At 64.3% G+C, this 57,671-nt stretch carries 45 protein-coding genes (1 of these 45 running past the window's edge); 22 read left to right on the top strand and 23 right to left on the bottom strand.

Annotated elements, in window-relative coordinates; all coding sequences use genetic code 11:
- Both HPY44_20835 and HPY44_20830 read right to left on the bottom strand, forming a co-directional pair.
- Positions 1-1,470, bottom strand: the 5' portion of a protein-coding gene (locus tag HPY44_20835) for a glycoside hydrolase family 88 protein (GenBank protein NSW58463.1). It extends 324 nt beyond the left edge of the window; only the first 1,470 of its 1,794 coding nucleotides appear in the window; the start codon lies at positions 1,468-1,470; the stop codon falls past the left edge of the window.
- Positions 1,471-1,552: 82 nt separating this feature from the next.
- Positions 1,553-2,185 carry a DUF1559 domain-containing protein gene (locus HPY44_20830; GenBank protein NSW58462.1) on the bottom strand — a complete coding sequence of 211 codons (633 nt, stop codon included), beginning with the start codon at positions 2,183-2,185 and terminating at the stop codon, positions 1,553-1,555.
- Between the two features lie 185 nt (positions 2,186-2,370).
- Here HPY44_20830 and HPY44_20825 point away from each other — a divergent pair, with 185 nt between their 5' ends.
- The 4 genes from HPY44_20825 to HPY44_20810 all read left to right on the top strand — a co-directional run bounded on the left by HPY44_20825 (position 2,371) and on the right by HPY44_20810 (position 9,152).
- Positions 2,371-3,825, top strand: coding sequence for an alpha-N-arabinofuranosidase (locus tag HPY44_20825; protein NSW58461.1), 1,455 nt, complete (start codon positions 2,371-2,373; stop codon positions 3,823-3,825).
- 86 nt (positions 3,826-3,911) lie between these two features.
- On the top strand, positions 3,912-5,189 hold the full coding sequence (locus HPY44_20820; GenBank protein ID NSW58460.1) for an exo-alpha-sialidase: 1,278 nt from the start codon (positions 3,912-3,914) through the stop codon (positions 5,187-5,189).
- A gap of 55 nt (positions 5,190-5,244) precedes the next feature.
- Positions 5,245-7,344 carry a hypothetical protein gene (locus HPY44_20815; protein ID NSW58459.1) on the top strand — a complete coding sequence of 700 codons (2,100 nt, stop codon included), beginning with the start codon at positions 5,245-5,247 and terminating at the stop codon, positions 7,342-7,344.
- 32 nt (positions 7,345-7,376) lie between these two features.
- A complete protein-coding gene (locus HPY44_20810; GenBank protein ID NSW58458.1) occupies positions 7,377-9,152 on the top strand; it encodes a carbon-nitrogen hydrolase family protein in 1,776 nt (591 codons plus the stop codon).
- Between the two features lie 397 nt (positions 9,153-9,549).
- On the opposite strand, the gene HPY44_20805 is transcribed toward HPY44_20810, so the two are convergent.
- On the bottom strand, positions 9,550-10,554 hold the full coding sequence (locus tag HPY44_20805) for a Gfo/Idh/MocA family oxidoreductase (protein NSW58457.1): 1,005 nt from the start codon (positions 10,552-10,554) through the stop codon (positions 9,550-9,552).
- A 235-nt stretch (positions 10,555-10,789) separates the two neighbouring features.
- Between HPY44_20805 and HPY44_20800 the strand changes: the two genes are divergently transcribed.
- Together HPY44_20800 and HPY44_20795 are read left to right on the top strand one after the other, a co-directional pair.
- Complete coding sequence (locus HPY44_20800) at positions 10,790-11,314, top strand: GNAT family N-acetyltransferase (protein ID NSW58456.1); 525 nt, start codon at positions 10,790-10,792, stop codon at positions 11,312-11,314.
- 72 nt (positions 11,315-11,386) lie between these two features.
- Positions 11,387-12,526 (top strand): tetratricopeptide repeat protein, encoded by a 1,140-nt coding sequence (locus tag HPY44_20795; protein ID NSW58455.1) that lies wholly within the window; start codon positions 11,387-11,389, stop codon positions 12,524-12,526.
- Between the two features lie 247 nt (positions 12,527-12,773).
- On the opposite strand, the gene HPY44_20790 is transcribed toward HPY44_20795, so the two are convergent.
- From HPY44_20790 to HPY44_20765, 6 genes are all read right to left on the bottom strand, one after another.
- Positions 12,774-13,307: a hypothetical protein gene (locus tag HPY44_20790; GenBank protein ID NSW58454.1), complete on the bottom strand. Its 534-nt coding sequence runs from the start codon at positions 13,305-13,307 to the stop codon at positions 12,774-12,776.
- Positions 13,300-14,442, bottom strand: a complete 1,143-nt coding sequence (locus tag HPY44_20785) for an AAA family ATPase (protein NSW58453.1) — start codon at positions 14,440-14,442, stop codon at positions 13,300-13,302. The genes HPY44_20790 and HPY44_20785 overlap by 8 nt, the downstream gene beginning before the upstream one ends.
- Positions 14,443-14,483: 41 nt before the next feature.
- Positions 14,484-15,782 (bottom strand): histidinol dehydrogenase, encoded by a 1,299-nt coding sequence (gene hisD, locus HPY44_20780; protein NSW58452.1) that lies wholly within the window; start codon positions 15,780-15,782, stop codon positions 14,484-14,486.
- Positions 15,783-15,856: 74 nt separating this feature from the next.
- Positions 15,857-16,585: a 1-(5-phosphoribosyl)-5-[(5-phosphoribosylamino)methylideneamino]imidazole-4-carboxamide isomerase gene (gene hisA, locus HPY44_20775; protein NSW58451.1), complete on the bottom strand. Its 729-nt coding sequence runs from the start codon at positions 16,583-16,585 to the stop codon at positions 15,857-15,859.
- 70 nt (positions 16,586-16,655) lie between these two features.
- Positions 16,656-17,264, bottom strand: a complete 609-nt coding sequence (hisH, locus tag HPY44_20770; protein ID NSW58450.1) for an imidazole glycerol phosphate synthase subunit HisH — start codon at positions 17,262-17,264, stop codon at positions 16,656-16,658.
- A 197-nt stretch (positions 17,265-17,461) separates the two neighbouring features.
- A complete protein-coding gene (locus tag HPY44_20765) occupies positions 17,462-17,665 on the bottom strand; it encodes a cold-shock protein (GenBank protein ID NSW58449.1) in 204 nt (67 codons plus the stop codon).
- A 620-nt stretch (positions 17,666-18,285) separates the two neighbouring features.
- On the opposite strand from HPY44_20765, the gene HPY44_20760 reads away from it, so the two are divergent.
- The gene (locus HPY44_20760) at positions 18,286-19,311 is read left to right on the top strand and encodes a hypothetical protein (protein ID NSW58448.1); all 1,026 of its coding nucleotides are present in this window, start codon (positions 18,286-18,288) and stop codon (positions 19,309-19,311) included.
- Between the two features lie 30 nt (positions 19,312-19,341).
- The gene (locus HPY44_20755) at positions 19,342-20,358 is read left to right on the top strand and encodes a Gfo/Idh/MocA family oxidoreductase (GenBank protein NSW58447.1); all 1,017 of its coding nucleotides are present in this window, start codon (positions 19,342-19,344) and stop codon (positions 20,356-20,358) included.
- On the opposite strand, the gene HPY44_20750 is transcribed toward HPY44_20755, so the two are convergent.
- The 3 genes from HPY44_20750 to selB all read right to left on the bottom strand — a co-directional run bounded on the left by HPY44_20750 (position 20,294) and on the right by selB (position 24,493).
- Positions 20,294-21,904: a glycosyltransferase family 39 protein gene (locus HPY44_20750; protein NSW58446.1), complete on the bottom strand. Its 1,611-nt coding sequence runs from the start codon at positions 21,902-21,904 to the stop codon at positions 20,294-20,296. The genes HPY44_20755 and HPY44_20750 overlap by 65 nt on opposite strands.
- Positions 21,894-22,442, bottom strand: a complete 549-nt coding sequence (locus HPY44_20745; protein NSW58445.1) for a tetratricopeptide repeat protein — start codon at positions 22,440-22,442, stop codon at positions 21,894-21,896. Before HPY44_20745 ends, HPY44_20750 begins: the two co-directional genes overlap by 11 nt.
- A 113-nt stretch (positions 22,443-22,555) precedes the next feature.
- The gene (gene selB, locus HPY44_20740; GenBank protein NSW58444.1) at positions 22,556-24,493 is read right to left on the bottom strand and encodes a selenocysteine-specific translation elongation factor; all 1,938 of its coding nucleotides are present in this window, start codon (positions 24,491-24,493) and stop codon (positions 22,556-22,558) included.
- Positions 24,494-24,613: 120 nt separating this feature from the next.
- Between selB and HPY44_20735 the strand changes: the two genes are divergently transcribed.
- From HPY44_20735 to HPY44_20725, 3 genes are read left to right on the top strand one after another with little or no spacing between them, the layout of a single operon-like run.
- Positions 24,614-25,483 (top strand): DUF4438 domain-containing protein, encoded by an 870-nt coding sequence (locus HPY44_20735; protein NSW58443.1) that lies wholly within the window; start codon positions 24,614-24,616, stop codon positions 25,481-25,483.
- Complete coding sequence (locus tag HPY44_20730; GenBank protein NSW58442.1) at positions 25,480-26,754, top strand: hypothetical protein; 1,275 nt, start codon at positions 25,480-25,482, stop codon at positions 26,752-26,754. The genes HPY44_20735 and HPY44_20730 overlap by 4 nt, the downstream gene beginning before the upstream one ends.
- A 37-nt stretch (positions 26,755-26,791) precedes the next feature.
- The gene (locus HPY44_20725) at positions 26,792-27,262 is read left to right on the top strand and encodes a GNAT family N-acetyltransferase (GenBank protein ID NSW58441.1); all 471 of its coding nucleotides are present in this window, start codon (positions 26,792-26,794) and stop codon (positions 27,260-27,262) included.
- Between the two features lie 7 nt (positions 27,263-27,269).
- Here HPY44_20725 and HPY44_20720 read toward each other — a convergent pair whose 3' ends face one another.
- Complete coding sequence (locus tag HPY44_20720) at positions 27,270-28,625, bottom strand: hypothetical protein (protein NSW58440.1); 1,356 nt, start codon at positions 28,623-28,625, stop codon at positions 27,270-27,272.
- A 135-nt stretch (positions 28,626-28,760) separates the two neighbouring features.
- A complete protein-coding gene (locus HPY44_20715) occupies positions 28,761-30,047 on the bottom strand; it encodes a S24 family peptidase (GenBank protein NSW58439.1) in 1,287 nt (428 codons plus the stop codon).
- A gap of 347 nt (positions 30,048-30,394) precedes the next feature.
- On the opposite strand from HPY44_20715, the gene HPY44_20710 reads away from it, so the two are divergent.
- From HPY44_20710 to HPY44_20700, 3 genes are all read left to right on the top strand, one after another.
- A complete protein-coding gene (locus tag HPY44_20710) occupies positions 30,395-30,799 on the top strand; it encodes a hypothetical protein (protein NSW58438.1) in 405 nt (134 codons plus the stop codon).
- Positions 30,789-33,434 carry an extracellular solute-binding protein gene (locus HPY44_20705; GenBank protein ID NSW58437.1) on the top strand — a complete coding sequence of 882 codons (2,646 nt, stop codon included), beginning with the start codon at positions 30,789-30,791 and terminating at the stop codon, positions 33,432-33,434. The genes HPY44_20710 and HPY44_20705 overlap by 11 nt, the downstream gene beginning before the upstream one ends.
- A gap of 100 nt (positions 33,435-33,534) precedes the next feature.
- The gene (locus HPY44_20700; protein NSW58436.1) at positions 33,535-35,853 is read left to right on the top strand and encodes an FAD-dependent oxidoreductase; all 2,319 of its coding nucleotides are present in this window, start codon (positions 33,535-33,537) and stop codon (positions 35,851-35,853) included.
- A 12-nt stretch (positions 35,854-35,865) separates the two neighbouring features.
- On the opposite strand, the gene HPY44_20695 is transcribed toward HPY44_20700, so the two are convergent.
- Genes HPY44_20695 through HPY44_20670 form a run of 6 tightly spaced genes read right to left on the bottom strand, consistent with a single transcriptional unit; the run spans position 35,866 to position 40,984 of the window.
- Complete coding sequence (locus HPY44_20695; protein NSW58435.1) at positions 35,866-36,399, bottom strand: class I SAM-dependent methyltransferase; 534 nt, start codon at positions 36,397-36,399, stop codon at positions 35,866-35,868.
- Between the two features lie 37 nt (positions 36,400-36,436).
- Positions 36,437-37,843, bottom strand: a complete 1,407-nt coding sequence (gene hslU / locus HPY44_20690) for an ATP-dependent protease ATPase subunit HslU (protein ID NSW58434.1) — start codon at positions 37,841-37,843, stop codon at positions 36,437-36,439.
- Positions 37,843-38,376 (bottom strand): ATP-dependent protease subunit HslV, encoded by a 534-nt coding sequence (gene hslV, locus HPY44_20685; protein NSW58433.1) that lies wholly within the window; start codon positions 38,374-38,376, stop codon positions 37,843-37,845. The genes hslU and hslV overlap by 1 nt, the downstream gene beginning before the upstream one ends.
- A gap of 42 nt (positions 38,377-38,418) precedes the next feature.
- Entirely contained in the window at positions 38,419-39,363 is a 945-nt protein-coding gene (locus HPY44_20680; protein ID NSW58432.1) for a tyrosine recombinase XerC, read from the bottom strand.
- Between the two features lie 36 nt (positions 39,364-39,399).
- A complete protein-coding gene (trmFO, locus tag HPY44_20675; protein NSW58431.1) occupies positions 39,400-40,731 on the bottom strand; it encodes a methylenetetrahydrofolate--tRNA-(uracil(54)-C(5))-methyltransferase (FADH(2)-oxidizing) TrmFO in 1,332 nt (443 codons plus the stop codon).
- A gap of 31 nt (positions 40,732-40,762) precedes the next feature.
- On the bottom strand, positions 40,763-40,984 hold the full coding sequence (locus HPY44_20670; GenBank protein NSW58430.1) for a hypothetical protein: 222 nt from the start codon (positions 40,982-40,984) through the stop codon (positions 40,763-40,765).
- Positions 40,985-41,436: 452 nt separating this feature from the next.
- On the opposite strand from HPY44_20670, the gene HPY44_20665 reads away from it, so the two are divergent.
- Positions 41,437-41,724, top strand: a complete 288-nt coding sequence (locus tag HPY44_20665) for a hypothetical protein (protein ID NSW58429.1) — start codon at positions 41,437-41,439, stop codon at positions 41,722-41,724.
- A 99-nt stretch (positions 41,725-41,823) separates the two neighbouring features.
- Here the strand turns inward: HPY44_20665 and HPY44_20660 are convergent, their stop codons facing one another.
- From HPY44_20660 to HPY44_20650, 3 genes are all read right to left on the bottom strand, one after another.
- A complete protein-coding gene (locus tag HPY44_20660; GenBank protein NSW58428.1) occupies positions 41,824-43,011 on the bottom strand; it encodes a DUF1624 domain-containing protein in 1,188 nt (395 codons plus the stop codon).
- 13 nt (positions 43,012-43,024) lie between these two features.
- Positions 43,025-44,572: a glycosyltransferase family 39 protein gene (locus HPY44_20655; GenBank protein ID NSW58427.1), complete on the bottom strand. Its 1,548-nt coding sequence runs from the start codon at positions 44,570-44,572 to the stop codon at positions 43,025-43,027.
- An 81-nt stretch (positions 44,573-44,653) separates the two neighbouring features.
- Positions 44,654-46,426, bottom strand: coding sequence for a carboxypeptidase regulatory-like domain-containing protein (locus tag HPY44_20650; GenBank protein NSW58426.1), 1,773 nt, complete (start codon positions 46,424-46,426; stop codon positions 44,654-44,656).
- A gap of 131 nt (positions 46,427-46,557) precedes the next feature.
- On the opposite strand from HPY44_20650, the gene HPY44_20645 reads away from it, so the two are divergent.
- The 7 genes from HPY44_20645 (at position 46,558) to csaB (ending at position 57,233) form a co-directional block, all read left to right on the top strand.
- A complete protein-coding gene (locus tag HPY44_20645) occupies positions 46,558-49,443 on the top strand; it encodes a beta-N-acetylhexosaminidase (GenBank protein NSW58425.1) in 2,886 nt (961 codons plus the stop codon).
- 6 nt (positions 49,444-49,449) lie between these two features.
- The gene (locus tag HPY44_20640; protein ID NSW58424.1) at positions 49,450-50,229 is read left to right on the top strand and encodes an AAC(3) family N-acetyltransferase; all 780 of its coding nucleotides are present in this window, start codon (positions 49,450-49,452) and stop codon (positions 50,227-50,229) included.
- A 637-nt stretch (positions 50,230-50,866) separates the two neighbouring features.
- A complete protein-coding gene (locus HPY44_20635; protein ID NSW58423.1) occupies positions 50,867-53,128 on the top strand; it encodes an alpha/beta hydrolase in 2,262 nt (753 codons plus the stop codon).
- A 175-nt stretch (positions 53,129-53,303) separates the two neighbouring features.
- Positions 53,304-53,582: a hypothetical protein gene (locus tag HPY44_20630; GenBank protein ID NSW58422.1), complete on the top strand. Its 279-nt coding sequence runs from the start codon at positions 53,304-53,306 to the stop codon at positions 53,580-53,582.
- Between the two features lie 81 nt (positions 53,583-53,663).
- Positions 53,664-54,185 carry a hypothetical protein gene (locus tag HPY44_20625; protein ID NSW58421.1) on the top strand — a complete coding sequence of 174 codons (522 nt, stop codon included), beginning with the start codon at positions 53,664-53,666 and terminating at the stop codon, positions 54,183-54,185.
- Positions 54,186-54,189: 4 nt separating this feature from the next.
- Positions 54,190-56,115, top strand: a complete 1,926-nt coding sequence (locus tag HPY44_20620; protein NSW58420.1) for a hypothetical protein — start codon at positions 54,190-54,192, stop codon at positions 56,113-56,115.
- Positions 56,112-57,233 carry a polysaccharide pyruvyl transferase CsaB gene (gene csaB, locus HPY44_20615; GenBank protein ID NSW58419.1) on the top strand — a complete coding sequence of 374 codons (1,122 nt, stop codon included), beginning with the start codon at positions 56,112-56,114 and terminating at the stop codon, positions 57,231-57,233. Before HPY44_20620 ends, csaB begins: the two co-directional genes overlap by 4 nt.
- Positions 57,234-57,671 lie beyond the last annotated feature (438 nt).

Here is a 57,671-nt window from a genome sequence, read left to right as displayed (position 1 = left end):
GTGCTGCGCGATACCCTTCAGGTGCCTTTCCAGGATACTTAGCAGCTTCTTGCGGGCCGGGTGATCTGCCGGTAATTGACCCAGCAGTTCCACCTGCGCCAGCACCGCCCAACCGTTTCCTCTGCCCCACTTGTACCGCGAATGCCGCTGCTCGCGGTCGAACCACCCGTGATACCACAGCCCATCCTCGTCCTGCAGGCGCGAGGCGAACTTGATGATCTGCTGCGCGGCGTCATCCCAGTACTCGGGCTTGCCCGAGTAAGTGCCCCAGCGCGCCAGGAAGGGGACGCTCATATACAGGTCGTCGATCCACAGCGTGCGGCCGCGGCAGAGAGTCCCATCCGGCAGGCGTGACTGTCGCGTGTGAATGTAGTCGGCAATGCGCTGCAGCATCCGGGTCATCTCGGGGGACGCAGTGGCCCCGTGCGCGAGAAGCCCCTCGAGCACCTGGCTCCCCATTGATCCGCAGTCGTCCAGGCTGCTCAGGCGCATGAGTTCCTCGATGCCCTGGGCCGGTGTGCGGCGGCCGAATGTCTCCATCTGCCACGTGAGCCAGTCCCACTGTTTCGCCACCAGTTCGTTGTGGCGCAGCACGAACTGCCCCCACTCCTCTCCCCCACCCGATTCGCTCAGCTTCAGCAGCCCGTAGAGCGTGACGCCCCGCGGGTAAGACCACGAGATGCCCCGTACCGGGCGGGACTTGCTCACATCATCCCACGAACCGCGCTTCCACTCGCCGGCCCCCAACTCCCTTATCTGCCGGCGGGCCAGTGCTGTGAGAACCTCCAGGTCCGCGCGAGCAGCCAGGTCCTCCGCCGCCACCTGCTTCACGCCCGCCCATTTCAGAAGATTGTCGGCAAGCGGACGCGCCAGTTCCTCCCGCGCGGAGAGTGGTGCGTGGAACTGTGCGGCGACGAGATGTCCCGCGCCGTATGCAGCAACCAGGAGCGCCGGCCCGTCGGGGCTCTCTGCCAGTACTCGCCAGTGCTCGCGATCCCAGTCACGCACCACATCGCCCCCGCACATCTGGCCACTGAAAGCCTTCCCGCGCAGTCCGTCCAGGAGTGGGTGGGGATCATCGCGGAAGGTCACCTGATCGGGGTCACGATCACCAAGCACCAGCCGGTACGGCCAGAAGGTGGCCTCGCTGCGCACGTCATCAGCGAACCAGGTGACCAGGATGCCGCCGCGATTGGCGAACTCCCACAGCCGCCGCCGGTCCTCCCGGTAGACGTTGAGATTGGTGCTCAGCGCGATAAGCCTGTACTGGTGCAGGTCGCCTTCGGGCAGGCGGCCGTCCTCGCGCATCTCCACGCGGGCGGTCCGGGACATGAACCCCGGCAGAGCGCCCCAGTTGGACGCCGAAGAGTCTTCGCTGCGCACGAGCAGCACCTCGCAGGCCGGCTCGACGCAGCCTGTCGTGGTGATAATTGCCGCGAACAATGCAAACAGTCTTGTCTGTCGCAACATGTTCCCGGCCTCCAGTGACGAAGAGCGCCCCGCGGATTGGTCTCCACGAGGCGCCCGGAGTGGCTGTCCGCGAATTGTTCTCCTAGGGCGTGTTGTGCCACATGGCGGGCATGATGGCGGTGGCGCCCATCCACTTCACATGGCCGTCGGCGAAGGCGATGTTGGAACCATCATTGTGCAGCGGAGCAGTGCGATACAGCTCGTTCTTACCGTGAAGCTCACCGCGCGCATGACTGCTGCAGTCGCCGTTGACCCAGTGGCAGTCCGCATCGATTGCCATAAGGGTTTCTGCGGGTCTGTAGATGGATCCGAGCTTCATGTTGTCAATGTGGCAGCTCCAGCCGTAGGACATACAGATGGAACCGCGAGTATTCGGGGCGCGGTAACGGTTGCTCGAAGGACAGTTGAAGAGCTGGTCGTTCTTTACATAGGGCGTGATGTGCTCGGACCAGCAGGTGTAGCAGGGCGAGCCGTTGTTCGGAGCGTACGGGCACATATCGGCAGGCGGGTTGGTGAGACGCATCCAGGGCGTCCGCTCGTCGTAGTCCTGCACGTACATCAGCGCCGCAAGACCAATCTGTTTCAGGTTGCTCGAACAGCTTGCCTGCCGGGCCTTCTCACGGGCTCTGGCGAACACCGGGAATAGAATCGCTGCTAGAATCGCGATAATCGCAATCACAACGAGCAGCTCAATCAGGGTGAAGCCACGTCGCATGGATCTGGTCCTCCTTCTTCGTAATGAGAATGGGTTCCCTCCCGGGGCGCCCCACGGCGGCGTCCGTCGGGGGTTCACGCTGAACATTTCCTGCTGATCTTGAGAATTCCTTCATGAAGGTCCGCGGTTTCTTGAGGGTGAATTGTCATGGGCCGAGAACCTCTACCGAGGGAGTCTGAACCGCCATGCTCACCGCCACGGTCACCGTCCGTCTGGATGAACCCCTGGGCCGCATCAACCCCAACGTGTATGGGCATTTCGCCGAGCACCTCGGCCGCTGCATCGACGAGGGCACGTGGGTCGGCGAGACGAGCGCGATCCCCAACGACCGAGGGATCCGCAAGGACGTCGTTGAGGCGCTCAAGCCCCTCCAGCCGCCGGTGGTGCGTTGGCCTGGAGGCTGCTTCGCCGACGCTTACGACTGGCGCGACGGAATCGGGCCGCGCGATCAAAGGCCCCGGCGAATCAATGTCTGGTGGAACCGCGAAGAGGACAACCAATTCGGCACCGACGAGTTCATTCGCTTTTGTCGGGCGATTGGCGCCGAGCCCTACATCTGCGGGAACGTGGGCTCCGGCAACCCGCGCGAGATGATGCAGTGGCTGGAATACTGCAACTACGAGGGCACGACCACTCTGGCGCAGGAGCGCGCCGCCAATGGGCACCCGGCGCCCTACAAGGTGAAATACTGGGGCATCGGCAATGAAAACTGGGGCTGCGGCGGGCACTATGACGCGGACCATTACGCCCGGGAGTACCGCCGGTTCGCCAGCTATCTGCGGCGCATCGACCCCGAAATCCAGCTCATCTCCTGCGGCTTCAACGCCGAATGGGACCTGGCGTTCTTCAACACCCTGAAGCGCATCGATCTCGTCGACCACCACTCCATACACCATTACTACAAGTGCGGCCCGGGAACCGGATTCAGCGAAGAGCAGTACTACGGGCTGTTTCCGGCCGCGCTGGTCATGGAAGGGCAAATACGGCGGCTGGCCCAGTTGCTCGGGCACTTCGAGCGCGGGCGGCAGATCGGGATCGCGGTGGACGAGTGGGGCGTCTGGCACCCCGAGGCCGACGTGGGCCTGTACCAGCCCAACACATTGCGCGATGCACTCGCAGCCGCCTTGGTCTTCGACGTGTTCCACCGCAACGCCGAATACGTGACCATGGCCAATATCGCCCAGCTCATCAACGTCCTGCAATGCCTGATTCAGACCGACGGCGCTGCCATGTGGCTCACCCCAACGTACCACATCTATGACCTGTACAAGCCGCACATGGGCAACGTTGCGGTGCGCACCGACGTGGAAGTGGACCGGCATGAGTTCACATTGGACAACCAGCGGCAGAGCGTCGCGCTGGTGAGCGCCTCTGCCAGCCGGAACAACGGTTCCGGCGGAGTGGTGCTTTCCGTCACAAACCTGAGCCTGGATGCATCCGCCGAAGTCACGGTGTACCTGCATGCCGGCGAAGCCACGAGCGGGTCGATGCGCCTGCTCACCGCCACCCAGCCCGATGCCGTCAATTCCGCCGACAAGCCCGATGCTGTCCGGGTCGTGGATGGGGGCGCTGTCCGGTGTGCGGAGGAAATCACGGTGGAACTGCCGCCCATGTCGGCGGCGACAGTAACCTTGAGTTAGGGCACGCCGCAGGACCGACGCAAGGCCCGCCCTGTGCTTGAGCGCAGGGCGAGTTGGCGCGAGACGCCATCCACACGGGGAGAACCATGGATTCGACACAGGATATCCTGCAACGCGAACTGCAGCGCACCGAACCCGATTACGTGGTCTACGTGCCCAAGAGCGTCGATGGATCCACCTTCGACACCGGCAACGAACATTTTCTGGTGTTCGAAGGCCCCGACGGGTCCCTCATGTGCCTGTGGACCCAGAGCAGCTACGAAGGGGCCGGCGACCACCGCATCATGTTCAGCAGATCCGAAGACGACGGCGTGACCTGGGCCGAACCCACCCACGTGGCGGGTCCGAAGCGCCCCGGAGACGGCTTCATGGCGAGCTGGGGCTTCCCGCTGATTTCGGGATCCGGCCGCATCTACGCCATCTGGAATCAGTACCAGGGCATCGATGATGTTATCCACCAGCACACGGGGACCATGGAAGGTTGCTATAGCGACGACATGGGAAGGACATGGTCGCAGCCGGCCGATATACCCCTGAAACGCAGCCCCCACGACCACCCGGACACCTCGGTGCCCTCGAACTGGATCGTCTGGCAGAAGCCCATTCGCGACCTGCGCGGACGATGGTTCACCGGGTTCAGCCGCTGGGTGAGCAGGGCCGTGCGATGGCCCATGCACAGCAATTCGTGGACCTCGTGGGAGACCGTGGTCGAGTTCATGCGCTTCGAGAACATCGACGACGATCCCGAGCCGGGCGAAATCCAGATCAGTTACTCCGGCTGGGGCGACGAAGCCCTACGGGTCCCGCATTATGCCGACCCCATGTTGAGCGTCGCCCAGGAGCCCAGTCTCGTGCGCCTGCCGGACGGGCGGCTCTTTTGTGTGATGCGCACCATGTCCGGGTACATCTGGTACAGCCTGTCGAGCGATGACGGGATGACCTGGTGTAACCCCAGGCCGCTCCTGCGCAAGGATCACGGCACGCCGATCCTTGAACCGCTTTGCTGCTGCCCGATCTATGAGATCGCTACCGGCGAGTACGTGCTTCTGCACCACAACAACAGCGGGCGCTTCCAGGGCTGCCAACCTGAGGATACCAGCAAGAACCGCCGCCCTGCCTTCATCGCGCGCGGCGAGTTCCGCCCCGACGCTGACCAGCCCATCTGGTTCAGCCGCTCGAAGCAGCTCATGGACAACGACGGTCAGGGCATCGGGCCGCTGAAGCGCACCGATATCGGGGTCTACCCCAGCATGACCCACCGCCGCGGGAACCACGTGCTGTGGCATCCGGACCGAAAGTTCTTCCTGGTCGGGAAGAAGATCACGCCCGACTTCCTGGCTGACCTCGCGGTTCCGGGCAAGTGACCGCCGGCGAACGAGGGCAGACAAGTCTGAAACGTGAGGAATCGTCGGACTGAACATGCACTGGATTGCCGCCGGAATTGCCGGCCTGCTGGTCCTGGCGGCGCTCGTCGTCTCCTTGCGCCGACTGGCTTGCGAGCCCGCGTCGCGACGGGTCATCCTCACCGTCCTGCGCGGGCTCTCGCTCCTGCTGCTGCTGGCGATGCTGTGGAATCCGGTGGTCATCACAGGCAATACAGTCCGGGTGCCTGGTGAACTGCGTGTACTGATCGACACGTCGGCAAGCATGGGCCTGCCTGCGGACAGACAGGGGCCGTCTCGGCTGGACGTTGCCCGCACCTCCCTGGAAGACGTCCTCCGCCGCGTCGCCAAGACCGAGAATCCGAGTGCCCCGACACTGTATAGCTTCTCTTCGTCGATCCGGCCTGTTCGCAACCTGGCCGATGCCTCTGCCAGTGGCAACCGGACCGACCTGGCCGCCTCCGTGGGTTTCATCGCGGCGGAGGCTCCCGGCGCACGGGTGCTCATCGCCACCGATGGCGCGGACACGGAATCCGCGCGTGTGCTCGAGGTTGCACGGATCGCTCGGGCCGCGGGTCTGACCCTCAATTTCCTGGCGGTCGGGAAACCGTGGCCAGTGCGCGACGTTGCGGTCACCTCGATACAGGCGCCCCGACAGGTGCGTGAGGGCGCGAGTTTCGAGCTCAAAGGCACCGTCCGCTCACAAGGAGTCGGTGAGGACCGGTTGACCGTGGATGTGATCCGCGAAGACCGCACGATCGCTACCCGGCAAGTGCCAACCGGCAGGCCGGGCGCGGTGGAAGTCTCCCTGAAGGCCGGCGCGCCGGGGAGGTACCGTTACGAACTCCGGGTGCCGGCGGTCGACGGCGAGGTGACAGGGGCGAACAACAGTCGCGCAGCGCTGGTGACGGTGCTGCCCGACCGCACCCGCATCCTTCTCATTGCGGGCGCGCCGAACCCCGAGTACGCAGCGATCAAGCGGCTTCTGCTCGCCGATCGCGACCTGAAGGTCACCTGCCTGGTGCGCAAGGCCGACAGTGACTGGTGGCGCGATGATTCTGCGCTCCGCAAAGCATCTCTCGTCTCATCACTAAGCCCGCGCCCCGACGCGGTGATCCTGCAGGACGTGCCCGGGCCCGCTCTTGCGCCTGTCGCGGGCAGGATCGCGGAACTGGTTGGGTCGGGGGCTGGAGTCGCGATCCTCGGAGGTCCCTTGAGCGCGCGCTCCCCCATTTCTGGGGCGCTGGGCACACTGCTTCCGGCACAGTTTCAGGGTTCATACCTGGATGAGGTCTTTGACGTGGCTGCTGGCTCCGGCTTGGACAGCCTGGGCCTGGAAGCCGGTAATTTCGCCGGCCTGCCCGCCCTGCGCGGACGCAATGCCCTGGGTTCGCCGCGCAGGGGTGCGACCGTGGCGCTCTCTGTCGGCGGGTCACCGCTTCTGGTCACGGGCACCGTGGGCCGGGGAAGAGCAGCTGTTCTTTCGACGAACTCCACCCACCGCTGGGTGCTTTCCGCGGGAAACTCCGATGCGGGCGAGAAGGCCTTCGCGCAACTGTGGGAAGGGCTTCTGGACTGGCTCACCGAAGTGCGAGACGACCGACCGGTGGTGGCCGAGTTCGACCGCGCGGCTTACCCTTTGGGCGAACACGCCCGCCTGCTGGTCCAGGTGAGCGATTCCACCGGGCTCCCGGTGGATGGCGCCGAGGTGATCGCGCGAACCCAATTGGCAGGCGAGAAAGGTCGCTTCACCTGCGCACCCGACCCGCAATTCCCGGGACGCTACCAGGCGTTCATTCCAGGCCCAATTCCCGGCGAGATCACCGCGTCCGTGTCAGCTGTTCTCTCCGGGCGCGATCTGGGCACAGACAGCGCACGGACCCGCTTTGTGCCCTCGGAGATTGAACTTGCGGTCTCGCAGCCCAACCGGGCCCTGCTGGAGGCTCTCGCGAAGCAGACCGGGGGCGTCGTGGCTTCACCAGGTCAGGAAGAGACGCTGGCCGGGGCCCTGCAGGCACCCGTGCAGGAGGTCTCGCGCGAGACGCGCCGCAATCCCCTGCGTGAGGGCTGGGTGCTGTGCATCCTAGCCGGACTGCTGGGTCTGGACTGGGCGCTTCGCAGAGCGTGGGGAGTGTAGTCGGCCTTTGAATAAGAACGAGGGTGGTACCGATGCAAACCATTCGAGGGTTGCTTCTGATCGCCATGCTGGGAGGGTCTATCTTGGCCGCCAACGCCGCCGACCGTGTCGTCGTCCTGTCTTCCGTGTGCCTGCTGGAGGGCAAGGAGTTCCAGAACCCGGAGTACGTCCTGCAGATGGCCGAACGCGCCTGCGCAATACCGGGCAGCGATCTCGTGGTGCTGCCCTACACGCCGTTCCTCACCTTCCGCACGGGGCACGAGGCACAGGACCTTTCTGCCTTCCGAACGCTCGCCGCGGCCAACCGCACCTACCTCGCCCTGGCGATGATTGAGGACGATGGGGAGCGGGTCTATGCCACCTCGGTGCTTCTCGACCGCGGAGGCAAGGTGGCGTTCAAGTCCCGCAAGACCCACGCCCTGCCCGACGACGACCTGTCCCTCGGCGACGATCTCGAGGTGTTCACCACCGATTTCGGCGTCATCGGCGCAACCATCGGCACCGACTTCTATTTTCCGGAGATCTACGAGGTCCTGCGCATGAAGGGCGCGGAGATCCTCTTGTGGCAGCATTTCCCCGAACGCTTCCGGGACCACAGCACCTGGGAGCCGCTCCTTACCGCGCGGGCCGTCGACAGCCACGCGCACCTCATCGCCGCGCACTATTCCGACCCGCGCCCGTATATCAGCAACCGCTACAACTACGGCATGCAGGGCGCTGCCTGGGGACGGAGCATGATCGTGAACCGCGTTGGGGTGCCAATCGCCGACACCGGCTTCGAGGACGGCGTGGCCACCGCTACCGTGAACCTGGACAAGCGCAAGGTGGACCCTTACAAAGGCTGGAAGAAGGACGAGAACTGCTTCTACGTAAACGTCCTCGGCGACCGGAAAGCATTCCACCCGGTGGCCGAACCGTGGTCACCGCCGGAGCTTCCCCGGTATGAGAAACGCACCGCGCGCCTGGCCGTGATCGCCATGAACTCCGAGAATATCTGGCGCGATGGGGAGCTTCCCCAGCGGCTGTTCGAACTCATCGACAAAGCCGCGGAACTCAAACCGGACATCATTCTGGCGTCCGAGCAGGCGGCGAAGGCGGAGGACCCGGTCACTCAGCAGGCCTTCGCGGTCATCGCCGAGAAGGCCCGCGAATACGGCTGCTATATCCTCATCGGCGGCCTGGGCGACAAAGACTTCATCAGCATCGCGCGCCTGTGGGACCGGCAAGGCAGGGAGGTGTTCGGGCAACCCATCTACTGGCCCAGCGGGTTCCCCGAACTGACCTGGATCGACACGGACTTCGCGCGCATCAGCACCCACACCTGCGGCGACCTGTATGCTCCCTTCCTGGACCGGACGCTTGCCCTGAACGGTGTGGAGCTGCTGCTGGACCCAAGCCAGATGTGGGGACCCAATGGCCGTGTGAATGAGACGCTCCTGCGCGCTCGGGCCGCGGACAATGCATTCTGGGTGGCCTGCTCACACTGGAACTCCTCGGACGCCAGCCTGCGCAGCGTGATCATCGACCCGTACGGGCAGGTCATGGCGTCCTCGGGCTTCCAGCAGGAGGGGGTCATCAGCTACGACATCGACTTCAGCGCAAGCCGGGTGTACTACGAGGGCCTGCGCGCGGACCAGCCGAAACGCGGCGAGTGGGACATCCCCAGCTATTTCACCGAGGATATGCCGGAGCAGAAGCCGGGCTGGCGCGAGATGATCTTCTCCCGCCGCCGGCCGGAACTGTATGGGATCATCCCGACGACCAACGAGGTCATCATGAAGTACCGGCCGGAGAAATGGCCGGAGTGAGGGACCACGGCAGCAACCCTGCCGCCTCTCCATCGCGGGAAAGCCCCAAAGGGGAGACAGGCGGCCGAGGACCGTGCGGCGCCCGATCAGCAACCGAGAGTCAGCATGGGCGTTGCCTCACAGCCCGCATAGCGGGTGGCAGCTGATAGCCACGGGTGGAGGCGAAGCGCAACGGAACCCGTGGGATCGGCGCACATGGAAATGGAGAGCCCCGAAGGGGCGGCAGACCCAGAGAATCTCTAGCACCTCTTCGGGGCTCATCCGCGGTCGCAGAGCCTGATCCCACCAGCTGAGCCTTCTGGCAAATGGCTGGCGCCCTGCGGGGGCTACGGTCGAGATGCGGCTGTACACTTCCGCCGGGCCCTTGACATACCCCAGATCAGAGCGGCCCGTACCTTCAGAACTCATTCCTTACCTTGACCGGCTGGCCGCTGGCGATGGATTCGATGACCGCCCAGCAGGTCGCGATGGTCTTCGCACCGTCAACGCCGTCGATCAGCGGCGTCTTGTCATTGCGTACGCAATCCACGAAATGCCCGATCTCGTTGGCGATGGCCTTGGCCATGGTCTCCTTCGGGTACGTCAGCCACTTCTTGTAGCCTGTGGTGCGCAGGGCCAGTTGCGCCACGTCCCGGGTATTGTCCCCGCAGATAGTCCCCTCGGTTCCCCAGACCTCGCACTCGATATTGTACGGACGCGGGCAGCCCGAGGAGTTCATGATGCGGCCCACCGCGCCGCTCTTGAACTTCACGTTGGCGATTATATGGTCTTCCCACTTCTGTTGCGGGATATTGAAGTGGTTGCCGTAGGCGTGGACTTCCTCTATGTCCCCGCCCAGCCAGCGCGCGAGATCAACCGCGTGACAAGCCCCGCCCACGAAAGGATGGCGCTTCTCCGGGTCCCAGCGCCAGTCGCCCACGCCCGGGATGTCCTCGTAGTTGTGGATGTAGCTGGTCTCCACGTAGTACGGCTTGCCCAGGGTTCCGTCCTCCGACCAGGTCTTCACCTGCTCGAAAAAGCTGTAGAAGCGGCAGACATGGGCCACCATCAGCTTGAGATTGCGTTCGCGGGCGGCGTTGACCATGTCCTCGCATTCCTGCACATTCAGGGCCATGGGCTTCTCCACAAGCACATGCTTACCAGCTTCCAGGGCCGCAAGGGTCTGCGGGTGGTGCAGGGGGTCCGGGGTGGTGATGGAGACGATATGCACGTCATCGCGCTCCAGCACGGCCTCGAACTCGGTGGTGGCGAAGGGAACGTCGAACTCGCGTTGGGTCTGGGCGAGCAGATCCTGGTCCAGATCGCAGACGGCGACAAGTTTCGTGCCCGGCAAGGTCTGGGCATTACGGAAATGCCCGTATCCCATGCGCAGGCCGATGATGGCGATTCCCAGTTGTTCCATGACTGCGATTTCCTTTCTCCGGGGCCGTTATATGGGCTCAACATGCGCCGGAGCGCACCCACTTTGCCCCTGTGCGCGGCGTTGGTTCGTCACGCTACCCCGTTTTCCCTTCCGTCTTGTCGCGTCCGCAAGGAACATGGGAGGGGATCGCGAATATGTGTGTAGAGGATGGCGGTTGTGGTTTGAGGGGGCCCCGGCGGGGGGTAACTTCGAGCCAGAGCACGGGAGTCACACCATGGTTCAAATCAGGCCGTTTGACTGGCGCAGGCATGGCCGGGCGGTGGTCGAGTTCCAGCGCGAAATCTACGAAACCAACTTCCCGGGCTTTGTTGCTGATGCCCAGTTCCTTCGGGACTACGGCGAGCAACTACGGCGATCGTACCGTAACGACGCCACAGAAGGTCTCTTTGTCCTGGAAGACGGGCGGCGCACCCTCGGTTTCCTGTGGCTGTCACTGATCGCCACAATGGTCGATCCGTGCATTGGATACATCAAGAATATATACGTCGCGCCGGACATCCGTGGGCAGGGCTACGGCAAGATGCTCCTGGGTTTCGCCGAGACCTGGTGCCTTCAAAGAGGCGTGGAACGCCTTAGCCTTGATGCCAGTTGCTGCAACGAGTCAGCAGTGGCGCTCTACAAGCACTGCGGCTACCGCATCGCCCGAGTCCGGATGGAGAAGGATATCCAACCAAGGGTGGGCGACACAAAAGGCGAATGGCCCGCGGAGGTGGAGCATTTGGGGTCGCTCGAGGACTGAAAGGACCGACCTGACTGCGGCCCCAATGTCGGTCGGCCGGCAACCGCAACGCGATTGGCGGAGGTGTGGTACTTGTCCGAAGAGACCCGGTCGCACGCTACATTGGAGCAAGAGATCGCTCAGGCGCAGACCTTCATACGTGCCAGCCAGTTCGACTCCGCCGTTGGCCTGTGTGAGAGTATTGTCGAACGCTACCCGGAGAGCGGCGCCGCGTGGGCGGTGCTGGGTGACGCGTACGCGGGAACCGGCGACTGGCCGAAAGCGGTGGATTTCTATGAGCGCGCGCTGGACCTGAACTTCGACCGAGCCGTCATGGAGCGCCTTGCCGCAGCGCGGCGTCATGCAATCCGCGGTGATGAGGCCCCAGTGGTGTCCCCCCCGATCGTAGCTCCAGCCCCTGCCCGCAAGGCTTGGACTCCCACGTGGGTGATCGTCGCGGTCATACTGGGCATCCTGATGATACCGATTCTCGGTCTCCTTCTCGTCAGGGCCGCGAATGGTGGCGGCGCCCAGGAGCTGGAATATACGCCGACCGCCACGGATGCGGAGGTCGCCACGCAGGCGGAAGGTGTATCCGCGCCCGTGGCTCCGGGGCCGGCGGGCCCGCTGCCGGACACAACGCGGCCCCCTCTTGGCTCGGCTGCCGTGCCCACCGCAAGCGGGCCGCAATATCGCAGTCCGGTGGGCGGCTCAAGCGCGAATCCACCCGTTCAGCGCCCTCAGGGACAGCGAGTGCAGCGGGCGTCGTCCGCCGTGGCCAGCGATGTAGACCGGCGGATCATGTCACAGCTCCATCTCGAACGCGCGGGGGCAGGCGGCCTGTCCGCGAAAGCCACCGCGATGGCCTTCGACGAGTACGCCGGGCTCGGCATCCTGACCATCTCAATGCCGCCCACCTCCGACCTCGGACGACTTGAGAACGAGTTGCTCATCGCCGCATTCTATGCCGGTGTCAATGCCATGCGCACCGAACAGGGACTGGGTACCCTCATTGTTCGCGCTCTTGCCCGCGTTCCCGACGACAGCGGCCGAGAGCAGGATGTCATGGTATTCCGGGCTTCAATCACCCGTCCAAACATCGAGCCGTGGCTGTCCGCACAAACGTTGCCAAGTGCCCAGCAGATCGCCGGCCAGATCCTCCAGGACATCTGGTGGGACCATCAGGCCATCGCGCGCATGGTCCAGGCGCGGTCACGTCAGGAAGAGGAATAGCACGGTTCGTCAGATGGCAGGCGCTGGATGTTCCACATAGCTCAGACGCCAGTGTTCTCCGGTGACGCAGAGAGCCGCCCGCATTGGGCGTCGAAGTACGCTTCCGTGACAGCTCAAGCTTCTTGCGGTAGGGCTTCCAACGTCCTCGGCCGTGACGACCAAATGAGCGGAATATTGCTTTCCTCAATCTCGGTTCGGAATGCCGAACTCAAGCAAGCGCCGTGGAATCGGGCAGTCCCGTCGGTGATCAGGGCAGACGCGGGTACTCTTCTCGAATGGTTCTGCAAAGCGAGTCCGGGCAGTCGGAGGGGACCCCCGTCCGGGCAATTTCGAGAAAGCGATCAACAGCGGGATGACATTTGCTCTCGCAGCCAGGGTACCTCCGGTACGGCGAGACTTCATCCACCGCGACGCCGTCCTTCAGGTAGGCGATCCAGGTCTCGATGTTACGCTTCGGCACGAAGATGGCTATATTCTCGTTGGCGGCGCGGGGTGGATCGAGCGGACCCAGCACATCGTTGCGCCGCTGGTCTACGCTGCGAGAGTCTGCGTCAATGACCACCAACAGGCCGCACTTCATTCTGGACGCTCTGCGCCGCTGCCATTTGGCTTCCGCCGCGAACTCCCGACGCACGAAACCCTCGCCGGCCTCTCCTCCCCCCTTAGGATAGTCTTCCCTGACTCGGATGCGCCCGTACCCTAGTAGCTTGAGCAATCGACGAAAGAAGCAATCGTGCTGCTTGTCCTCACACAGCAGAACCACTTCCGCCCCCCTACTCATCTTCCCACCCCCGTGCCACAATCTCGGCAGGTGCCAAGCCGTCTGGGTTGGCCCCATCGAAAGCCCTTACCCGGGTTGGCCCCCCTCTCACGCGGTACAGAAGCACCGCGCTTGTATGCGCATAGTGGTTGATGAACTCCGGATGGTGGGAGGCAAGCAGCAATTGGACTCGCTCGCCATCCACGCAGTCCTCCATCTCGTGGATCCAGGGCTGGAGTTCTGAGAGCGCCACGAAGTTCTCGGGTTCGTCCACACACAGCGTTACCGACTTGGCTGCGCTCGAAGGGTACTGTGACGCGTATGCGCTGAGCGTATAGAGCCCAATAAGGGCACGTTGCCCGTCCGAAAGCTGGCTTAGGTCGTAGGTGTGCGGGCTGCCCTCCGACTCCAGTTCCACGACTAGGCGCCTGCCTTCCTCAGTGACGCGCCTCAACGAGAAAGTTGAGAATCCGTCTATCACGGCCTGCAGCGAGCGGTGGAGGGCGTCTCGAACACGAGGCTCCTCCTGGTTGAGGTGTCGATACCACGAAGACAGGTTTGAGAGTGTTGAGTCTGGTGCGTCGTCTTCGCGTTCAGTCCATCCGGACATCTGGGCGGGTACAACGCGAATGCAGTGTGTCTGGCCCAAGCGTTCCTTGAACCAAGTCAGCCGTGTGTTGTCGTGTCGTGGCTGGATCGAGAAGAGACCGGATCGATTCCAATCCAACCTCACCTCCGGTCCGTCGCTCCCGTTGTCGCGAAACAGCCAACCTTCGTCGCGCTCACGCCGGAACAGGCGCAGTTCTGCGGAGTCCCTCGGGCTGAACTTCAGCTCCTCGACGCCTATCCGGGACCGTGTTTTCTCCTCATCATACTCGATGCTGAGCGAATAGTGATAGGCTCCGCCATTCCCGGCGACCTCGAGCTCGAACAACTGATTTTCGCGTGTGTCCCAGATGGTGCGCGTGCCCAAGCCCAGGCAGTCAGAGTCTGCTATGGAGGTGCCATCGTACACTAGGCCACGCAGCATCCTCAGAACGTCGAACACGGATGATTTGCCGACACCATTTCTCCCTAGCAACAGCTCATTCGCAGCCGGGCGGTACTCGAAGTTGCTGAAGCACTTGTAGTTGTCGATGTAGATGCGGGTAATCACGCGCAGTCACCTCACAGTTATTGGGGCGCCAGCCGTCCCTCCTACTCCTCCAGCCGCACCCGCACGGTCTCGCCGTGCAACGGCAGGCCCTCGGCCTCGGAAAGAACTAGAACGGCCTCGGACAGGTGCTTCAGGCCATCCCTGGACAGGAATTGCCAGGTCGGCTTCTTGATGAAATCATCGGTAGACAGGCCACTGAACATCCGCGCGCACTGGCCGGTAGGCAGGACGTGGTTGGTGCCGGAGGCGTAGTCGCCTACCGGTACCGGGGCGTATGGCCCCAGGAAGATGGAGCCCGCGTGCTTGATGCGCGGGAGCATGAGCATGGGGTCGCGGGTGACCACCTCGAGATGCTCGGTGGCGTACTCATTGGTGAAATCGATAGCGTCATCCATGGTGTCTGCCACGAGAATCGCCGAATTGTGCTCCAGCGCCGGGGCGAGTATCTCGCGCCGGGCGATGGTCTTGAACTTGTCATTGATCGCGTCAGCAACAGCCTGTGCAAGACCGGCGTCCGGGGTGACGAGAACCGCGGCGGCGTCCTGGTCATGCTCGACCTGCGAGTAGAAATCCATCGCAATCCACTCGGGGTTAGCGGTGTCGTCGGCCAAAATCAAGATCTCGCTGGGGCCCGCTGGGGAGTCGATGGCAACGGAGCCGAAGACCGCCATTTTCGCAGCAGTCACATATTTGTTGCCCGGTCCCACAATCTTGTCCACCTTGGGTACCAGATCGGTACCATAGGCCATACTCGCAACTGCCCACGGGCCGCCGATCTTGAAGATATCGGCACAACCGGCGATGTCCGCGGCAACCAGTGAGGTGTTGTTGGCGACCATACCGGTGTCGGGCGGAGTGCAGGCCACGATCTGCTGCACCCCCGCCACCTTGGCCGGGATGATGGTCATGAGAACGCTGGAGGGGTAGTTCGCCTGGCGCCCCGGGATGTAGCAGCCCGCACTGTCCATGGGCCGGGTGATGCGCCCGGCCAGTATGCCCGGAGCAATCTCCACAGACCACATGTCTCGCTCGAACTGGGCGCGGTGGAACTTCTCGATGTTTGCGGCCACGAACCTGAGTTGCTCGACGACCTTGTCGCCAACCTGTGCGTAAGCGGCATCGATCTCAGCGCGGGTCACCTTCAGATCGGCCGGCACGATATCTTCCTTGAGCTTCTTGTAATGCTCCAGAGAGACCTGATCTCCGCGCTTGCGGATGTCCTCGCAGATCTGGCGCACGTTGTCGAAGACGTCCCCAATCTCCTCCATGGAGCGGCTCAGGATTGCCTGCCGGCGTTCGGGGGTGAGGTCGGACAGCCGCTCGACTTTGACAATGGTCATTCGTTTGTCCTCCATCAGGTGTATCTGGCCGCTTTGGCTGCTGGCGGTAACCCGCTGGTGCCGGAAGAACTCGGTCAGAACTCTGTCGCAAGCGCGATCGCTTCGGTCAAGTCAATGGTGCCGCTGTATAGAGCCCGGCCCACAATGCAACCCACAACCCCGGAGGGTTCGAGCATGCGAACCGCGCGGATATCGTCGAGGGTGGTGACGCCGCCGGAGGCGATGACCTCGAGTGGCGCGGCTTCCGCAATGGCCCGGGTGCTGGTGAGGTTCGGTCCGGCCAGCATGCCGTCGGTGGCGATGTCGGTGAAGATCACGCGCTTCACGCCCATCTCTGCCACATCTCGGGCCAAATCGATGGCGCTGACTCCGCTGGTCTCTACCCACCCCTTCACCGCCACCCGGCCGTCCCGCGCGTCGATGCCGACGATGATCCGGTCGGGAAACTGGTCGAGACATGCCGCCAACTCGTCTCGGTTCTCCAGCGCGGCGGTGCCCATGATCGCCCACTGGACCCCCATGTCCAGGACGCGGCCGACATCCTCGAGCGTCCGCAATCCTCCGCCGAGTTCCACGGGCACTCCGGCGCGCTCGACGATAGCCTTGACGGCTTCGAGATTGGCGGAGCTCCCCCCCACCGCACCGTCAAGATCAACCACGTGAATGACCTCGGCTCCGCAATCTGCCCACCTCTTTGCGACTTCGGCAGGATCGTTGCCAAACACGGTCTTTCGGTTCATGTCGCCCTGCTGCAGGCGAACACACTGGCCTTGCGAAATATCGATTGCTGGAATGACGAGCAAGCTGTTACCCCCTTACCGGGTCCGGTTGTTCAGGCAGGCGCTCCCTTGTCGGGAACGTCCCACGGCCCGGCTAACCGTTGACCACATTCGCAAAGTTCTCCAGAATCCGAAGCCCCACGGCCTGGCTCTTCTCGGGATGGAACTGGGTCGCAAAGACGTTATCTTGCCAGATCGCGCTGACGAAGTCGTAGCCGTAGTTAGTCACCGTCGCCACCACCGACTCGTCTTCCGGAACCACGTAGTAGGAGTGTACGAAGTAGACCCACGAACCGTCCGGCACACCTGCAAAATGTGGCGCTTGCTTGCGGATGGAGATCTGATTCCAGCCAATCTGAGGGATTTTCAAGTCGTGGGTGAACCGGACGACCTTCCCCGGCACGATGCCCAGACCGGGGTACTTGCCGCCTTCCTCGCTGCTGTCGAAAAGCATCTGCAAGCCCAGACAGATCCCGAGGAATGGCTTGCCGGCGTTGACGGCCTCCTTCACCGCCACATCAAGGCCGCGATCCACGAGGTTCTTCACACAGTCGTCGAAGGCGCCCACGCCGGGCAGAACCACGGCTTTCGCGCGGGATATCTTGTCGGGATCGTCGGTGATCTCCGCCTCGCAGCCCACCCTCAGGAGCGCCTTGTGGACGCTGCCGAGATTCCCCATTCCATAGTCGATGAGAGCAATCATTACCGTCTCCGCTAGCAAGAACACGGCTCCCCGAGGGAGCCGCGAACATGGGTTTGAGCCATTATAGACACCGGCGCAGGCAGCGGCAAGGGGCCGCGCCCAAAGGGACGGGGCGCGGGAAACCAGACGCCCGCGCGTACAAAACAGCCCCACCGTGGTGTTCGGTGGGGCTGTTTCCTGACTGCTTTTCCGGATTCTTAGCCGATAACGGTGACGTTGGCTGCCCGGGGGCCCTTGGCGTCAGGGACGATGTCGAACTCGACCTTCGCGCCCTCGTTCAGGCTGCGGTAGCCCTCGCCGGTGATAGCAGAGAAGTGCACGAAGACGTCTGCGTGCCCCTCCGTCTCGATGAAACCGAAACCCTTATCGTCGTTGAACCATTTGACGGTGCCTGTTGCCATTTTGACAAACGCACCTCCTACCAGTGTTGACTAGTGACGCACTTGCAGCCCCTACTGGAGGAGAAGCGTCTTGTCCAGTCGGTCAATAGCACCCTAGCCTTTGAGAGTCCCTGCCCGCTATCGCCGACAGGAACTCGCTTACTATACACGATCCGGCGTGTAAAGGCAAACTTTTTCGCGCAGGCGCGCAGGCGCAGCGGTTTGGCCAGAGGCGTGCCGGCCTCGTGTGTGGCCGGCGCCCCGGTACCCTTGGTGCTGGAGCCGGGCCGCGGTCAGGCTCCGGCAGGAGCCGTCCGCCTGCGGCCCCCGGCGGAAGTGGATCCGGAGGCTTCCGCCCCAGGCTATGGGCTCTCGCCCGCTCTGCGGGCAATGGGACCGCACTCCTGCTGGTCAAAGCCGGATACGCTCCGACCAGCGATCAGACCACGTGGAAGCACCGGCGAAACTGAAGCTCCGTTCTGGTGACGGTTATGGCCTTCCCGCGGAACCATCCCCAGCCACAGGAGGGATTCGTCCCTCGGTGCTGGAACAGGCTCTGCGGGCGCTCCGAAGCCCGCATGTCGGGTGGGGACACCGCCCTGCCCGCACCACCGCAATGAAGTTCTCCGAGGTGTTCTAGAATGGCCGCTGCCAGGGTTGTGCAGGCTCGTTCACCTTTGCGCATCGACTTCGTGGGCATGACCGACTATGTGCCTGCCTGCCGCGAGTTCGGTGGGAGCATCGTCAATGCTACCATCAACAAGTACATCTATGCCACGTGCGTCGAGCGCTACGACGACCTGATCGTCTTCCACGCCCCGGACCAGGGAGATCGGCATGTCGTCGTGGAAAGCAGGGACGCGCTGTCGCCCGACGGGGAACTCGGGCTGGCGCAGGAGATCGTCCGGAGGTTCCAGCTGAAGCACGGAGTCGAGCTCACCACGTACTCCGAGATGCCGGCGGGAGCCGGTCTGGGCTCATCCTCAACCATCGCCACCTGCATCATCGCCGCGCTGGACGCCTTGACCGGGTACAAGCTCACCGCTCATCAGATGGCCGAACTGGCCCGGGAATGCGAGATGGTTGCGCTGCGGACCACGTATGGCTGGCAGGACCAGTACTCGCCCGTGACCGGCGGCGGGTTCAAGTACATGTGTTACTGGCCCGACCAGGTCGGCTGGCATGTCGAGGTGGACAGGCTCCCCCTGGGAGCACCCGCCATCGCGGAGCTCGAGAAGTCCCTGGTGGTCTGTTACTCGGGCATCTCGCGGCCGGCCAAGACTATCCTGGACGCGGTGGCCAGCGGATTCGAGCGCAAAGACCCTGTGGTGATCGGGGCACTGCAGGCCATGAGTCGCTGCGCCGAAGACATCAAACTCGCGCTGCTTCAGGGGCGCCTGCACGCTCTCGGCGACATGCTCACCGAAGTCTGGGAGCTGCATAAGCGCCTGCACCCGGACGTTACCAACGACCGAATCGAGGAGCTCTTCGACGTGGCCTGTAAAGCCGGAGCCACTGGAGGGCGCGTCTGTGGGGCCGGAGGTGGTGGGGCCATGCTCTTCCATTGCGCGCCCAATCGCGACTATGCAGTGCGCCAGGCGCTTATGCAGGCAAATGCGCGGGTGTTTGACTGGTCCACTGATCTCCACGGTGTGCTCATCTGGTAGGCTCAACGCGCAACTGCAGGAGGCGTCAACATGCCCGACCGTCTCGGAATAGCGATCAATGCCAGCGGATGGGTGTCCGTCGAGTACGCGAAGGCCATCACCCGCAACCCCCGGGCCCAACTCGTGGGCATCACCAGCCGCAACCCGGACAATGCGCGGCGGTTCGTGGCCGAATTGGGCCTGGACTGCACTGTGTTCCCGAACTACGAGGCGCTCCTCGCCGACAGTCGTGTGGATGCAGTGGCGATCACCACCCCCAACTACCTGCATGCTTCGGACGCCATCGCGGCGTGCAAGGCGGGCAAGCATATCATCCTGGAGAAGCCGCCGGCAATCACGCAGGATGAGTGCGATGCGCTCCAGTCGGCGGTTCAGGAGGCGGGGATCACCAGCGTGGTCGGCTTCGTGCTGCGCTGGAATCCGCTGGTCACCAATATCCGGGCCCTGCAGGAGCAAGGGGCGCTGGGTGACATCATCTTCGCCCAAACCGACTACTGGCACGGCGCCGGGCGAGTCATCAGCCCGGATCGATGGATCGCGAAGCGGCAGTTCACGGGCAGCGCCATGCTCGCCGGAGGCAGCCACGCGGTAGACATGATTCGGTTCCTGGTGGGCAGCGAAGTCGTGGAAGTGGCCGCCTTCGCCCGCAAGGGCCTGGACACGTTCGAGTTCGACATGACCGAGACCGGCATCCTGCGTTTCGAGAACGGCGCGGTGGGGCGGGTATCGGCCTCCCTGGAGATTGTGGGGCCCTACCAGTTCAACATCGAGCTACTGGGCACTGGCGGCACCGTCCGGGACAACCGGATCTGGTCCAGGAAGCTGGCGCCCAAACAGTCGGACTTCATAGAAATCCCCTGCGTCCTGCCCAACAGCGGTGACGTGGCTCATCACCCATTCCAGCAGGAGGTGGACCACTTCGTGGACTGCGCGCTGTCAGGCCGCGACTGCGAGCCGAATATCGCGGACGGTCTGCGGACGGTCAGAGTGTGTCTTGCTCTGGATGAGTCGGCGGCGTCTGGTCAGACGGTGCGCGTCCGCCGGTGAGGAACTTCGGCGCATCCTCCGGCGCGCGGGGCTTGTCCGGGGGAATGAACAGGTAGACCGTGATATGGGATTCGGGCACGGGCCGCCGCAGGAAGAAGCTGCGGAACTTGCGGTCCACGGGTGAATAAAGCATGAAGCGCGTGATCTCGACCCGCGCAGCACGCGGGGTGAGGTGTTTCACTGTGGTCTCCTGCAGACGGCGGGCCTCCGCGGAGCCACGGTCCCTTCCGATGAGCCACAGACGGAAGCCTCCCTGGGGCCAGTGCTCCACGGGCTCCAGTTCGTGCGGCGCGTAGTCAGGCCGGCCTGTGATGAACCTCCCAAACTCCCCGTAACGCCCCGGCGTGGACTCGAAGAACGCGAGCACCAGGTCCCCAGGCTGCTCTCTCTGCTGGATGAAGGTCACGATCTCTCGCCACGGCACCGCATACCCGGGATTGAGAAACTGGGCTCCGGCGAAGTAGTTGCGCAGCCCGTAGACATCGGCCACCAGCACCACCGCAAGGGCAAAGGCGCGCTGCGACTTGCTCCGAATGCGCGTTGCTCCGACGGCCATGAGGATGTATGCAAGGGGCGCGGCGAAGACAGTAGAGCGCGCGGCAGCTGAGAGGGGTTCCCCGCGGGCGATAGTTGTCAGCACCACGGCCCCGACCACGACCAGAAGCAGCCATGACCAGCGCAGAGGCGCCCAGGCGGCTTCTTTGGGGCTTGAGACCAGGCCCAGAAAGAAAAACCCAGCCGCCGCCGCGAAGGCGGGGACGGTTATCCAGATCCGCCAGGGGTCGGTGGTTTCCCCCACGGCCAGAATGTATGGCGGCAACACCAGGCGAAGCAGGAGATGCGACAGCGATGCATGGGCTGCGCCGGACTCGATGGCCCTGATGTTGTCAGCGACGCGCAGCACCCAGGCACCCACGAACAGGGCGGCTACGGCGGTCGGCACCATAGCAAGCAGCACTCGCCACACCTGACCCCGGCGCCAGGATATCCAGCCCAGCCACAGGAAGAGCGGTCCAAGCAGCAGCGCTGCCAGGTAGTTGGTGTATACCAGAGACGGACTCACCAGGGCAAGTGCGGCCCAGTGACGACGCTTGCCGGCCTGCGCCACGAGCACCGCACAGTAGGCCACCAGCAGGACCAGCGCCGTGACAAGCGAGTAGAACCGGGCCATACGGAAGTACAGAACGAGGAATGGCGAGAGGCAGATGAGCCACAGCGCGAGCGCAGTCTGGCCGGGCCTCAGCAGCCGCGAGGAAATGGCCCAGGACAACAGGAACGCCAGAATCGCCCACGGCACAGAGAAAGCGCGCAGAGCGAGGTCACTGTCGCCGAAAATCTGCTTCCAGCCGTACAGGAGCACGTAGAAACCGCGCGGGTGGAAGGCGTCGACGGTTGCCGCGAAGGTTCGCACATGCCCGGCGGTGATGATCTCGTCGGTCCAGAACTCACGCACCCCCAGGCGCACCGAGATCAGCGCGAGAAAAGTGCCGGCGGCCGGCAGAGTCAGCAGTCGGTAGAGCTTGTGCGGTGGGGCGTCAGGTGTCATCGCGTGGTTCGTGCTCCAACGACTCCAATAGCTTCTGGTAGCGCTTCTGGCGTGGTTCGAGACGAATGGCGGCTCGTGCGGCCTCCACAGCCGCATCACGCTGCCCCAATTGCGCCCGGCAAAGCGCAAGCCGATAGCGGGCGTCCGCGTACTCGGGCAGGGCTTCAATGACCAGCTCCAACTCCCGCGCAGCCTGCTCCCAGCGCCGGGCGAAGACGTACGCCAGGGCAAGCGCGAACCGGGCGCTGTGGTCTTCGGGGGTCTCGTTCAGCCGGTTCCGGTATTCCTGCACCATGTCCTCAACAGCCTGGGACGGTCGCCAGTCCTCGTGTTCGGCGGCTGCCTCCGCAGCGACCTCAGCGCCCGGCCACTGGACCGGCGGAAGCCCGGCCGGGGCACCGCCTCGCGCGCCCATTCCGTCCATTGGGCCGGGCCGGGGCAGTTTGCCTCGCTCATCCGGTACTGCTTCACCGCATCGGGCGCAGTACTGCATGTACCGCGGATTGTAGGTCTGTCCGCAGGACGGACACCGCAGCAAGCCCCCGGGGAGACCCTCCCCGCGGGGCTGATCGGCTTGCCTTCGTCTGAGCCATGAAAACACGGTATCACCTGCAGGAAGGTTGTCCGACCTGCGGTCCGCTGTCAAGGCGGTTACCGGACGCCCTCACGGGGCCCCGGAGAGCGCGTGACTGTCCGCATGTTGCCCGAGCGGCGCGTAAAACCGGTCCCGTCGAGGTATTCGAGCAGGGGTACGACGTACTTGCGGCTGGATCCCCAGACATCCCGGGCATCGGCCACGGCGAAGGGCCCCTTCTCGGCATGCAGAGCTACCAGGGCGTTGGCCGCCTGTTCGAGCGCGGAGGCGGCGATGATGTACTCGCCCACATCCACAAGCCTGCCCGACTTGAGGGCGAGTTCCAGCAGCGATCGAGCATCTCCCGCGGGAGCCAGAAGGGCGAAGGCTTCCTCCCTGGACGGCGGCGACAGAGCAGCTTCTTCCGCCAACCGGTACAGAGCCTCCAGTGCACTCTCCTGCTCCGGGCCCATTGCGGCCGTGTGGCTTGCAAGCCTGACGCCGCCCGACTCCGCGACGACTGTGCCCTTCGCCGACAGTTCAGAAACCGCCCACTGCAGCGTCTCGGGCGGCGGATTGCCCAGGGTTGTCTGGAGCCGGGGCACAGGCATGCAGGGTCGAAGCGGATTGGCTCGATGGTAGGCTTCCAGGGCGCCGATTACGGAGGCAAGGGTGCGCTCGGCAACCCCCGCGTCCAGATACCTGCCGGAAGCAAGCGGGAGAAGCTGCCCGGACTCGAGCAGGCCATCCACGAGGGCCTCAGCCTGGTCGTCGTCCATCTGCAGCCCCCGGGCCAGGTCTTCCGAGGAGGCTGCCTGAGCCCCGCGAGACGCAAACCAGTCCCGGGCGCGCTCTCGCTCAGCGCCGGATTCGAGCGCCTGGAGTCGCTGCAGGACATCCACCTGCCGTCTCCGATGCCGGGCAGGCGCGGGATCGAGCACCACGCCGCCGCCGATGGTCTGGGCGGGCGAGTAGCGGCGAATCACGAAATGGTCGCCGGCAGCTGCCGCCACCGGGGCTTCCAGGCGCAACTGTGCGAGGCCGCTGTCGCCGGGCGCGAGAAAGTCGCTGTCCAGCAGGACCACACGGCCCAGAACCTCGGCCGCCCCGTGGTGAATCCGGACGCGCTCGCGGTATGCCAGCGGCCTGTCCGCGTCAGCCGATAACCTCAGGCGCACGTCAAGCATCCACGAGGGCTTCATGCTTCCAGGAGCCACAAGCTGGTCGCCGCGCTCAACTTCGTCGGTGGACAGCCCGGCCAAGTTCACTCCGACCCGGGCCGGAGCAATGCACTCCTCGAGATGGTTGCCGTGGACTTCAATGCTGCGGACCCGGGTGGCTCTGCCGGCAGGCAGCACCACCAGCTCCTGCCCCACACGGAGCCTGCCGCGGATGAGCGACCCGGTGATAACGGTGCCGAAGCCCTTCATGGTGAAGACGCGGTCCACCTGTACCCGGGTGGGCCCGGCAATGTCACGCGGGGAGACCCCGAGAGCCACCTGCTCGATGAGCCCGATGAGTTCGTCGAGGCCCGCGCCGGTGCGGGCTGAAGTCGCCACCATCGGCGCGTTGGCGAAGGCGGTGCCTTCCAACGCCTCCGCGATGTCCTCCTGCACCAATTCCAACATCTCGGCGTCGACCAGGTCGGACTTGGTGAGGACGACAATGCCCGCCTCGATCTCCAGGGTGTCGAGAATCGTGAGGTGCTCGCGGGTCTGGGGCATGACGCCCTCATCCGCGGCGACCACCAGCAGGAACAGGTCGATGCCCGTCGCGCCTGCCAGCATATTCTTCACGAAGCGCTCATGGCCGGGGACATCCACGATCCCAGCATGCACCCCGGAGGGCAGGTCGAACCACGCGAAGCCGAGGTCGATGGTGAGGCCTCGTTCCTGCTCTTCCTTGAGACGGTCGGCGTTGATACCCGTGAGGCGCTGGATCAGGGCAGTCTTGCCGTGGTCCACATGCCCTGCGGTGCCGATTATAATGCTCTGTCTCGACTGCTCACTGGTCATGGGGAGTCGGTTCGCCGCGGAGCCCGGCAGTCCTGCCCGCGTGGAGGTAAAGCGGAGTTCAGGGCGAACAGGAGATGCGTCCCCGGTGGCCGGGGTGCTGTCCATGAAGGAGGGCCAGATATGCTGCGCACCAATGAGGACAGGCTGGTTGAAGTCGCCGTTGTTGGCGAGCCGAGTCATCCCACTTCGCCGGGCACTTGGAGGGTCACGCCGAACGGCGAGCCGGTGATGCTCCCCGGCACGGGCGGAATCTGCACCAACGTACGAGTTGGCGATCCCGTTCTGGGCTTCGAGTGTGATCACCTGGAGCCCGCAGTCAGCCTGAAGAACCCCGATGCCAACAAGAACAACGGGCTCAACCTCTACGCCTGCGTGGGCAACGAGGCCGTGGTGCTTGACGGTCCGGCCGAGGGCGAAAAGGGCGTGGTCACCGGAAAGCACGGCGGGATTGAGCACGTCTTCGTCGACTTCCCCGAGGCCGTGCTGCGCAAGCTGCGCTATGGGAACAAGATCCAGATATGGAGCCGCGGGATGGGCCTGAAGCTGCTGGACGCGCCCGAAGTCAGCGTCAACAATCTAGACCCGCGCATGCTGAAGAAGATGAAGGTCAAGGTCAAGGACGGCAGGTTGCAGGTGAAGGTGGCCAAGTCTATCCCCGCCTGCATCATGGGTAGCGGCCTCGGACGCGACAACGTGGCCCGCGGCGATTATGATGTCCAGCTTTCCGACCCCGCGGTGGTAGCCGAGTACGGCCTGGCTGATCTGCGCCTGGGGGATATCGTCGCGATCCTGGATGCCGACAATACCTACGGGCGCATTTACAAGACGGGCGCGGTCACCGTGGGGATCGTCGTGCATGGCGGCTGTGTGACGGCGGGACATGGTCCCGGGGTTACCACGCTTTTCACATCAGCCGCGGGGGCCATCGACGTCACCACGGACGCGAAAGCGAATATCGCGACGATACTTGGCCTGCGGGAACTGCCATGATGGGCGCATTCCGGGCAGGATTTGCGAGCGCCGACATCACTCCCGCGGCAGGCAGCGAGATGCCGGGCGGGTTCTTCAAACACTACGCCACAGGCGCCCATGACCCGCTCTATGCCCGAGCCGCGTGGTTCAGCGATGGCAGCGAAGCCCTGGCGCTGGTGTCGGTGGACTGCGTTTTCCTGGAAGCGTCCAGCATTGCGGAAGCCCGCAGACTTGTGGAGGAGTCTATCGGCTATCCGGTGCCGATGCTCATTGCGGCGACCCACACCCACACCGGAGGGCCGACCGGCGAGGTGCTCATGTCCGAGGCGGACCCGGACTACCTGCACCGGGTCGCGAGGGCCATCTGCGGTGCGGTGGATGTCGCGTCACGGATTGCCAGGCCGGCCCATATCCGGGTGGGATGCGGCGAACTTCACGGGGTGGCATTCAACCGCCGTTTCCGGATGAAGAATGGTTCGGTGAAGACCAATCCGGGCTACGGGAACCCGGACATCGACCACGTTCTCGGCCCGGCTGACCCGGCGGTGGCGGCGCTCGGGGTGTACGACCAGTCCGGGACGCTCTTTGGGTGCATTGCTAACTTCACGTGCCACACCACGTTCATGACGGGAGATGGGTACTCGGGCGACTACCCGGCCTGGATCGAGCAGGCACTGGGTGTGCCCACCGTCTACCTGCCCGGGGCAATCGGCGATGTGAACCAGTGTGATTTCGTGAATGGCAGGCGCGAGGACGCGTTCGGCCCCGAGGCCGCAAGACGTGCAGGACAGGCGATTGCGAGTACTGCGCTGGCGGCGCTGGAAAGCGCGGACGACCAGTACGAACCTGTGACCGCAGCGAAGTCCAAGACACTGGAGCTTCCCTTGCGAGGGCCATCCGCGCCTCAGTTGCAGGAGGCGCGAGAGCTGTGGCAAAGGGGGCGGGAGAAGACCGTGGAGCACGTGTACGCCCGGGAACTGGTGCTTTTGCATGAGGTCACAAGGCAGCAGACGAGCATTCCGTGCGAGCTTCAGGCCCTGCGCATCGGAGACCTGCGCGTCGGCGCTGCATCGGTCCAGCCCTTCTGCCAACTGGGGCTTGATGTGAAGGAAGGCTTCGGGCCGGTGGCATTCTGCGGACTGGCCAACGGGCATCTCGGGTATGTGGGCTACCGGCACCACTACGACGAAGGCGGTTACGAACTGGAACTCAAGCGGACGAGCAAGCTGGCCCCGGGCTCCGGAGAGATGCTGGTTGAGGCTCTGCGACGGGAACTGGCGAGCATCTGAGGAGCAAGAGCGCGTGGACATCACAGGAGACCCAGACATGAACATTCGCAAGGCGACATTGCAAGACATGCCGCGCATTCAGGAGATCGTGCAGGAGATCTGGGCAATCGGTTCGGACTTCGGCCTCGAGGAAAAGTATGGTGCCATCGGGGACGAGCGCTGGGATCGCTGGCTGCTACCCAAGGTCATGAGCCGCCTGTGGGATGAGATGGACAATGTCTACGTGACCGAGGTGGCAGGCCAGGTGGCGGGGTTCGTGAGCTTCGCCATGAGTTCGGCCCGGAAGGTCGGAACGATCCATTACAATGGCGTTTCACCGGCTTTCCGCGGCCGGGGCATCGGGACGCAGCAGGTGGAGTTCGCGCTGAACAGGTTCCGGGAAGCCGGGATGGAAGTGGCGGCGGTGGGTACCGGACTGAACGAGGGGCATGCCGCTGCAAGGGCCGTCTACGAGAAGGCGGGGTTCGAGCCTCTCATCGAGTACGTGATGTACGCGATGAAGCTGTAAGCACTGATCAGAAAACCGTGGTGTGGAGCATCCTCGCTGCCGCCGGGAAGTGAGCGTCACAGACGTTCAGGACCTCGGCCGCGTGTCTTTTCATGGTGCGCAGGACATCCTGGACCGGCACGTCGGCGGAGATGAGGTCCGCGAACTGCGGGTACTCCAGGAGGAGTTCCAGGTCGGTCTTGCCCAGGAATGTTGCAGCCTGGGTGAGCAGGTCCGCGAGATTGCCGAAGGCATCTGTGCCCCGGTACTGCTCGGGATCGCGCAAGACGTCGTTGATGCAGGCCTCGTCAGGCAAACCAGCCGCGAGCAGCGCAATGCGTCTCAATAGACACGGCACGCATCCCCCACATGGGCGCACGAACCTCCCCGCCATCCAGCAGGAGACGGACTGTGCGATCTCCTGCGGCGCAAGCACGGGCTTGAGGAATGTGCGCACCACTTCACCCTTGGTCTGGAACATGAAGGGGTTCAGATAGCTTGTGCACACCCCGGCTTTCTGGAGGAGTTCCGAGAAGAGCTTGATAGTCACGGGATGGGTGCTCCGGGTGGACATGCCGCCAATGCGCGCCGGAGTGAGGGGCAAGGCCGCGGTGAGCACCCCGTTTTCACACATGTAGACCTCGGAGGTGCCCAGGCAGTGTGAGGCGATGGCGCCGAGTGTCAGGAAGAGCACAGGTCGGGCCCGGCGAGACGGCTCGCGCTCCTCGGGCGGAGGGAAGGGCCGGGCCTCGACGCCGTAGCTCCCGGGCGTCACCCGAACCCCTGCCCACTGTGCTCCACCGGGCCAGTGGGTTTCCAGCGTTGCCACAAGCCGCCGCTGCGCGGTTTGCACAACGGGGTTCGCAGACTGGTGGCTCACGAGCAGGGGCCTGCGTCCCGCCCGAAGAAGCGAAACCGCGCCAGCCAGAGAATCCAGACCCCCTGACAGAAGTGATACGCAATCCGGATGGCCGGGCAGGGCGTGCTGCCGGCAGTCCTCGGAACGATCCCGGTCCGCTTGCAGGAAGTGGAATGTAAAGGAGTCCCGGGTCAGACTGTACAGAAGGTGCTGCAGATCGGGGGTCTGCGCTTGCCAGAAGGTGGGCTCGAGGACGGGTATGGTCAGGTGCAAGTGGCGCACCCATTCCTCGTGGGCACCGCGAAATGCCGCCACATCGGCAAGATAGATGGCGGTTGCGATGTCGAGCAGGTCCTGCAGCGGAGCAGTCAGCCTTCCGCCGCAGGCTCCCAGCAACATCGACGGGTCACAGATAGCGTTGCGCCGGGCCGAGGTCCAGTCAAGAACAAGTGTCTCGTTGCCCCCCGGCGCGCACTTGCCACTGCCCCCCTGGGCACTGTGCGCGACGACGAACCTGTCAGGCAACCGATTGTCCCCCCGGGCAGAGTCCCAGCTCGCACTGGGTCCCCCGTATGTATGGTGGCTTGCGGCGAGCCCCGTCCCCGTCCCGCGCAGGTACCCGCGTGGCCATGCGGAAGGAAAGTGACGGCGCCCTTACTCCTACAGCAGGGTCACGAACTCGGCGATAATCGCCAGTTCGTCCGCGCTGTCTCCCCGGATCTCGATCGGTTCATACTCCGGGTTCTCAGGCACGAGGCGGATCATGGTGTGGCTCCACTCGTCTTCGCTTACGGTCTTGGCACTTTCATACCGTTTCACCGTGTAGCTTCCCCCGGTGTCCGGGTCGTGGTACCCGCGCCGCTGGGCGAGAACGATCTTGCCCTGGCGGGACCCCACAACAGGTGTGCGGAAGACCGCATAGCTTCCATCGGGGATCCTGGGTTCCATCGAGCGCCCCCGAATGCGCACCACAAAGAGCCCGTCACACAGGCGCAGCCCCGGCGGGGCTTGCACGTACCCCAGGCTCTCAACAGGCTGCCCTTCGCCGAAGTACCCCGCCGCCGCTTCCAGAGAGTACACGGGCAGGTAGTCGCGCCCCGGCTCACGTTGGTCATCGTCTATGAGCCGGAGCGCCGGCGTGTGTGCGGCGTCGTCATCATCGCCTGGTGGACCCGCACTTCCGCGCGCATGACTGCGGCCGGTGCCCTCCCGCCCCGACGCAACACAGATTCGCTCGAGGCTGCGGTCGATGCCCTGTTTCAGGAGTTCGCCGACGACCGCGAGGCGTTCCTGGTCGCCGGAACGCCTGACAGCGTCCTGGATCCTGGACTCATCATCGGCACATATCGCGCCGACTGTAGCACGGCTGGAAAAAAGGGCGACCTGGCGCGCAAACTCCTCTGCCTGGCCAACGGTTGGCAGGTAGTCTGATCCCACCAATTCGCTGATGTCACGGGCGACGAAGTATCGGAAGCAACGGTCGATATCAGCCGCGAGGAACTCCGCGGCCAGCTCGTGCATGCGCTCTTCATCCAGGTAACGGGAGAGTGATTTCGCATTGGGGGCGTCAAGGTCCTCCCCGATCCCGAGCGCGCGGGTGGCCGCCACTCCCAGGGCATCGAGTGCGATGTCGGTGTATCGCGAAGCCCTGTGTTGCTGGGCCAGCCGCCATTCGGCGTCAGATCGCAGCCGGGCAACGGTCTGGAGCGGGGGCCGGGGGGAGCTGGGGGCCGGGGGGTCTTCGGAATACCTGCGAGCCCCGAGCAGGAGAGAGTCCAGGCACATAGAGGGACCCGTGTCCGCCATGGCAAGACGGCCGGGTGTGCCGATCGCGAGAGCGATGCGCCGCGAAATCTCCGCCGGTTCGCGGATGCCGTCGCGGTACGCGTCCCGCACATAACGCCACTGTTCGTTTCTGGGAGACGGTTGTGAACTCGATGTGCCCATGTGGTTTCCGGCGGTCCGCGGTGACCTTTGCGGGCCGCCCCCCCTTCTATTGTAGTGTATCCGATCCTGTCCGCCAATACCACTACGGAAAAGTCCCACAGTTTGTCTGCGAAATGGCTCTCACCCCCGATTCATTGGCAGAAAACACAAGTTGGTCGGAACAAAACTGCAAACTGGCGGTGAATAAGATCAGCACTGCGATCGCAACGGCCTGAGCCATAGAGGCCGGAAAAGTCTGTCTGCACATCTTGCAGGAATAGGAGACACGGATGGCGAAGAAACCCGCAAGGGCGGCTCCATTTGGGGCCGGGGCGCGCAACATCCGTCGCGGGCCGAGAGGAATTGCGATGGACGACAGGGTACGAAAGTTCATCCGGGACGTGGCGCGCACCATGGTGGGGCTGGATGTGGCGCTGTTCTACCAGGCGAACCCGAGCACTTTCGATACGTGTTCGGGCATCGCGCTGCGCACACACCGCGGAATAGATGAGATCCGCCCTGCCCTGGAGCGGCTCGCCGCGCACAAGCTACTTGAGGTGCACGTGAGGGCGGACGGCAAGTACACCTGTTACGCACTGGCCAGAGAGCCGTGGGTCTGGAACCTCCTGTGCCTGGTGAGCGACGCTTACCACGACGATCTGGAGGCGCGCAAAGAGATCCTGATGATGCTGGTGCGCCAGCAGCAAGAGGATCGGCACGGGGGCGAAGCGGATGGCCCCCCACAGCCAGGAGCGACAGCAAGTGACAGCTAGAGCGATCAGTACGGGCGTCCCGGGACTGGATGAGCTGCTCTCCGGCGGTTTTCGGGAGGGAAGCTGCAGTCTGCTCGAGGGCGTCCCGGGCACGGGAAAGACCACAGTCGGGCTGCAGTTCATTTACCACTCGGCGATGTCCGGCAACCCGGGCATCATCGTCACCTTCGAAGAGTTCCCCCGCCAGCTCAAGCAGGACACACTCAACTTCGGGTGGGACCTGGCACAACTCGAGGCAGAGGGCAAACTGCGAATCATCTGCACGTCCCCCGAGGTTTTCCTGGACCAGCTTCAGGATGTGGGCGGAATCGTGGAGGCGACCGTTGCCGAGATCGGCGCCACGCGGCTGCTGATGGACAGCGTCTCGCACTTCAGCCAGATGGGCCGCGAACCGGGACATCTGCGGGCTGCGGTTTATGGGATGATGAACGGGCTGCGCAGAGCGGGGCTCACGTCGGTCATCACCAAGGAACTCGAGAGCTTCGACACCGATTGCGTGCCCTTCGAAGAGTTTCTTGCAGACTGCGTCGTGCGGCTGCGATACGACACCTTCAGCCACAATCAGCGGCGGCGATACGTGGAAGTGCTCAAGAGCCGGGGCGCGCCGCACGTTCCCGGCAAGCACATGCTTGAGCTGACCGACCGCGGCGCCGCGGTCTATCCCAGGCACCAGCCGTCAAAGCGCGAGGGCCTTGCCTGGGCCCGAGGCCTTTGCCGAACTCCTACGGGTATTCGCGGCCTCGACGAGATGCTGGGCGGAGGGCTGATCTGCGGCTTCTCCACGCTGGTTGCCGGAAGCGCAGGCGTGGGCAAGACTACTGTGGGCCTGCAGTTCGTGAGCCAGGGGGCCGGCCTCGGTGAGAAAAGCCTGTATGTAAGCTTCGAGGAGTCGCCGGTCAAGCTCACGGAGATCGCGCAGAGCTACGGCCTGCCCCTGCGGGAATACCAGGATCAGGGCCTGATCCAGGTGGTGTACTGCTCGCCCTTGGATACGCGCCCGGAGAAGTTCATTCATGACCTCAAGGAGCAGGTGGACACACTCGGGGCGAAGCGGGTTGTGATTGACTCGCTCACCGACCTGCAGATGGGCGCGACCCAGGAGGACGGCCTTCGAGAGCTTGTCTACGCGGTGGGCGACGCATTGGAAGATCGGGGCGTCACGAGCCTGCTGATCGCGGAGGTGCCCGAAGTTTTCGGGCAGACGCAAGTCACGGGCGAACACATCTCCATTATCGTAGACTGCATCATTCTACTGAAGTACGTGGAGATGGAGAGCGAAATCCAGCGCGCCCTGTCAGTCCTGAAACTGCGTGGCAGCGACCATGACAAGGGCATCCGGCGCTTCACCATCAGCAACAAAGGCCTCACCGTCCACGGGCGCTTCGAGGGCACCGAGGGGCTCATGGCCGGAGCTGCCCGGGCAGTGCCGATCGAGCTGGCCGTGCGCAGTTTCTCGGAGTTCGACGAGAAACTCAATGAAGAACTGCTGGAACGGTTCGCCCAGATCCAGCCGCGCGTGAAGCCAGTTCCGCTGAGCATTCCTTACAACCCCGACGAGGCGCGGGATGTGGTGGTCCAGGCCATGGCGGCGCGCCAGACCAGCCTTAGCGTGGTGCCGCTGTGCATGTACTGGATGCCTGGGGTAATACAGCCGGACCGCCTCTCCAGCCTCAACGACATCTTTCCTCCGGGAGACTGGGAAGAGCACCTGGAAGGAGTCGTGGAGCCCGCCCTCGTGGACGGCGAGGTTTATGCGGTCCCCGCCATCGCTTTGTGCGGAGTGCTGCTGTATCGCAGAGACATCTTGCAGGAGCACGGTTTCTCGGCGCCCCCTGCCACTTGGGACGAACTCGTGGACCAGGCGAAAACCATCTGTTCAGCGCCCGGCAACGAGAACCTGATCGGTTTTGAGTTCCCAGCCTTCACCTACGAGGGGCTCAGCAGCTCGTTCCTTGTGAACCTGTGGAGCAACGGTGGGCAGGTCATTGACGATGCAACCCGAGAGATGACGTTAGACGCGGGGAAGGCGCTGGAAGTGGTCCGGTTCATGCGAGACCTGATCCACGTTCACGCAGTTACGCCGCGGGAAATCACGGCGCCCGGGCACGGCGTGGAACCCCAGGAAAACTTCCTGGCCGGGCGCACGGTGTTTCTCTGGATGCTCCCGAGCGTCATGCAGCCCGCCATGCAGACAGATTCTGCGGTGCGCGGCAAGGTCGGCATTGCACCTGCGCCGGTGGGACCATCGGGCACCGAGAGCCACAGTTTCCTGGGCGGGTGGCACTACGCTGTTCCGCGAGGCGCGTTGGCGCCTTCCACCGCGCGGGACTTCATCAGATTCATGAGCAGCTACGAGATCCAGAAGGAACGGGCGCTGCGTGGCGGACCACTGCCCACTCTCAAGGCGCTCTACGACGACCAGGAAATCCTGGCTTTCCAGCCCCACTACCGCGAGCTCAAGCAGATCCTCGCAAGCGCGAGAACCCGAGAGCGCATCCCTGACTATCAGAGGGTAAGCCGCGCCATCCAGAGCCACATATACCCGGTACTCCAGGGCCATGCGGAGCCCGAGGCCGCAGTTGAGGCGATGTTGGCCAGTATTCGCCATATCATCGACGAGGCACTGGGCAGATAGCCAAGAAGTTGGGCAAGCGCGCGAACTGAGCGCCCGTCAGTCACAGGCGGGCGCTTTTCTGTGACCGCGGAAGCGCTACGCAGGAACTCAGCGAGGTACCATGATGATCAATGACATTCCCTCCGAAGCGACCATCGACTGCGATGTGCTGGTGATTGGGTCCGGTCCATCGGGCTACTGCGCGGCGATACAGGCCGGGCGGTGTGGTTGTGACACGGTGCTGATCGAGAAGGACGCGGTGCTCGGCGGCAATTCCGGGCCGGACCTGGGAGTGGGCATCACCGGCGCCGAACGCTACAACCCTTACGCCGTGGAGACCGGGATCATCCAGGAATTGCGTGAAGAAGCGTGCTGGGTGGACGCGTACACAAAGACCGGGCGCGGGAGCATGGGCTATCACATCTCGCGGCGGTTTGAGGCCATCGTGCAGGCTGCTCTTGAACGGGCCGGAGTGCGGGTGCTGAAGCGCCACTGCGCGGTGGCGCCGGAGATGGACGGAACGCGGATCAGCGCGGTGATCTGCCAGGACACGGGCGCGTTTCGGAGGGTGCGCATTGGCGTCCGCCACTGCGTCATCGAGGCTTCAGGGGATGGGGAAATCGGAGCGCTTGCCGGAGCGGATTACGACTTCGGCACTGAGGCGCAGTCCGAATACGGCGAACGGTCCGCGCCGGCCGAGCGCAGCAACCTGGTGCAGGGCACAAGCCTGGTCGCCATCGCTCACCGTACGGAGCAAGAGGTGGTATTTGTGCCGCCAGAGGGAACCCCGGAGTTCATCCCGCGGGTCTGGCACGGGCAGCTGTCCTCCTTCGTGCGCCACCATGATGGGTGGTTCAATCGGCCATCCGGGATCTTCTTCCTGTACGTGACCGAGACCGGTGGGCACCTGGACACGGTGCGCGATGACGCCCTGATCTACGAGATGCTGCTGAAGCAGCTGTGGGCCGAGTGGGATCATCTGAAAAACGGGCCGCACCGTGAGGAAACCCGGAACTGGGACATCCTCTGGGTTAGCCCCAAGGCAGGCAAGCGCGAGAGCCGGCGACTCCTGGGCGACTATGTGCTGACCCAGACCGACCTGGAAGAAGGCAGGCGTTTCGAGGACGACATCGCCTACGGCGGCCATGACCTGGACGATCACAAGCCGCTGGGTGAAGGCAGCAACATCTTCGGCATTAGCATCCCGCCGCAGTACGGGATCCCGTACCGGTGCTGCTACTCGCGGAATATCGACAACCTGCTCATGGGAGGCCGGCTCATCAGCGCAACTCATCTGGCCCATTCAAGCACGCGCATCATGGGCAGCGGGGCCGCGATCGGGCAGGCAATCGGGCAGGCGGCAGCCATGTGTTGTGAGCTGTCCTGCACACCCCGGGAGATCGGTCGCAGGCACATTGACAGACTGCGCCGGGCCATCCTCGACGCGGACGCCACGATCCTGTGCGTTCCGCTCGAACCAGGAAATGACCTGGCACGGAAGGCGCAAGTCACGGCCACGAGCGAAATATCCTTCAACGCGCAGGAGCCTGGGCAGCTGATCCCGCTGATTGCTCCGGCGGGGATCATGCTGTTCGACTGGCCGGAGCGACCGCGAGCGGCTGAGATGTACCTGCGTAACGCATCAGGCAAGGACCAGGCGCTGCCGGTGACGGTCCTGAGAACAAAGCGTGAGCCGCGGTGGAAGAGTCTGGATGACTTCCATCGGCACGGCTGGGAGGACCTGCGGGACCAGGCGCTGAAGACGATCTGGCTCGGGTCCGTAACCGTGCCCGCGGGGCACGAGGGTTGGCAATCAATACCGCTGGATGGGCTGGAGACCGCAGCGAAAGACGCAGCGTCTGATGACGACCAGCTGCTGATCACCGTGGGTCAGAACCCCGATGTCTATTGGGCAGTGGCGCAGGAAGACTGCGAGATCGCGGAAATGATCGAGCACAGCCATCAGGGAGCCCAGTGGAAACGTGTCGGGTGCATGGGAGCCTTCCGGCTGCATCCGGCGCCGATGGTGGGCGAAGCGCGGCAAGTCGCCAACGGTTTCCACCGTCGGTTCAGCAGGGGCCCGACGAACATGTGGATGTCCCGACCGCAAGATGGCCTGCCACAGGACCTGGTGCTGGCGTGGGAGGCACCGGTGCGGGTGTCCCGGGTGGCCTTGGTGTTCGACACACTCCACCGCACGAGTGCCGAATACCCGTGGCACGTGGGAAAGCGCGTATCTGAAATGTGCGTGCGTGATTACGCCCTGGAGGCGCTGGTCGACGGTGACTGGCAGACGCTGGTGCGGGTGGACGGGAACTACCGACGAGTGCGGGAACACCGGTTCGGGCCAGTTGACACCGAGCGACTGCGGCTGCGGATTGTCGCGGCAAACGGCGAAGGCTTCGGGGCCCGGGTCTACCAGGTTCGGGTGTATGAGTGAGCTGAATCAGGCTCAGTCACGCACCGGGACGAAGGTGTGGGTGTAGCGATCACGGCGCGCAAGACGGTACTGCCCGGTCGCCGTGACGCAGTGCACGATAGCTTTGGGGTTCATATGGTGGTCGCTCAGCGAGAGCCTGCCGTGGGCCTTGAGAACCCGGTGCAGTTCGCATAGCACGGGCTCGGGCGGCCGCAGGTGATGGAGAACGTCGTACAGCAGAGCCACATCCACGGACCCATCGGGCAGATCGATCGAGCAGTCGGATCGGAGCGCCCGCACATTCGTCAATCCATTGGCACCGGCAATGCGAGCGACCCGTTCGACGGCGAGGGGATTCACGTCGACAGCCAGGACCGCGCCCGTCTCTCCCACGAGTCCGGCAACGGGCAGGATGAAGGACCCCGTGCCGCAGCCGTAGTCGATCACCGTCATGCCTGACCGGATCTCCGCTTCATGCAGCACGCGCTCGGGCGGCAAGAAACGGTCGCGCAGCCCGAGCGCGGCGCCTAACAGGTTGAATGCAATCCTCGATGCCTGTCTTGCCATGGTCGATGTTCCCCGGTGGCGCAGGGCAGGCGACACATCAGAGCATATAGCGGCTCAGGTCCTGATCGGCGACTACGTCCTTGAGCTGGGCCCGGACGTACGCGGAATCCACAACCACGCGCTGCTCGCCGATCTCCGGCGCGGCGAAAGACAGTTCCTCCAGCAGCTTTTCCATCATGGTATACAGTCGACGCGCGCCGATATTCTCGGCGGACTCGTTGACCTGGCGGGCCAGACGGGCGATCTCATTGCGCGCGTCCTCGGTGAACTCGAGTTCCACGCCTTCGGTCCGCATCAGGGCGGTGTACTGGCGCACCAGTGAGTTCTCCGGCTCCACGAGAATGCGGCAGAAGTCCTCTTCGGTGAGGCTCTTGAGCTCCACGCGGATCGGGAAGCGCCCCTGGAGTTCGGGGATGAGGTCCGAAGGCTTGGAGACGTGGAAGGCCCCGGCAGCGATGAACAGGATGTGGCTGGTCTCCACCGGCCCGTACTTCGTCATCACCGTGGAGCCCTCGATGATGGGCAGGATGTCGCGCTGCACGCCCTCGCGGGAGACTTCCGGCCCATGACCCGTCTCGCGGCCGGCGATCTTGTCGATCTCGTCGAGAAAGACGATGGCGCTCTCTTCCACCCGCTCAAGGGCTTCGCGCGCAACTTCCTGCTGATCCACGAGCTTCTCGGCTTCCTGGTAGGTGAGAACCCGTCGGGCTTCCGCGACAGTCATGCGCTTGGTGGTCTTCTTCGCGGGGAACATGCTGCCGAGCATATCTTGCATGTTGAAGCCCATCTCCTCGAGCCCCGCGGCTGAGAAGACCTGCATTGTCTGCCAGTTGCTCTCCTCGACCTCGATGTCCACCTGCTCGTCCTCGAGTTCCTGGTCGCGCAATCGGCGTTCAGTGAACTGCCGGACGCGCTCATGCTGGGCGCGCAACTGCTCCGCGCGCCTGTGTTGCTCCTCGAGGGTGGCGAGATCGGTGATGCTGTCACTGGACAACGTGGCTGGCTCACGTGGTTCCTGATCGCGAGCTGCCCCACAGAGGGCCTCGAGGAGGCGCTCTTCGGCACGACGTTCCGCTTCGTCCCAGACGTCCTCGAAGTACTCTTCCTCCACCATGTGGTATGCAGTGTCCACAAGGTCACGGATGATGGACTCCACGTCGCGACCCACATAGCCGACTTCCGTGAACTTGGTGGCCTCAACCTTGATGAACGGCGCATTGGCGAGGTTCGCAAGGCGCCGGGCGATCTCGGTCTTGCCCACACCGGTGGGTCCGATCATCAAGATGTTCTTGGGGATGATCTCGTCGCGCAGGTCTTCAGGAACCTGCCGCCTGCGGGCACGGTTGCGTAGAGCCACGGCCACAGCGCGCTTCGCCTGGTCTTGGCCGATGATGTACTTGTCCAGCTCTTCCACGATCTGCCGGGGTGTCAGCTCGCCCTCAATCACTTCAGGACCTCCACGGTGATGTGGTCATTGGTATAGATGCAGATATCCGCGGCGATGGCCAAGGCCTCGCGCGCGATCTTCTCCGCACCCATCTTCGTGTGACGAAGCATGGCGATGGCGGCTGCCTGGGCAAAAGGACCGCCCGAACCGATGCCGATGACATCATCATCAGGCGTCACGACATCTCCCGTTCCCGAGACAAGCAGAAGGTTGTCTCGATCGGCGACGATGAGAATCGCGTCCAAATGCCGCAGCGCCTTGTCCATGCGCCACTGTTTCACAAGTTCAACGCAGGCACGCTGAACATTGCCGGAGTACTCATCGAGCTTGGCTTCGAGGCGCTCGAAGAGGGCGAGGGCATCGGCGGCGGCGCCGGCATACCCAACCACGATCTTGCCGCCTCGCAGGGTTCGCAGCTTGCTCGTGTTGCTTTTCAGCACCGTGTCACCCACGGTGATCTGTCCATCTCCAGCGATTGCAGTGATACCGTCTCGCCGCACTGCCAGGACGGTGGTTGATCGAACTTTCATGATTGTCTATCTCCCCTGGCCGGGCCGGTGCCCGGCCGTCTTTCACTGCTCCCGGCGATCCGACAACGGATGCGCCTGGTCGTAGCTTCGCCGCAGGCGCTCGGCGCTCACATGCGTGTAGATGCCGGTCGTGGCGAGATTCACGTGACCCAGAAGTTCCTGGATGGCCCGCAGGTCGGCGCCGTTATCCAGCAGGTGGGTCGCGAAGGTGTGCCGCAGAGCATGGGGCGACACGCGGTGAATCACCGCCGCGTCCAGCACATGCCGGCGAACGCGCCGGGCGATGCCCTCTTTCGACAGGCGCCCGCCGAAACGGTTCAGGAACAGGGCAGGCTCCTCCCCGGTACCCACCCGCGCCGCCAACAGGACGGGACGCGCTGAGTCAAGATACTCGCGCAATGCGTCCGCCGCAGGTTCGCCGAAGAAGACCACGCGCTCCTTGTTGCGCTTGCCCACGACGCGGATGGAGCGGCTCTCGAAACTTGGATCGTCCACGTTCAGGGCATGGAGTTCGGACAGCCGGACCCCGGTCGCGTAGAAAAGCTCGAGAATCGCCCGGTCGCGCATGCCCAGCGGCGTTGATGTATCCGGCGTCTCCAGCAGGGCCGCCAGTTCGTAGTCGTGCAGAATCTCCGGAAGATGCGCTGCTTTCTTGGGCGATGCCGCGAGGGCTGCCGGATTGGCCTGCACAACGCCGGTAGCCACAAGATACCTGAACAACGCACGCAGGGCAGTTAGCTTCCGAGCGACCGTGGTTTTTTCCAGGGCCCGGCGCGACAGATGCGCCAGGTAACTGCGCACCACCGGGTAATCGACGGCGGGCCAGTCACAGGCACGGGCGGGTCCCCAGAGGTGCTCGAGGAACTCGGTGAAGTCGAGGAGGTCGCGCGCGTACGCCTCAGCGGTATTCGGGGAAACGCGCCGGACGTGCACGAGGTAGTCCAGGAAGCCGTCCAAGGCAGCAACGCCGCCGGGATGTCCCGTCACTTTCCCTCCACCTCAGCTCCTATTGCCCGAGTCCTTTCAGCCCACCTGCAATCCCGTCTGGCGGATGAACTCGTCAAGGGCTTCCAGGCAGGCCCTGCCGCGGAGTTCCTTCTTCTGGGACTTGCGCATCTTGCGCGGGCCGTCGGCAGGCGGCAGCACACCGAAGTTCGCATTCATCGGCTGGAAGCTCTCGGGGTCGGCGTTGCAGATGTGATAGGCAAGGGCCCCCATGACAGTCTCGCGGGGCAAGGCGATGGGCTCCTGCCCGGACAGCATGCGAGCGGCATTGATACCCGAAATGAGCCCCGCGCCGGTGGACTCCATGTAACCCTCGACGCCGGTAAGCTGCCCGGCGCAGAAAAGGTCATCGCGGCTGCGGAACTGGAAGGTGGGCTTCAGGAGCGTGGGCGCGTTGACGTATGTGTTGCGGTGGACTTGGCCGTAGCGCAGGAACTCGGCGTTCTCCAGGCCGGGAATCATGCGGAAGACCCGGGCCTGCTCGCCCCATTTCAGGGATGTCTGGAAACCGACCAGGTTGTACATGGTCAGCTCCTGATTCTCGGCGCGCAATTGGACCACGGCGAAGGGCTGGTGACCGGTGCGAGGGTCGATGAGGCCCACGGGTTTCATGGGGCCGAAGCGCAGGGCCTCATGGCCGCGAGAAGCGATGACTTCCACGGGCAGGCACCCTTCGAACAGTTCATTGGGGTCCACGTCGGCATGCAGGGAGATCTCGGCGGCCATGAGAGCGTCATAGAACTCGTTGTACTGCTCCTCAGACATTGGGCAGTTGATATAGGCCGCTTCGCCTTTACCATAGCGGGAGGCCAGGAAAACCTTGTCCCGATCGATGGAATCAGCGTCCACAATGGGCGAGATTGCATCGTAGAAGAAGAGATACTTCTGCCCCGTGATGCTGAACAAAGAGCGGGCCAGGGGCTGGGATGTGAGCGGACCGCTGGCGAGAATGGTCATGCCCTCGGAGGGCACGGCAGTGACCTCCTCGCGGCGGATCTCGATGTTCGGGTCACTCTCGATAGTGGCGGTGACCATGTCCGCGAAGCGTTCGCGGTCCACCGCGAGAGCGCTGCCGGCCGGGACTGCGGTCGCGTCGGCGCAGCGCAGGATCAGCGACCCGAGGCGGCGGAGTTCTTCCTTGAGGATCCCGCCGGCGCGATCCATGCTGTTGGACTTCAGCGAATTGCTGCACACAAGTTCGGCGAACTTGCCCGTCTTGTGGGCGGGTGTCATGGTGCCGGGGCGCATCTCGTACAGAACCACCCTGGCGCCCAGGCGCGATGCCTGATAGGCAGCTTCGGCCCCGGCAAGGCCGGCGCCGATGATTGTGACAACGCCATCAGCGGCCATCGGTCTATCTCCTTCGATTGGTTCGGGGAGTTCACGGCCGCCAGACGGGGTGCGTCCCCAGGTAGGCCTTCAGGTCCACCCAGTCCGTGTCTGGTGGCTGGATCACCGGCGGCGCAGGGCGGGGCACCTTCTGGACGTCACTGGGGGCATCCCACCAAAGCACGCCGGTCATCGCGAAAACCTGCTGCCAGAGCAGTCCGAGCGCGACAACGGCAACGATGGCGAGTACCCAATTGCTGGCGGCCGGATTCATCTCAGCGGATTTCCTGTCGCAGTCGGGGCTGTCTGTGACGCGACCCCGCTACGCCTGCGCTCTGCGCCTGGCGTTGGTCTCCTGCATGGCAACGCGCCCGCACTGCGGGCAGATGAACTTGCGCTTACGGTGATGGGTGCCGCGGGTCTGTTTCATGGCCGAACGGCAGCGCTTGCAGGTCAATGGAACATCCCTCGGAATGACTAGTATGCACGATGATTCTACCCGGCGTCTGGGCGACAAGTCAAGCTGAGCCGACACGCACGGAATGGATGTTCGGGTCCCCCGGTAGCAATCTTCGCCTGCCGCGGAACCAACTCCACGCGAAATCTGTCCAATGCTGTATAGAGTCAAATCTTAATCTTCTACATCTTGACACCGGATTGGTTTCGCAGTAGTATCGAACTGTTATTCGAATAACCACATCGCGGCACGTGCTGGAGTTGACGACGATGGACTGGATCTGCCCCCTGGGAAGCACATCGCTCAATGGTCTGCATATCGGGTTGATGATCGTCGCATACGCGGCCCTGCGGATCTTGCTGCATGACAGTCACGCGGCGGGAGCGGTGCGATCAGCTGGAACAACAGCGCGCCCGAAGACCTCGGGCCGACGTTACCTGTACCCCGAGCCGGCAGGACAGCGCTGGGCCAAGCGAGCTGAGATGCTGGAGAGAATGCACCATTCGGCGGATCTGGTCTCAGCGAAGCGTCGCGAGAAAACCCGCCGCGCAGCGTAGGAGAGTACCGGCACAGACACCGGCCCTGGACCAGCTCATCGGAAAGCCCCCGTGGATATCAACCCGGGGGCTTTGGTTCTTGCGGAGCCTGTCTGCCGGTCATCGCTTCCTTGCGCGGCGCGAATACAGGGGCAGACACAGAACGAGAATTCCGCCGCAGGCGATGACCGACGAGATGGTCTCGTGGAACCTGAACTCACATAGGACGAGGGCCACGTAGCCCGTCAGGTAGCTCAGGGTCCCGACCGCCGCAAGAAACCATGGTGACCGCAGCCACCCATGCCGCGTGTCGTTCCAGGCATTGACCAGTGCCATCCAGGGCCTGTATGCCAGAGCGATCAGGGCGAGAATGGCCGCCGTCGCAATCAGGTAGCCGGGCAGCCCCATGTCTCCCGTGAGATGCAGGCGGGGCATGATCGACCGCCCGATGAGCCAGTGGAGCGCGGTGGCCGGAAGGGCGAACATGCCGAGGGTCACCGTGACGTTCCCCAGGGGCACCCACTTCGACACTCCCTCCAGCGATGAACACAGAACCCAGGACAGCGCAAACACGCCGCAGGTCAGGATGGAGTACCCGAGGCTGATGGGGATCTTCGAAAGGCCCCAACCCTGAAAGGCCGCGAGATAGGCCGTCGCCGTGAGAACCGCGCCCAACGCGAGAGCCACGGCGCGAAGCAATCGCGTGGGGCTGTTTCCCTGCTGGACGAGACTCACGCCCAGCGCATAGCCCAGGAATACCACCGGGAGCCAGCCCGGCAGCGGGAAGTGCCCCGTGAAGAGCACCGAGTTCATCAGGAAGCCAATGACCCCGCCTGCGGGCTCGAGGCCGGCAGGCAGGGCAGTCTGCTGCCACGCAACGATACCCCAGCAGACCGGGATCAGCGCCAGCCCGGCCATCCAGCCCCGTGCAGACACAGCCAGCAGACCGCACGTCGCCATCGCGATGCCGATGCAGTGCAGGAAGTCGAACTGCGCAAGATCCCGGAGCATGAGGGTCCACAGGAAACCGGCGAGGAACACCAGCCAGCCGCGCCGGGCCAGTTCCACGCGCCGTTCGGCCGGGCGCTCCTCCCCCAGGAAGAGCGCGCACGAGACTCCGACCACCCCGAAGAACAGCCCTGCGGCGAAGGTGAGAGCGAAGAAGACGGATTCCCCGTGGACGCGCTCCAGCACGTCCTCGCGCAGGAAGACGTGCCAGAAGTGGGCGGCAACCATGCCGATGATTGCCCATCCGCGCAGATAGTCGACGAAGAAGAGCCGCGGGCGTGCCGGGGCGCTGGTCGCCATGCTGTCCTCTCCCCTACTTTTCCTGCGGGCTGCCTATGGCATTCATCGAGGGACCAATGGGTGCGGGGCGACCGCCTCCTGCCTGCGGCGTACGGGCCAGCCTGTATACTGTCCAGCCCTCGAGGCCCGGCACCGTAGCCCGCGTGTAGCGCGACGCAATGAAACCACCAAGCGTGTTCCCGAACTCGCCGCGCATGCAGCGCCGACCCAGGGCATCGAGCGCGATGACCGCGGGTGGATTTCGAGTGAGATCGTCCATGAGCTCCGCCACATGCCCCTGCACGAAGACCACATTGAAGAACCGGCTGGGTGAAACGCGGTCGCTCAGAATGTAGACCTCGCTTCGCAGGCCCACGACGTACACCGGCTCGCGCTCAGGCGTCTCTCGCTGGATGTACTCCACCAATGGTTTGCGTGCCCCGATCCAGTCGCCCTTGTCAGCGCGGGCGGCCATGATCGAGTCCGCCGGCTCCCACAGGAACAGAGCGAGGAATGCAGCCGCAGCGAGGCCAACTACATTCCTCCACTGGCGATCCAGGTCCCGGAAGCGCCCCACCGCGCAGGCCCCAAGCAGAACCACTGCGGGGACGACCGGCTTGTATTGGTGGGGGTAGAACCATCCGGATCCCGCCATGGCCAGAATGCTCAGCAGGGCCCACCAGCGCGCCAGAAGGAGCACAGGCCGCACGGGTGCCGGAGCTTTCCAGCCGGGTGCGAGACCCAGCGCCGCCAGGGCGATCAGCCCGACACCATCGGTGCGCAGGTAGGGCATCAGGAATGTGCCCAATGACCGCCAGATGTCTCCAAGAGCGGCGGGGTGGGTGTCGTGGGCAGTGAGGCTGACGAAGGCCACCTGCCAGTACTCCCGCAGGATCCCGGCGGAAGCGGCCCAAGCGAAGCTCAGCGCGATGGGTGTCGCCGCGCCGACCAAAGCCAGCAGAGCGGCCATTGGCAGGCGCAACAGCACAAAGCTGATGGCGAGAGCCGCGGTTTCCGCGGCAGCGACGGGTTTGAACAGAAACGCGCAGCCGAGGAACAGGCCGCCAAGGAGCGCAAAGCCGACGCGTTGCCGCGTCACCGATTGCCAGGCAACCAGCATGCCGGCACAGACGAACGGCGCCATGAAAGCTTCGGTGTCGGCGAGGTGCCCGTGGAGCCCGCGTCTTAGCAGGAACCCGGCCACGAGCAGACCGGCTGTCAGGCCTACGCGCTTTCCTTGGAATGAGGAAACGAGCAGGCCAAGCAGTGCCGCCGCGAGAAGCTGCGCGCAGACGGCCGCCAGGCGCGTGCCCCCGAGAATTCGGCTGCCGTCACCCATGAACAGCCGGTAGGCGAGGAAGATGCCCGGCGGCTTGTTCTCGAAGGCATCGCGGTATGGCAGGAGGTCGCCCTTCGCCCAGAAATGGGCGATGTAAGCGAACAGCGCCTCGTCGGAATCGGGGCCGGAATCACGTCCCGTCACCACGAAGGCCAGCAGCTGGCAGACCACTACGAGCAGTAGCAGGATCACGAGAGCCAGGCCGGACGGCAGGCTCTCGGCGCTCACAGGGGCGCGACCCATCTGGGCTCCCTCTCCCCCCGGCTCAGTGCGCCCCATGTTCCCCAGGCGCACAGGCAATCCCTTCGCCGAACACTCGCAGTCCTAACCTGCAGGCGCGGGCTGGACGGCTGCTGCCCGGCTGATCTCGAACTCCAGCACATACCAGTCCAGGTTCTGCCGCGTTACGGGGTCCTGCACGTTCTCCCGTCGCACCGTCTTCAGCCACTCCGGGTGATCCGTCCAGGCCTGCATGTCGATGGTCTTGCGGTACTGGTTCTCCACATAGACCGGGAAGCGCACGGACAGCTTGCGTTGGGCCCCGAGGGTCGACAGATCGATCACCGCGCCCCGGGTGGATATCTGGTATGACTTGTACAGCCGAAGCCCCGAGGGCGGGATGACTCCTCTGTCCACCCCGGTGGGCAGTCTGCCGTTGGTCTTGAACTGCTCCATCCAGCGCTGCATCACTTTGAGTCCCGCCGGATTGAGAGCGGTCTGGGCGATCTGACCGTAGTCGGCCAGCCACAGGCACGGGTTTGCCGCGTCCCAGACCATCTCGGCCGGAGAGTGCTGGTTGGGCGAGAAGAAGCCGATGAGGCTGTCGGACACCGAGGGCAATTGCGCGGGAACGACCCCGGTGCGCTCGTAATCATATCGGGCCCGCCAGGCCTCGACATTTGCCCAGAAACCGTTCCCGCTGGAGAGCTGGACCCACCATTGGGTCACCGGGTGGGTATCGACAAGCACCGTGCGGGCCGGGACATTGAGGGCCCGCAGAAGGGCGACGGCCAAGCGCTCGTACTCGGAGCAGCCGGCCCGCCGGGTCTCGAGGACCTGGGAGGGCAATTGCAGCCAGTCCTCCGGATCGCGGCTCCAGGCGCCGTGGGCGAGCTGCCAGTTACCGCAGGTTGAGTCTCCCGGGAAAGAGCGTTCGGAGTCGTAAGCGATGTTGGCGACCAGCCACTGCACTGTGGCCTGCACCAGCGCGGCGGATCGCAGGCGGTGGGGTTCGGCGACGGAAGCCAGGATCGCCGAGGCCCGCGCAACAACAGCCGTATTGTCGCTGTCCACTTGGGGGCTGGGTTCCAGGTAGGTCAGGACCTCGCGCGGGTATATCTTCATATCCACCACCGCGCTGTCGAAGGCGCTGGGGGGAGGAGGCACCTCGCGCAGTTCCACCATCCTGCAGACGCGCACCGAGAGCGTGCCGGTGAGCCGGGACGACGCTTCGCCCTGCGGAGCAAGCAACAGCACCGATGCGCCCGAGGGCTGGTCTGTCGGTGTCAGGCCGCCGGCGAATCCGTCGATGAAGCCCGGACTGGAGGCGCGCAGGATGTAACGTGGCGCCGACACAGGCACATTGGAGATGACGAAGTTGCCCTCAGCGTCCGAGTACGCACCAAGCGGGGAGCCGAAGACCGTGACCCGAGCGTCCTTGACCGGGTTGCCTGCGGCATCGATTACTTTGCCGGAGAGAAAACCCCTGCGGCTCGGTTCGTGATGTTCCGCCGCGAACGCCTCTGCCTTGCGGTAAAGATCGTCCAGGGCGGTACACGCCGCCACGTAGTCGCCCTTCTTGATGAGCTCGGCAACCACGCTGACCGTGGCGGGCGGAAGTGCCTCGTTCACCGGCAAGCGTCGCTGCCGCATGTCCCCGAGCCACATGAGCAGCGCGGCGTGGCGATCAAGGAGGGTGTGGTGCGTGGTAGGGGTCTCCCGCACATCAAACCGCGCGCGCCAGACTGCCCAATTGTCGAAGCCATCCACCCTTAGTGGCTGGCCCGACGGGTAGAACGCGGGCAGCGCTCCGGACGCGGCTGCAAGCGAGGAAAGCACCACCAGAAGGACGGTAGGGGCGAAGATACTGCGTGACATTCCGGGTCACCTCCGACCATGCGAGAAGGGAAGGGCACGGGAATGAGCGAACCCGTGTCCATGTTCCCTTTGACCGAAAGGAGTGGCGAAAGGTGCGGATTTGCGGGTCCCTATTGATGGTGGCACTGCTGGTGACAAGTGTCGGACAATGCCAGTCGGAGCGTTGGGCAGAGTTCGGCGAATACGCAAAGCGTCTCGCCCCTTTGGCCCGAACCCCGATGGGCGAAGGACACCTCGGGCTCATCGAGTCCGGCAACTGGGTGCCAATGCGATTTCCTGTGCCCGAACAGGAGGCGGCCGGGTACTGGCTGCGCATCGGGGCAGTTGTCGCTTACAGCGGGAAGGGCACCAGCTACCAGTTGCTGCTGCGGCGAGATAGCGCCGATGGAGAGCTTATCTATGAGGGCCCCATTGTCACCGACGGGGACGAATGGAACCGGACCAACCAGGCCCCTATCGACCTGACTGAAAGAATCACCGCCGACGACCGGCGGCGCGGATACATCGACATCTTCGTCGGCGCGACCGTGGCCGGCGACGGGTGGACCTCCTACCGTTACGGCACGGGCAGGGACCTGTTCGCACTGGCGACAGTGATGGACGAGGAATCCACCCGGCAGATGAAGGCCGCGGCGGCGCTGACTGATGCCGGCGTATCGCTGATCCCCCTGCCGCAGCAGATTGACTTGACCGGCGGGGACTTCGCGCTCGAGGCGGATACCGTTATCTGCCACGCGGATGGCGATGAGGACGCGGCCTTCGCTGCCCGGGAGCTGCAGGCGTTGATCCAGGAGCGCACCGGGCTGGAGTTGGGCGTGCGTGCGCTGGACCCGCAGAAGGGGGATGCGCCCCGCAATTCTCTCTTGCTGCTGAAAGCAGATCCCAACGTGCCCTCGGACAGTCCTGAAGCCTACGCGCTGGAGGTATCCGTCGACGGCGCGCAGGTCAGAGCCCGGGACGCTCGGGGCATCCTGTACGGGGCGATCACACTCGGCCAGATGGCCCGGAAGACTGAGGGGGGCCCGGGGGTCGCCTGCTGCAGCGTGCGAGACTGGCCGGCTTTCCCATACCGGATTATCCAGTACGACATCGCCCGGGGACAGAGCGTGAACGTGGAGTATGTGAAGCGGATGATCCGCGCCCTTGCAAGGTGCAAGATCAATGGCCTGCTCTTCTACATGGAGGACGACTTCCGCTTCAGGGCATTCCCATTCCTCGGACGCGAGGGCACTTTTACCCACGACAAAGCCCGGGAGCTTACGGAATACGCCCGCCCGTACCACATGCAGTTGATTCCCCAGTTCGAGGCCCTCGGGCACGCGTCGGCGGTACTGCGGCACCCAGAGATGGAGAAGATGCGGGAGGCCGGCGACCCCTGGGTCTTCTGCACCAGCGAGCCCGAGACCTGGAAGTTCCTGGACACCGTGTTCGCCGAGCTTGTGGAAGCCTTCCCGACCACCGAGTTCATCCACACCGGCGCCGACGAGTTCGAGTTCGGGTTCGCCAAGTGCCCGCGGTGCAAGGCGAAAGTGGAAGCGGGCGGCATGGGCGCCCTGTACGCCGAGCATATGAACAAGTTAAACCAGCTTGTGAAGAAGCACGGGCGGACCATGATGTTCTGGCCATCCCACCACGGCCCCACACCGGAACTGAGCGACATGACCCTCAAGTACAGCGACCAGATGGAAAAGGACTGCATCCCCACCGAGTGGATCTACCACGGACCGGCGGAATACCCGACTCTCAAGCAGTACCAGCAGGCGGGGTTCAAGGATGTGCACTGCTGCCCGGCAGTGGTGAGTTACTCGGTGATCTGGCCAGACTACGAGACAACGATACGGGGCATCCGGGGCTTCTACCGCGCAGGGGCCGAGGCGGGTTGCGGCGGAGCTTATTGCACAACCTGGGAGTTCATGCACGGGGCGCTCATCGAGAACAGCATGTATGGCCTGCTGTTCGCGGCAGACTGTTCCTGGAACCCGCGCAGCAGCAGTACCGGCGAGTTCGACCGGCGCTTTGCGGACCAGTGGCTCGGAACAAGCGCGCAGGAGGCTCCCGGCCTCGTTGCTCAGGGCCTGCGCGAGCCGGTGGCGCGCACGGGGGCGGCAGGAATGTGGCGCAACTGGCGCCTCACCACGGACATTCTCTGGACGGCCCCGCGCGACGTCATGCGAGAGTTCGGCCTGAAGACCCCGGTGGCGGCGGCCAGTGCCGGCGCTCTCATCGAGGCCATGCAGGCGGCCCGGGGCAAGGTGAGGCGGCTGAATGAACTCGCCGGGACAAATCACCTGACCCTGCGGGCTGCCGATCTGGGCTTCGCGCTGGCCGAGTATGCGGGCCGGAAGGTGAACACCTTCCGGGACATCACCTCCCAGTACGCCGCACTGCGCAAGCCTCTGGGCGAGGGTGAGCTTGCACAGCGGCAGGCAACGCTGGCGGAAATAGTGGCCCGGCTGCGGGCTCTCGGGGACGAGGCAAGGACAAGGGCCCTGGAGTATAAGTACTTCATCGACAACTGCGGAGCCTACGTCGGCGACGCGACTCGCCTCGAAACCCAGGCTGACCAACTGTCTGCTCTTGCGGGGGAACTGGAGGCATTGAAGGACAGTCTTGACACGCCTGCTGCCCTTCCCCCGGGTACAAAGTTCGGCCTGCTCTCAGGCACTTATGCGAAAGCCGGGGGCTGGGAGCCGGCGCAGATGAGCGAGGAGGGCGTGACCCTCACGCTAGACGTCACCGCGCACATCAAGCAGGGGGGCGCGTGGCAGGTTGAGTGGCAGTATGACCGGGGCGCGCACGGGCTGGTGATCCGCAAGGTCAGCCTTCTGGAGAACGGGCAGGCGATCTCCGAGGACATCCACCGTGGCTGGGCGGGGAGTGGCAGCAGCGGGAACGTCTACGAAATCAGGCTGCCGGAATACCGCGCGGATGCGAAGTACGAACTCGTGGCCGAGGTCGCATCTAGCGGCGGCACGGATTCATCGGGCACGATCTGGCTGATTCGCCCCGAGGAGTAACGCAACATGAGTTCACATGCGGGCGTAACCGGCGAGGATATCCGCGAGGGCCTGTCGGCGCTGGGTCTGGGCGCAGGGCAGACGGTAATCGTCCACAGCAGCCTGTCCAGTTTCGGGCGCGTGGAAGGTGGCGCGCCGACCGTGGTGCAGGCTTTGCTTGGCGTGCTGGGGCCGGAAGGGACGCTGGTGGTGCCCACCTTCAGCCAATACCTCCAGGGCGGGGAGACGGTCTGGGACCGGGAGAACACTCCCTCGCGGATGGGGATCATTTCGGAGACCGTGCGCACCTGGCCCGGGGCGATTCGGAGCAGCCACGCGGCGCATCCGCTGGCGGCAATCGGCCCCGCGGCCAATCTGATCTGCCGTACTCCCCACAGGACGGGCTTCGGCCCGGACAGCCCCTTCAAGACCCTCGTGGACATGGATGGCCGCGTACTGCTCATGGGCGTGACCTACAACAGTTGCACGCTGTTCCACCTGCTCGAAGCCGAAGCGAGAGTGCCCTACCGGTTCATCGAGTCCCGCCGCGCCACGATCATCCTTGACGGCGTCGCGAACCCGGGCGGGGAAGCCTGGGAGTACACGCGGATGGAGACAGTAGCCAATGACTTCCTGGCGTTGGGGCGGGAACTGGAGGAGCGCGGGCTGGTGAGCACCGCTCGCATCGGTGAAAGCGAGCAGCGGCTTTTCCGCGCGGCGGATGCGTACTCGGTGGGTATGGAGAAGCTGGCCAATGACCCGCTATATCTGCTGACGGAAGATTCGAAGCGCAAGTGGATGCGATGACAAGAGCGAGGTGGTCGCTGTTGCCGACCGCGTAGGTCGAGGGTCCCCGCTCGACATCGCTGTTGCCGACCGGGACGGTCGGCCTATGCGAGTGAGGACGGGTTCCGCCGACCGGGACGGTCGGCCTATGCGATTGATGGGGACGGTCGACGCCGTTTCCCGTCCAAGGCCGTTCGCCGTTGCCGTTTGTCGTCCAACGCCGTTTGTCGTTGCCGTCCAGCCCCGAAGGGGCGGCAGTCTCTTGCCACCAGCGTCAGCTGGTGGAATCAGGCCCCTCCTTCGAGATTATAAGAGCCCCCGAAGGGGGCGGCAGACGCCCCGGGTTGAAACCCGGGGCTAGAGGCCTGCGGCCGGGCGTCCTGAGGGACGCAAAGGTCGAGCGTCCCGCTCGACAGGCCCTTGCCGTCCAGCCCCGAAGGGGCGGCAGTCTCTTGCCACCAGCGTCAGCTGGTGGAATCAGGCCCCTCCTTCGAGATTATAAGAGCCCCCGAAGGGGGCGGCAGACGCCCCGGGTTGAAACCCGGGGCTAGAGGCCTGCGGCCGGGCGTCCTGCCGGACGCGAAGGTTGACATCCGCCGACCGGGACGGTCGGTCTACGCGAGGTTCGACCACAGCACTTCCCTGAGGTGATCCACAGATGGCCGCGAAGCGTTCACAGACGGGCGTCGACAGCATCCCGGGAGCCGCGCCGCTCACCGCGAAAGGCGATCTCGCGGCGGCAATGGTTGCCGGCATCAGCCGCGACCTCGACCGTCGTAATCGCGAAATCGCCGGGAGGCGTGAGCGCCACTGGCAGCGGGACCTGAGTTCTCCCGCCGCGTACGCAAAGTCGGTGGCGCGGAACCGGAAGGAGCTGGCCCGGATCATTGGCGTCGTTGATGAGCGCGAACCGGTGCGGTTCGAACTCGTCGGGCAAACCGGACCGCATGTGCTTTGCGAGGCGCCCGTGGCCATGGCGAACGACTACCAGGTGATGCGCGCCCGCTGGGCGGTGCTGCCGGGTGTGGAGGCCGAGGGTCTTGTGCTGGACCCCTGGGGCGAACCCATCGCCGACATCATCGCTCTGCCCGACTGCGACTGGACGCCCGGCATGCTCATCGGGATCGAAGACGGTCTGCCGTCGGACGCTCAGTTCGCCCGGCGCCTTGCCGAGACTGGCTGCCGGGTGCTGGTTCCGTGGCTGATCAACCGCCTGGACGATGATTCCGTCGCCGCACTCACCCTCGCCACCAACCAGCCGCACCGGGAGTTCATCTACCGCCCGGCCTTCGAGCTTGGGCGCCACATCATCGGTTACGAGGTGCAGAAGGTCCTCGCGGTGCTGGACTGGCTTAAGTCCGGGCGCTCCGGGCGCCCCATCGGAATTGCGGGGTACGGCGAAGGCGGGCTGATCGCGCTGTATGCGGCGGCGGTCGATCGGCGCATCGACGCAGCCCTGGTGAGCGGGTACTTCGGACCGCGCGAGGAGCTCTGGAGAGAGCCGATCTACCGAAATGTATGGGCGCTGCTGGAGCAGTTCGGGGATGCGGAACTCGCGACCCTCATCGCCCCGAGGCCGCTTGTGGTCGAGCACTGCCCGGTGCCCGAGGTCAACGGCCCGCCACCGGCGCGTGAAGGTAGGTCAGGAGCCGCGCCGGGAGCCCTGAGCACGCCTTCTTTCGCGGCGGTGCAGCGAGAACTGGACCGTGCGAAGGCGCTGGTCGAGGGATTGGAGACCGACTTCCGTCTGGTCCGCTCGAAGACGGGGCGGCCGGGCTCGGACAAGGCGCTGGCCAGCCTGCTGCAGGGCCTCGGAGTTGCGGACGCACTACCCGAACCGGGAGAAGCGCCTGAGATCACCCATGAACTTGAGGACAGCGAGGTCACCCACCGCAGGCAGTTCCTTCAGGTGCTCGGGCACACACAGCATGCCCTGCGCGAGGCGGAGTTCGCACGCAAGGACTTCTGGAAAAAGGCCACCGGCGCCACCGTGAAGGACTGGGAGCGGCAGTGCCGGCAGTACCGCAAGTACCTGTGGGAGGAGGTTATCGGCAAGCTGCCTGAGCCTGAACTCCCGGCCAACCCCCGGGCGCGCAAAGTCTATGAGACCGAAGACTTCACCGGCTACGAGATCATGCTGGACGTTTATCAGGATGTTTTCGCATACGGCATTCTGCTTCTGCCGTCCGACCTGCGCGAAGGCGAGCGTAGACCGGTGGTTGTGTGCCAGCACGGTCTCGAGGGCCGGCCTCAAGACGTGGCAGACCCGGGCAATAACGTGCCCGCCTACGGCCAGTTCGCATGCCGTCTCGCAAGCAAGGGGTACATCACCTACGCCCCGCAAAACCCCTATATCGGCTATGACGACTTTCGGGTCCTTCAGCGCAAGGCGAACCCCTTGAAGCTCTCGCTGTTCTCGTACATCGTCCGGCAGCACCAGCAGACTCTCGACTGGCTGAAAAGTCTGCCGTGGGTGGATCCGCAGCGAATAGGCTTCTACGGTCTGAGCTACGGCGGAAAGACCGCCATGCGGGTTCCGGCCCTGCTCGACGACTACTGCTTGTCCATCTGTTCGGCAGACTATGATGAATGGATCTGGAAGAACTGCTCCACCCGCCACAGCTACACCTACCTGCGTACCGGCGAGTATGAGATGCCCGAGTTCAACCTGGGCAATACCTTCAACTACGCCGAAATGAGCTGGCTCATCTGCCCACGGCCATTCATGGTGGAGCGCGGGCATTTCGACGGCGTGGCGCCCGATGAGTGGGTCGCGTATGAGTATGCCCGCACCCGGTTCCAGTATGATATCCTCGGCATTGGCGACCGCACGGAGATGGAGGTCTTCAACGGCCCTCACGCGATCAACGGCGCGGGGACATTCGCCTTTCTGGACAGGCACCTGAAGGCTGAGGCATAGGGATCGCGCGTGGAAGCAGCGAAGGAAGTTGGATGGATGCCGATCCGCGAACCGCTCACGGACGGCATCAGCGCAGTAATCTTCGACCTCGCCGGGACCACGGTTGACTATGGCAGCCCGGCCCCGGCGAAGCCCTTCGTGGCGCTTTTCGCGCGGCACGGTGTGCAGATTTCCGTTGAAGAAGCCCGCGGTCCCATGGGCACCCGCAGGCGTGACCACATTACGGCGCTGCTGGCCCCCCCGCATCCCCGGAGAATGGCGTGCTGCGGGGGGTGCGGAGCCGACGGAAGAAGTCCTTTCGGCGCTCTACGCCGAGTTCAAGGACCGGCTTGACTGGGCTGATCGCAGGGTGAAGGCAGCCGAAGCCCACGCGGGGGTGGAGGGCATCACGGAATGCCCGACGGCGGCGGAGCATATCCGCGACACACTGGCTGCGGGCGAGCGGCCCCGCTGACGGTCATAGTCCCGCCGGGTGACGCGGGAAGTCGTGTATGCTAAACTGCGCACAACTGATGCCGGAAGGGTGTGCACGCAGTTGGAAAGTACGCCGATCTATGACCGAGTGACATACATAGCGCCCTGGATGCAGGGCCTGATCGCTTTTTCTATCGCTGGAGCCGTCGCCGGGGCCGTCATCCCGATCGTGCTGGGCGAGACCGGCCCCGATGCGTGGGTTGGCCCCGTTCTTCTCGTGGTCTGCGTCCTGCCCGCCATGGCCCTTGCCTGGCGCGTGCGGGTGCAGGTGACACCCGAAGCCGTTGTGCTCAAATGGGGAATCGTGCCATACCCCGTGATGGTTTTCCCACTGCAGGACATCGAGTGGTACCGGGTCGTGAAGTTCCGGGCCCTCATGGATTTCGGCGGGTGGGGATGGCGTCTCGGTCCGCGTGGCAGCAGATGCTACAATCTCGCCGGGAACACGGGAGTCGAACTCAAGATCGGCGGGCGCAGCTACATCGTGGGCGTACCCGACCCGGAATCGCTCGCCAGTGCGCTGCGGTCGGTCAGCGGGGCTGAACCCCGCCCTCCCGCGGAATGGAAAGCGAATGCAGACTAGCGGCATGTCACTTACACAGAAGGCGGTACTGCTAGCGCTCATGGCGCTGGGGCTGATCGCGGCGCTGATTGCCATGCAGCCCAGGCTGTCGGCGGAACATCAGAATCGAACGGTTGCGCTGGCAGTTGACTACAACCGCGTCCAGGAGATATCGGGCCTGACGGGGCTCCCCGTCGCCGATCTCCTGCGGCTGCTCAAGAACGCCGGAGCCACCCACGCGGTGATCAAGGAAGACTCCCTGTCGGATCTCGTGAAGGATGGCAGCATTGAGATCGTGCGGCACCAGCAGGGCGTAGCGGTGGTGGCGCTCCCGTCGATACGTGCAAGGATTACCCAGCAACTGTCCGAAAGGATCCCCGGGGCGACATTCACCTCGGACAATGTGGCCTGGTATCGCACCGCGCGACAGCTTGACTTGCTGGGAGCCATGGGCATGGGCTACCCGGAGGATGCCGTCGCCGACGCAAGGGCCGCGGGGCTCAAGATCGTTGCTCGGCCCATCGGCGAGCTGACAAGCACCCGCCGCGCCATCGATGCATCGCTGGATGCCGTCGCTCAGATCGGCGCCGATACCGTAGTGTTCTTCGGTGTGCAGGTGCTGGGGACTTTTGATCTCGTCAAGTACGCGGGCGAGGAAATGGCAAGACTCGGCATCCGTTTCGGGCAGGTTGAGATGGCCAAGCAGTACGGGGAGTTCGGCCTTGCAGCCGCGTTGGACAGCAAGATCATCCGTTCCCACGCGGTGGCTGAGGCGGAGATGATCAAGCTACCGGTGCGCCGAGCCATCGACCGCTACGGTCTTGCGATGCGCGAGCGGAACGTCAGGCTCGCATACATCCGCCCGTACTTCCTGGCATCAGACGACCCGGTGGCCGACGCTGTGAAGCTGGTCGAAGATATCAAGCAGGAGGCCCTCGCAGCCGGCCTGCGGCCGGGCGACCCCGAGGTGTACCCGGACGTGCGTGTAACCACGAGCCTGCTCCTCATCATGCTGGCGGCCGTCGGCGCAGCGCTGATCTGGTTGGTGCAATCGATCTGGGGCCTGTCGGCCAAGGCCTTTGCAGTGCTCGTGGGCGCTGACATTGTGCTCTCTGCCGGTGCGGCGTTTGCGGCGACGGGCCTGGCCCAGAGCGCCGGAGCGCTGGGCGCGGCGATCCTCTTCCCCACTCTGGCACTGCTGGGCATCCGCGTGAGTGATGGCGACGGGAAACCGAAGCTCGGCGCGGCAATCATCAGGTTTCTGGCGATCTGCGGCATCGGCGTGGTGGGGGGCCTTATCGCCGCCGGTATGCTCAGCGATCTGCCACACATGATGCAGACCGCGACCTTCCGCGGTGTGAAGTTGGCCCAGGTATTGCCCCTGTTCGTGGTTTTCGCGGTGTTCGTGGCGCGGTGTAGCGAAGCGTACCGGCGCCATTGGGCCGCGCCCGGCGCGGGCGAATGGAAAGCGCTGAAAGCCGGCCTCTGGGAGGCGGCGGAAGCTGCCGTCCGGTACTGGCATGTCGGCCTTATCATCTTCGGACTCGTGGTTCTCGCGCTACTGCTGATGCGTTCGGGCAACGTGACGCCGGTGCCGCCGTCGAACCTGGAACTCACGGTGCGCGCGGCACTGGATGACCTGCTTTGGGTGCGTCCGCGAACTAAGGAAGCTCTCTTCGGCCACCCGATTCTCATCCTCACGCTGGCATATATGGCAGCCGGCTGGCGGCGCGGCGCGTGGATTGGCGTGCTCCTGGGAGCAATCGGCCAGGTCTCGCTGGTGAACACCTTTGGGCATATTCACACCCCGCTTATCTACACCCTGGTGCGTGTGATCAATGGCGTCTGGGTAGGCTGCGTGGTTGCCTGCACCCTCTGGGTCGCGTGGTGGACCGTGCGGCGCGTCCTTCCGAGATCGCCAAGCTCGCCGGAGGAGCCCGAGGCCCGGTGACCGAACGCGCGCCTGTACGGTTCCTGATCTCGGGCTACTACGGCTTCGGGAACGCCGGAGATGAGGCGGTTCTCGAAGCGATCCTGCAGGGCATCGACCGGCGCTTCCCCGGGCATGAGACCTGCGTGCTGTCCGCCGATCCGGATGCAACCGCCGCCTTGTATGGAGTGCGCACAGCGCAGCGATGGTCGCTCCCTTCTGTGTGGCGCGAACTGGGCCGTGCGGATGTGCTCATCCAGGGCGGCGGTGGGCTCATCCAGGACACCACCAGCCGCGTATCGCCCGCGTACTACCTGGGCATTCTCGCGATGGCCCGGGCCCGGCGAGTGCCTGCGATGGTCTTCGCGCAGGGCGTCGGCCCCATCCGAAACCGTTTCGTACGCTGTTGGACGGGGCACGAGTTTCGTCGGACCAGAGCTGTGACGGTGCGTGACCCGGCATCACTCCAGTTGATGGCTGAACTGAAGGTGCGCGGGGCCACGCTGGTCGCCGATCCAGCGCTGCTCCTGGAGCAGGCAGACGGGCCGCTGGATGATTATGTCGGGCGTCTGGGGCTGGACGAAGGCGCTCCCAGGGCGATTGTCGCCGTTCGGCGCTGGCCGGGCGGGGAACACGCTCTGGGGGCCTGTGCGGCGGCGGGGAAGTGGCTTCGGGAGACCGCGGGCTGCGAGGTCCTTGTGGCGGCATTCCAGGACCCGGACGACGTGGAGGCGGCGCAGACGGTCGCCACGGCGATTCCCGGCGCACATTTGCTTACCGGACGTCGACGAGCGGCTGAACTGGCCAAGCAGGTAGCGTCCGCAGACATTGTGGTCTCCATGCGCCTGCACGGGCTGATCTTCGCCGCCGCCCAGGCGGTTTCCGCGGTCGGCATCAGCTACGACCCTAAGGTGTGCGCCTTCGCAGAACTCGCGGGACAGCCGTGGATAGACCTCCCCGACTGCACAGCGGACAGACTGCTCCAGGTTGTCTGCGAAACATGGGCGGCATCCGATAGCCGCCGTAGCAGGCGTGAGCAGACTGCGCTTGCCCTGGTGTCCAGCGCGGAGCGAAGTTTCGACGTGCTGGAGCAACTGGCAACCTCAGTGGGCGTCATCAGATCGTCGCCCCACCGATGAAAAGAGCCCCCGAAAGAGGCGGCAGAAACCGATCCTCATTCTGTCGCCCCGTTCAGAAGCTCTTACAATCTCGGGGGGCTTGATTCCACCAGCTGACGCTGGTGGCAAAGGGCTTACGCCCCTGCGGGGCTGAACGACCAACGGCTTGTCGAGCGAGACGCTCCGCCCCACGCGACCTGAAGGGGAATGCGGCTTTCGCGTAGGCCGACCGTCCTGGTCGGCAATCTTTTCGACCTACGCGTCCGGCAGGACGCCCGGCCGAAGGCCTCTAGCCCCGGGTTTCAACCCGGGGCACCAACCTACGCGCATGGCGGCACGCTAAACAGGTACTCAACCCGGGGCACCGACGGCGAACGACCTGTCGAGCGAGACGCTCGACCTTCGCGTCCGGCAGGACGCCCGGCCGAAGGCCTCTAGCCCCGTGCTTCAGCGCGGGGC

Source organism: Armatimonadota bacterium (assembly GCA_013314775.1).
GTDB lineage: Bacteria > Armatimonadota > Zipacnadia > Zipacnadales > JABUFB01 > JABUFB01.
This window is presented reverse-complemented; position numbering and strand designations above follow the sequence as displayed.

What these genes read in the sequence shown, in the direction of transcription:
- HPY44_20830 (NSW58462.1), bottom strand. Translation starts at nt 2,185, where the DNA reads ATGCGACGTGGCTTCACCCTGATTGAGCTGCTCGTTGTGATTGCGATT.
- HPY44_20825 (NSW58461.1), top strand. Translation starts at nt 2,371, where the DNA reads ATGCTCACCGCCACGGTCACCGTCCGTCTGGATGAACCCCTGGGCCGC.
- HPY44_20820 (NSW58460.1), top strand. Translation starts at nt 3,912, where the DNA reads ATGGATTCGACACAGGATATCCTGCAACGCGAACTGCAGCGCACCGAA.
- HPY44_20815 (NSW58459.1), top strand. Translation starts at nt 5,245, where the DNA reads ATGCACTGGATTGCCGCCGGAATTGCCGGCCTGCTGGTCCTGGCGGCG.
- HPY44_20810 (NSW58458.1), top strand. Translation starts at nt 7,377, where the DNA reads ATGCAAACCATTCGAGGGTTGCTTCTGATCGCCATGCTGGGAGGGTCT.
- HPY44_20805 (NSW58457.1), bottom strand. Translation starts at nt 10,554, where the DNA reads ATGGAACAACTGGGAATCGCCATCATCGGCCTGCGCATGGGATACGGG.
- HPY44_20800 (NSW58456.1), top strand. Translation starts at nt 10,790, where the DNA reads ATGGTTCAAATCAGGCCGTTTGACTGGCGCAGGCATGGCCGGGCGGTG.
- HPY44_20790 (NSW58454.1), bottom strand. Translation starts at nt 13,307, where the DNA reads ATGAGTAGGGGGGCGGAAGTGGTTCTGCTGTGTGAGGACAAGCAGCAC.
- hisD (NSW58452.1), bottom strand. Translation starts at nt 15,782, where the DNA reads ATGACCATTGTCAAAGTCGAGCGGCTGTCCGACCTCACCCCCGAACGC.
- hisH (NSW58450.1), bottom strand. Translation starts at nt 17,264, where the DNA reads ATGATTGCTCTCATCGACTATGGAATGGGGAATCTCGGCAGCGTCCAC.
- HPY44_20765 (NSW58449.1), bottom strand. Translation starts at nt 17,665, where the DNA reads ATGGCAACAGGCACCGTCAAATGGTTCAACGACGATAAGGGTTTCGGT.
- HPY44_20760 (NSW58448.1), top strand. Translation starts at nt 18,286, where the DNA reads ATGGCCGCTGCCAGGGTTGTGCAGGCTCGTTCACCTTTGCGCATCGAC.
- HPY44_20755 (NSW58447.1), top strand. Translation starts at nt 19,342, where the DNA reads ATGCCCGACCGTCTCGGAATAGCGATCAATGCCAGCGGATGGGTGTCC.
- HPY44_20750 (NSW58446.1), bottom strand. Translation starts at nt 21,904, where the DNA reads ATGACACCTGACGCCCCACCGCACAAGCTCTACCGACTGCTGACTCTG.
- selB (NSW58444.1), bottom strand. Translation starts at nt 24,493, where the DNA reads ATGACCAGTGAGCAGTCGAGACAGAGCATTATAATCGGCACCGCAGGG.
- HPY44_20735 (NSW58443.1), top strand. Translation starts at nt 24,614, where the DNA reads ATGCTGCGCACCAATGAGGACAGGCTGGTTGAAGTCGCCGTTGTTGGC.
- HPY44_20730 (NSW58442.1), top strand. Translation starts at nt 25,480, where the DNA reads ATGATGGGCGCATTCCGGGCAGGATTTGCGAGCGCCGACATCACTCCC.
- HPY44_20725 (NSW58441.1), top strand. Translation starts at nt 26,792, where the DNA reads ATGAACATTCGCAAGGCGACATTGCAAGACATGCCGCGCATTCAGGAG.
- HPY44_20715 (NSW58439.1), bottom strand. Translation starts at nt 30,047, where the DNA reads ATGGGCACATCGAGTTCACAACCGTCTCCCAGAAACGAACAGTGGCGT.
- HPY44_20710 (NSW58438.1), top strand. Translation starts at nt 30,395, where the DNA reads ATGGACGACAGGGTACGAAAGTTCATCCGGGACGTGGCGCGCACCATG.
- HPY44_20700 (NSW58436.1), top strand. Translation starts at nt 33,535, where the DNA reads ATGATGATCAATGACATTCCCTCCGAAGCGACCATCGACTGCGATGTG.
- HPY44_20695 (NSW58435.1), bottom strand. Translation starts at nt 36,399, where the DNA reads ATGGCAAGACAGGCATCGAGGATTGCATTCAACCTGTTAGGCGCCGCG.
- hslV (NSW58433.1), bottom strand. Translation starts at nt 38,376, where the DNA reads ATGAAAGTTCGATCAACCACCGTCCTGGCAGTGCGGCGAGACGGTATC.
- trmFO (NSW58431.1), bottom strand. Translation starts at nt 40,731, where the DNA reads ATGGCCGCTGATGGCGTTGTCACAATCATCGGCGCCGGCCTTGCCGGG.
- HPY44_20670 (NSW58430.1), bottom strand. Translation starts at nt 40,984, where the DNA reads ATGAATCCGGCCGCCAGCAATTGGGTACTCGCCATCGTTGCCGTTGTC.
- HPY44_20665 (NSW58429.1), top strand. Translation starts at nt 41,437, where the DNA reads ATGGACTGGATCTGCCCCCTGGGAAGCACATCGCTCAATGGTCTGCAT.
- HPY44_20660 (NSW58428.1), bottom strand. Translation starts at nt 43,011, where the DNA reads ATGGCGACCAGCGCCCCGGCACGCCCGCGGCTCTTCTTCGTCGACTAT.
- HPY44_20655 (NSW58427.1), bottom strand. Translation starts at nt 44,572, where the DNA reads ATGGGTCGCGCCCCTGTGAGCGCCGAGAGCCTGCCGTCCGGCCTGGCT.
- HPY44_20650 (NSW58426.1), bottom strand. Translation starts at nt 46,426, where the DNA reads ATGTCACGCAGTATCTTCGCCCCTACCGTCCTTCTGGTGGTGCTTTCC.
- HPY44_20640 (NSW58424.1), top strand. Translation starts at nt 49,450, where the DNA reads ATGAGTTCACATGCGGGCGTAACCGGCGAGGATATCCGCGAGGGCCTG.
- HPY44_20635 (NSW58423.1), top strand. Translation starts at nt 50,867, where the DNA reads ATGGCCGCGAAGCGTTCACAGACGGGCGTCGACAGCATCCCGGGAGCC.
- HPY44_20620 (NSW58420.1), top strand. Translation starts at nt 54,190, where the DNA reads ATGTCACTTACACAGAAGGCGGTACTGCTAGCGCTCATGGCGCTGGGG.